Annotated in this window: 61 protein-coding genes, 1 tRNA gene and 1 pseudogene (1 of these 63 running past the window's edge); 27 read left to right on the plus strand and 36 right to left on the minus strand. The window is 71.8% G+C overall.

Annotation, left to right across the window (positions count from 1 at the left end; translation table 11 throughout):
* Positions 1-486 precede the first annotated feature (486 nt).
* From ACXAHD_RS04885 to ACXAHD_RS04895, 3 genes and pseudogenes are all read right to left on the minus strand, one after another.
* Positions 487-945 carry an LLM class flavin-dependent oxidoreductase gene (locus ACXAHD_RS04885; protein WP_281553121.1) on the minus strand — a complete coding sequence of 153 codons (459 nt, stop codon included), beginning with the start codon at positions 943-945 and terminating at the stop codon, positions 487-489.
* 43 nt (positions 946-988) lie between these two features.
* Positions 989-1,348: pseudogene (locus tag ACXAHD_RS04890) on the minus strand (LLM class flavin-dependent oxidoreductase); the annotation flags it as partial.
* On the minus strand, positions 1,293-2,312 hold the full coding sequence (locus tag ACXAHD_RS04895; RefSeq protein WP_281553120.1) for an aldo/keto reductase: 1,020 nt from the start codon (positions 2,310-2,312) through the stop codon (positions 1,293-1,295). The pseudogene ACXAHD_RS04890 and the gene ACXAHD_RS04895, both read right to left, overlap by 56 nt.
* A gap of 124 nt (positions 2,313-2,436) precedes the next feature.
* Between ACXAHD_RS04895 and ACXAHD_RS04900 the strand changes: the two genes are divergently transcribed.
* Positions 2,437-3,093 carry a TetR/AcrR family transcriptional regulator gene (locus tag ACXAHD_RS04900; RefSeq protein ID WP_281553119.1) on the plus strand — a complete coding sequence of 219 codons (657 nt, stop codon included), beginning with the start codon at positions 2,437-2,439 and terminating at the stop codon, positions 3,091-3,093.
* Here ACXAHD_RS04900 and ACXAHD_RS04905 read toward each other — a convergent pair.
* Positions 3,056-3,787, minus strand: coding sequence for a helix-turn-helix domain-containing protein (locus ACXAHD_RS04905; protein WP_475048898.1), 732 nt, complete (start codon positions 3,785-3,787; stop codon positions 3,056-3,058). The two genes, ACXAHD_RS04900 and ACXAHD_RS04905, sit on opposite strands and share 38 nt — an antisense overlap.
* 146 nt (positions 3,788-3,933) lie before the next feature.
* Between ACXAHD_RS04905 and ACXAHD_RS04910 the strand changes: the two genes are divergently transcribed.
* Positions 3,934-4,431: a VOC family protein gene (locus ACXAHD_RS04910; protein ID WP_281553118.1), complete on the plus strand. Its 498-nt coding sequence runs from the start codon at positions 3,934-3,936 to the stop codon at positions 4,429-4,431.
* On the opposite strand, the gene ACXAHD_RS04915 is transcribed toward ACXAHD_RS04910, so the two are convergent.
* Positions 4,355-5,269, minus strand: a complete 915-nt coding sequence (locus tag ACXAHD_RS04915; RefSeq protein WP_475048858.1) for a S1 family peptidase — start codon at positions 5,267-5,269, stop codon at positions 4,355-4,357. The genes ACXAHD_RS04910 and ACXAHD_RS04915 overlap by 77 nt on opposite strands.
* A 188-nt stretch (positions 5,270-5,457) precedes the next feature.
* Here ACXAHD_RS04915 and ACXAHD_RS04920 point away from each other — a divergent pair, with 188 nt between their 5' ends.
* Together ACXAHD_RS04920 and ACXAHD_RS04925 are read left to right on the plus strand one after the other, a co-directional pair.
* Positions 5,458-6,117, plus strand: a complete 660-nt coding sequence (locus ACXAHD_RS04920; protein WP_281553116.1) for a response regulator transcription factor — start codon at positions 5,458-5,460, stop codon at positions 6,115-6,117.
* On the plus strand, positions 6,114-7,217 hold the full coding sequence (locus tag ACXAHD_RS04925; protein WP_289212115.1) for a sensor histidine kinase: 1,104 nt from the start codon (positions 6,114-6,116) through the stop codon (positions 7,215-7,217). The genes ACXAHD_RS04920 and ACXAHD_RS04925 overlap by 4 nt, the downstream gene beginning before the upstream one ends.
* Before the next feature lie 105 nt (positions 7,218-7,322).
* Here the strand turns inward: ACXAHD_RS04925 and ACXAHD_RS04930 are convergent.
* The 6 genes from ACXAHD_RS04930 to ACXAHD_RS04955 form a co-directional block, all read right to left on the minus strand.
* Positions 7,323-7,399: transfer RNA gene (locus tag ACXAHD_RS04930), tRNA-Ala, on the minus strand.
* 98 nt (positions 7,400-7,497) lie between these two features.
* The gene (sepX, locus tag ACXAHD_RS04935; protein WP_281553114.1) at positions 7,498-8,334 is read right to left on the minus strand and encodes a divisome protein SepX/GlpR; all 837 of its coding nucleotides are present in this window, start codon (positions 8,332-8,334) and stop codon (positions 7,498-7,500) included.
* Between the two features lie 143 nt (positions 8,335-8,477).
* Positions 8,478-9,119, minus strand: a complete 642-nt coding sequence (locus ACXAHD_RS04940; protein WP_281553113.1) for a GNAT family N-acetyltransferase — start codon at positions 9,117-9,119, stop codon at positions 8,478-8,480.
* Positions 9,116-10,435, minus strand: coding sequence for a molybdopterin molybdotransferase MoeA (locus ACXAHD_RS04945; RefSeq protein WP_281553112.1), 1,320 nt, complete (start codon positions 10,433-10,435; stop codon positions 9,116-9,118). Before ACXAHD_RS04945 ends, ACXAHD_RS04940 begins: the two co-directional genes overlap by 4 nt.
* On the minus strand, positions 10,432-11,391 hold the full coding sequence (locus ACXAHD_RS04950) for a UTP--glucose-1-phosphate uridylyltransferase (protein WP_475048862.1): 960 nt from the start codon (positions 11,389-11,391) through the stop codon (positions 10,432-10,434). The genes ACXAHD_RS04945 and ACXAHD_RS04950 overlap by 4 nt, the downstream gene beginning before the upstream one ends.
* 9 nt (positions 11,392-11,400) lie before the next feature.
* Entirely contained in the window at positions 11,401-13,677 is a 2,277-nt protein-coding gene (locus tag ACXAHD_RS04955) for a GGDEF domain-containing protein (RefSeq protein WP_475048901.1), read from the minus strand.
* A gap of 213 nt (positions 13,678-13,890) precedes the next feature.
* On the opposite strand from ACXAHD_RS04955, the gene ACXAHD_RS04960 reads away from it, so the two are divergent.
* Both ACXAHD_RS04960 and ACXAHD_RS04965 read left to right on the plus strand, forming a co-directional pair.
* The gene (locus tag ACXAHD_RS04960; RefSeq protein WP_475048865.1) at positions 13,891-14,595 is read left to right on the plus strand and encodes a 5-formyltetrahydrofolate cyclo-ligase; all 705 of its coding nucleotides are present in this window, start codon (positions 13,891-13,893) and stop codon (positions 14,593-14,595) included.
* A gap of 100 nt (positions 14,596-14,695) precedes the next feature.
* Positions 14,696-15,082 (plus strand): FmdB family zinc ribbon protein, encoded by a 387-nt coding sequence (locus ACXAHD_RS04965; protein WP_281553108.1) that lies wholly within the window; start codon positions 14,696-14,698, stop codon positions 15,080-15,082.
* A gap of 28 nt (positions 15,083-15,110) precedes the next feature.
* Here ACXAHD_RS04965 and ACXAHD_RS04970 read toward each other — a convergent pair whose 3' ends face one another.
* Positions 15,111-15,293, minus strand: coding sequence for a hypothetical protein (locus ACXAHD_RS04970; protein ID WP_281553107.1), 183 nt, complete (start codon positions 15,291-15,293; stop codon positions 15,111-15,113).
* Between the two features lie 117 nt (positions 15,294-15,410).
* On the opposite strand from ACXAHD_RS04970, the gene ACXAHD_RS04975 reads away from it, so the two are divergent.
* The 3 genes from ACXAHD_RS04975 (at position 15,411) to ACXAHD_RS04985 (ending at position 17,151) form a co-directional block, all read left to right on the plus strand.
* Positions 15,411-15,731, plus strand: coding sequence for a translation initiation factor 2 (locus tag ACXAHD_RS04975; RefSeq protein WP_281553106.1), 321 nt, complete (start codon positions 15,411-15,413; stop codon positions 15,729-15,731).
* Positions 15,732-15,847: 116 nt separating this feature from the next.
* The gene (locus ACXAHD_RS04980; protein WP_281553105.1) at positions 15,848-16,267 is read left to right on the plus strand and encodes a Fur family transcriptional regulator; all 420 of its coding nucleotides are present in this window, start codon (positions 15,848-15,850) and stop codon (positions 16,265-16,267) included.
* Positions 16,264-17,151, plus strand: coding sequence for an oxygenase MpaB family protein (locus ACXAHD_RS04985; protein ID WP_281567133.1), 888 nt, complete (start codon positions 16,264-16,266; stop codon positions 17,149-17,151). The genes ACXAHD_RS04980 and ACXAHD_RS04985 overlap by 4 nt, the downstream gene beginning before the upstream one ends.
* On the opposite strand, the gene ACXAHD_RS04990 is transcribed toward ACXAHD_RS04985, so the two are convergent.
* The 9 genes from ACXAHD_RS04990 to ACXAHD_RS05030 all read right to left on the minus strand — a co-directional run bounded on the left by ACXAHD_RS04990 (position 17,114) and on the right by ACXAHD_RS05030 (position 24,441).
* Positions 17,114-17,968: a RecB family exonuclease gene (locus ACXAHD_RS04990; RefSeq protein WP_281567494.1), complete on the minus strand. Its 855-nt coding sequence runs from the start codon at positions 17,966-17,968 to the stop codon at positions 17,114-17,116. The genes ACXAHD_RS04985 and ACXAHD_RS04990 overlap by 38 nt on opposite strands.
* Before the next feature lie 133 nt (positions 17,969-18,101).
* Positions 18,102-18,716 carry a MarC family protein gene (locus ACXAHD_RS04995; RefSeq protein WP_281553103.1) on the minus strand — a complete coding sequence of 205 codons (615 nt, stop codon included), beginning with the start codon at positions 18,714-18,716 and terminating at the stop codon, positions 18,102-18,104.
* An 89-nt stretch (positions 18,717-18,805) separates the two neighbouring features.
* Positions 18,806-19,663, minus strand: a complete 858-nt coding sequence (locus tag ACXAHD_RS05000; RefSeq protein ID WP_281553102.1) for a PHP domain-containing protein — start codon at positions 19,661-19,663, stop codon at positions 18,806-18,808.
* Positions 19,660-20,943, minus strand: a complete 1,284-nt coding sequence (locus tag ACXAHD_RS05005) for a hypothetical protein (RefSeq protein WP_281553101.1) — start codon at positions 20,941-20,943, stop codon at positions 19,660-19,662. The genes ACXAHD_RS05000 and ACXAHD_RS05005 overlap by 4 nt, the downstream gene beginning before the upstream one ends.
* Before the next feature lie 70 nt (positions 20,944-21,013).
* Positions 21,014-21,637, minus strand: coding sequence for a SigE family RNA polymerase sigma factor (locus ACXAHD_RS05010; RefSeq protein ID WP_281553100.1), 624 nt, complete (start codon positions 21,635-21,637; stop codon positions 21,014-21,016).
* 104 nt (positions 21,638-21,741) lie between these two features.
* Positions 21,742-22,626, minus strand: coding sequence for a PH domain-containing protein (locus ACXAHD_RS05015; RefSeq protein WP_281553099.1), 885 nt, complete (start codon positions 22,624-22,626; stop codon positions 21,742-21,744).
* Positions 22,627-22,632: 6 nt separating this feature from the next.
* Positions 22,633-22,791, minus strand: coding sequence for a hypothetical protein (locus ACXAHD_RS05020; RefSeq protein ID WP_199757972.1), 159 nt, complete (start codon positions 22,789-22,791; stop codon positions 22,633-22,635).
* Positions 22,792-22,897: 106 nt separating this feature from the next.
* Positions 22,898-23,617, minus strand: coding sequence for a DUF6758 family protein (locus ACXAHD_RS05025; RefSeq protein WP_475048905.1), 720 nt, complete (start codon positions 23,615-23,617; stop codon positions 22,898-22,900).
* A gap of 182 nt (positions 23,618-23,799) precedes the next feature.
* A complete protein-coding gene (locus tag ACXAHD_RS05030; protein WP_281555409.1) occupies positions 23,800-24,441 on the minus strand; it encodes a TrmH family RNA methyltransferase in 642 nt (213 codons plus the stop codon).
* A gap of 579 nt (positions 24,442-25,020) precedes the next feature.
* On the opposite strand from ACXAHD_RS05030, the gene trxA reads away from it, so the two are divergent.
* Positions 25,021-25,383: a thioredoxin gene (trxA, locus tag ACXAHD_RS05035; RefSeq protein ID WP_281553098.1), complete on the plus strand. Its 363-nt coding sequence runs from the start codon at positions 25,021-25,023 to the stop codon at positions 25,381-25,383.
* 20 nt (positions 25,384-25,403) lie between these two features.
* On the opposite strand, the gene ACXAHD_RS05040 is transcribed toward trxA, so the two are convergent.
* Both ACXAHD_RS05040 and ACXAHD_RS05045 read right to left on the minus strand, forming a co-directional pair.
* Positions 25,404-26,261, minus strand: coding sequence for a sugar phosphate isomerase/epimerase family protein (locus ACXAHD_RS05040; protein WP_281553097.1), 858 nt, complete (start codon positions 26,259-26,261; stop codon positions 25,404-25,406).
* Positions 26,254-27,426: a Gfo/Idh/MocA family protein gene (locus tag ACXAHD_RS05045; protein ID WP_281553096.1), complete on the minus strand. Its 1,173-nt coding sequence runs from the start codon at positions 27,424-27,426 to the stop codon at positions 26,254-26,256. The genes ACXAHD_RS05040 and ACXAHD_RS05045 overlap by 8 nt, the downstream gene beginning before the upstream one ends.
* A gap of 305 nt (positions 27,427-27,731) precedes the next feature.
* On the opposite strand from ACXAHD_RS05045, the gene ACXAHD_RS05050 reads away from it, so the two are divergent.
* From ACXAHD_RS05050 to ACXAHD_RS05060, 3 genes are all read left to right on the plus strand, one after another.
* A complete protein-coding gene (locus ACXAHD_RS05050) occupies positions 27,732-28,763 on the plus strand; it encodes a LacI family DNA-binding transcriptional regulator (RefSeq protein ID WP_281553095.1) in 1,032 nt (343 codons plus the stop codon).
* A gap of 121 nt (positions 28,764-28,884) precedes the next feature.
* Positions 28,885-29,913 (plus strand): Rv2578c family radical SAM protein, encoded by a 1,029-nt coding sequence (locus ACXAHD_RS05055; protein ID WP_348650015.1) that lies wholly within the window; start codon positions 28,885-28,887, stop codon positions 29,911-29,913.
* A 9-nt stretch (positions 29,914-29,922) separates the two neighbouring features.
* Complete coding sequence (locus ACXAHD_RS05060; RefSeq protein WP_281553094.1) at positions 29,923-30,330, plus strand: CoA-binding protein; 408 nt, start codon at positions 29,923-29,925, stop codon at positions 30,328-30,330.
* 5 nt (positions 30,331-30,335) lie between these two features.
* Here the strand turns inward: ACXAHD_RS05060 and ACXAHD_RS05065 are convergent, their stop codons facing one another.
* Positions 30,336-31,271 carry an SDR family NAD(P)-dependent oxidoreductase gene (locus tag ACXAHD_RS05065; RefSeq protein WP_281553093.1) on the minus strand — a complete coding sequence of 312 codons (936 nt, stop codon included), beginning with the start codon at positions 31,269-31,271 and terminating at the stop codon, positions 30,336-30,338.
* A 111-nt stretch (positions 31,272-31,382) separates the two neighbouring features.
* Between ACXAHD_RS05065 and ACXAHD_RS05070 the strand changes: the two genes are divergently transcribed.
* Complete coding sequence (locus tag ACXAHD_RS05070; protein ID WP_281553092.1) at positions 31,383-31,862, plus strand: DUF4190 domain-containing protein; 480 nt, start codon at positions 31,383-31,385, stop codon at positions 31,860-31,862.
* Between the two features lie 30 nt (positions 31,863-31,892).
* On the plus strand, positions 31,893-32,351 hold the full coding sequence (locus ACXAHD_RS05075) for a DUF4190 domain-containing protein (protein ID WP_475048873.1): 459 nt from the start codon (positions 31,893-31,895) through the stop codon (positions 32,349-32,351).
* 69 nt (positions 32,352-32,420) lie between these two features.
* Here ACXAHD_RS05075 and ACXAHD_RS05080 read toward each other — a convergent pair whose 3' ends face one another.
* Positions 32,421-33,380: a DMT family transporter gene (locus ACXAHD_RS05080; RefSeq protein WP_289212112.1), complete on the minus strand. Its 960-nt coding sequence runs from the start codon at positions 33,378-33,380 to the stop codon at positions 32,421-32,423.
* A gap of 146 nt (positions 33,381-33,526) precedes the next feature.
* Here ACXAHD_RS05080 and ACXAHD_RS05085 point away from each other — a divergent pair, with 146 nt between their 5' ends.
* Positions 33,527-34,042, plus strand: a complete 516-nt coding sequence (locus tag ACXAHD_RS05085) for a hypothetical protein (RefSeq protein WP_281553089.1) — start codon at positions 33,527-33,529, stop codon at positions 34,040-34,042.
* Between the two features lie 63 nt (positions 34,043-34,105).
* Here ACXAHD_RS05085 and ACXAHD_RS05090 read toward each other — a convergent pair whose 3' ends face one another.
* Positions 34,106-35,062 carry a PhzF family phenazine biosynthesis protein gene (locus tag ACXAHD_RS05090; RefSeq protein WP_475048876.1) on the minus strand — a complete coding sequence of 319 codons (957 nt, stop codon included), beginning with the start codon at positions 35,060-35,062 and terminating at the stop codon, positions 34,106-34,108.
* A 32-nt stretch (positions 35,063-35,094) separates the two neighbouring features.
* Here ACXAHD_RS05090 and ACXAHD_RS05095 point away from each other — a divergent pair, with 32 nt between their 5' ends.
* Genes ACXAHD_RS05095 through ACXAHD_RS05105 form a run of 3 tightly spaced genes read left to right on the plus strand, consistent with a single transcriptional unit; the run spans position 35,095 to position 38,139 of the window.
* Complete coding sequence (locus ACXAHD_RS05095) at positions 35,095-36,360, plus strand: magnesium transporter MgtE N-terminal domain-containing protein (protein ID WP_281553087.1); 1,266 nt, start codon at positions 35,095-35,097, stop codon at positions 36,358-36,360.
* Positions 36,353-36,952, plus strand: a complete 600-nt coding sequence (locus ACXAHD_RS05100; RefSeq protein ID WP_475048879.1) for a DUF1003 domain-containing protein — start codon at positions 36,353-36,355, stop codon at positions 36,950-36,952. The genes ACXAHD_RS05095 and ACXAHD_RS05100 overlap by 8 nt, the downstream gene beginning before the upstream one ends.
* A gap of 38 nt (positions 36,953-36,990) precedes the next feature.
* Complete coding sequence (locus ACXAHD_RS05105) at positions 36,991-38,139, plus strand: Mrp/NBP35 family ATP-binding protein (protein ID WP_281553085.1); 1,149 nt, start codon at positions 36,991-36,993, stop codon at positions 38,137-38,139.
* A gap of 28 nt (positions 38,140-38,167) precedes the next feature.
* On the opposite strand, the gene ACXAHD_RS05110 is transcribed toward ACXAHD_RS05105, so the two are convergent.
* Together ACXAHD_RS05110 and ACXAHD_RS05115 are read right to left on the minus strand one after the other, a co-directional pair.
* Positions 38,168-38,668, minus strand: a complete 501-nt coding sequence (locus tag ACXAHD_RS05110; RefSeq protein ID WP_475048883.1) for a twin-arginine translocase TatA/TatE family subunit — start codon at positions 38,666-38,668, stop codon at positions 38,168-38,170.
* A 77-nt stretch (positions 38,669-38,745) separates the two neighbouring features.
* A complete protein-coding gene (locus tag ACXAHD_RS05115; RefSeq protein ID WP_475048910.1) occupies positions 38,746-40,056 on the minus strand; it encodes a S1C family serine protease in 1,311 nt (436 codons plus the stop codon).
* A gap of 401 nt (positions 40,057-40,457) precedes the next feature.
* On the opposite strand from ACXAHD_RS05115, the gene ACXAHD_RS05120 reads away from it, so the two are divergent.
* Positions 40,458-41,030: an O-methyltransferase gene (locus ACXAHD_RS05120; protein WP_281553083.1), complete on the plus strand. Its 573-nt coding sequence runs from the start codon at positions 40,458-40,460 to the stop codon at positions 41,028-41,030.
* Between the two features lie 14 nt (positions 41,031-41,044).
* Here the strand turns inward: ACXAHD_RS05120 and ACXAHD_RS05125 are convergent, their stop codons facing one another.
* Together ACXAHD_RS05125 and ACXAHD_RS05130 are read right to left on the minus strand one after the other, a co-directional pair.
* Positions 41,045-42,502 (minus strand): leucyl aminopeptidase family protein, encoded by a 1,458-nt coding sequence (locus tag ACXAHD_RS05125; protein ID WP_475048913.1) that lies wholly within the window; start codon positions 42,500-42,502, stop codon positions 41,045-41,047.
* Between the two features lie 240 nt (positions 42,503-42,742).
* Positions 42,743-42,910 (minus strand): DUF3117 domain-containing protein, encoded by a 168-nt coding sequence (locus ACXAHD_RS05130; protein ID WP_007455245.1) that lies wholly within the window; start codon positions 42,908-42,910, stop codon positions 42,743-42,745.
* Positions 42,911-43,100: 190 nt separating this feature from the next.
* On the opposite strand from ACXAHD_RS05130, the gene ACXAHD_RS05135 reads away from it, so the two are divergent.
* Positions 43,101-43,913: a PaaX family transcriptional regulator gene (locus tag ACXAHD_RS05135; RefSeq protein WP_281553082.1), complete on the plus strand. Its 813-nt coding sequence runs from the start codon at positions 43,101-43,103 to the stop codon at positions 43,911-43,913.
* 48 nt (positions 43,914-43,961) lie between these two features.
* Positions 43,962-44,753: an enoyl-CoA hydratase-related protein gene (locus ACXAHD_RS05140; protein ID WP_281553081.1), complete on the plus strand. Its 792-nt coding sequence runs from the start codon at positions 43,962-43,964 to the stop codon at positions 44,751-44,753.
* Between the two features lie 52 nt (positions 44,754-44,805).
* Here ACXAHD_RS05140 and ACXAHD_RS05145 read toward each other — a convergent pair whose 3' ends face one another.
* Genes ACXAHD_RS05145 through ACXAHD_RS05160 form a run of 4 tightly spaced genes read right to left on the minus strand, consistent with a single transcriptional unit; the run spans position 44,806 to position 47,187 of the window.
* Positions 44,806-45,432 (minus strand): hypothetical protein, encoded by a 627-nt coding sequence (locus tag ACXAHD_RS05145; protein WP_281553080.1) that lies wholly within the window; start codon positions 45,430-45,432, stop codon positions 44,806-44,808.
* Between the two features lie 32 nt (positions 45,433-45,464).
* Positions 45,465-46,067, minus strand: a complete 603-nt coding sequence (locus ACXAHD_RS05150; protein WP_281553079.1) for a DNA-3-methyladenine glycosylase I — start codon at positions 46,065-46,067, stop codon at positions 45,465-45,467.
* Positions 46,064-46,549 (minus strand): SRPBCC family protein, encoded by a 486-nt coding sequence (locus tag ACXAHD_RS05155; RefSeq protein ID WP_281553078.1) that lies wholly within the window; start codon positions 46,547-46,549, stop codon positions 46,064-46,066. Before ACXAHD_RS05155 ends, ACXAHD_RS05150 begins: the two co-directional genes overlap by 4 nt.
* Positions 46,546-47,187, minus strand: coding sequence for a DivIVA domain-containing protein (locus ACXAHD_RS05160; protein WP_281553077.1), 642 nt, complete (start codon positions 47,185-47,187; stop codon positions 46,546-46,548). Before ACXAHD_RS05160 ends, ACXAHD_RS05155 begins: the two co-directional genes overlap by 4 nt.
* Positions 47,188-47,337: 150 nt before the next feature.
* Between ACXAHD_RS05160 and folP the strand changes: the two genes are divergently transcribed.
* Complete coding sequence (folP, locus tag ACXAHD_RS05165) at positions 47,338-48,207, plus strand: dihydropteroate synthase (RefSeq protein ID WP_281553076.1); 870 nt, start codon at positions 47,338-47,340, stop codon at positions 48,205-48,207.
* A gap of 38 nt (positions 48,208-48,245) precedes the next feature.
* Here folP and ACXAHD_RS05170 read toward each other — a convergent pair whose 3' ends face one another.
* Positions 48,246-48,623: an NADH-quinone oxidoreductase subunit A gene (locus ACXAHD_RS05170; protein ID WP_281555407.1), complete on the minus strand. Its 378-nt coding sequence runs from the start codon at positions 48,621-48,623 to the stop codon at positions 48,246-48,248.
* Between the two features lie 303 nt (positions 48,624-48,926).
* Here ACXAHD_RS05170 and ACXAHD_RS05175 point away from each other — a divergent pair, with 303 nt between their 5' ends.
* Entirely contained in the window at positions 48,927-50,774 is a 1,848-nt protein-coding gene (locus ACXAHD_RS05175; RefSeq protein WP_281553075.1) for a 2-oxoacid:acceptor oxidoreductase subunit alpha, read from the plus strand.
* Positions 50,767-51,831: a 2-oxoacid:ferredoxin oxidoreductase subunit beta gene (locus ACXAHD_RS05180; protein ID WP_278171615.1), complete on the plus strand. Its 1,065-nt coding sequence runs from the start codon at positions 50,767-50,769 to the stop codon at positions 51,829-51,831. The genes ACXAHD_RS05175 and ACXAHD_RS05180 overlap by 8 nt, the downstream gene beginning before the upstream one ends.
* Before the next feature lie 22 nt (positions 51,832-51,853).
* Here the strand turns inward: ACXAHD_RS05180 and ACXAHD_RS05185 are convergent, their stop codons facing one another.
* Entirely contained in the window at positions 51,854-52,873 is a 1,020-nt protein-coding gene (locus ACXAHD_RS05185) for a potassium channel family protein (protein WP_281553074.1), read from the minus strand.
* Between the two features lie 223 nt (positions 52,874-53,096).
* On the opposite strand from ACXAHD_RS05185, the gene ACXAHD_RS05190 reads away from it, so the two are divergent.
* Together ACXAHD_RS05190 and ACXAHD_RS05195 are read left to right on the plus strand one after the other, a co-directional pair.
* Positions 53,097-53,369 (plus strand): hypothetical protein, encoded by a 273-nt coding sequence (locus tag ACXAHD_RS05190; protein WP_281553073.1) that lies wholly within the window; start codon positions 53,097-53,099, stop codon positions 53,367-53,369.
* A 229-nt stretch (positions 53,370-53,598) separates the two neighbouring features.
* Positions 53,599-53,945: the 5' portion of a phospholipase gene (locus ACXAHD_RS05195; RefSeq protein WP_281553072.1), read on the plus strand. The gene runs 184 nt beyond the window's last position; the window shows 347 of its 531 coding nt (coding positions 1-347); the start codon lies at positions 53,599-53,601; its stop codon lies beyond the right edge, outside the window.

Below are 53,945 nucleotides of genomic sequence, written 5' to 3' on the forward strand. Positions count from 1 at the left end.
TTTTTCCCCCTCCCTCCCGGGGGATTATAGGGGGTTCCTTTCGCGGGGTTTTTGTTGTTTTTTTTGCTTTTCTGTTTTTGTTCTCCCCCCCACCGGTGTCCCCACGCCCGGACGGCCAACGGCATCCGGACGGCCAGGGCGCCGCAGGCGGAACACAGTCGGGTCGACGGGAACCAGCGGTCCACAACCACCAGATCGCGGCCGTCGTGAGGTCGGTCCGGGCACCCTGTCGGTGTCGCCACCGGTAGGTCTCCCCGAACCGCCACCCGAACCCGCCGTGCGCTCGACCTGCCAGTGCTGATCATCGACGGCTCCGAGGACATTCGCCCCCGCTGGGCCGTCGACTCACTGCATGAGGCGCTGCCCGACAGTCAGCGCGTGAGCCTCGCCGGGTCCGGCCACCTGCCGTTGGTCGAGAACCCTGACGACTTCCGCCGAGCGGTGACAGCCTCGGTGATCGCCGCGCCCGAGCCACCGGCTGGAGCCTCAGGACGGCGTACTGATGATGAACTCGTCGGCGACCCAGCGGGCCACGTCGGGTGGGTAGGGCGTCGAGAGGCCGAGGACTATGTGCCCGAAGCCGGCGTCGACCGCCGCGCTGACGGCGGCCCGGGTGGCGCCGGGCTGGTCGTAGGAGACCGGCAGGTGGATGGAGCGGGTGATGGTCGCCGGGTCGCGGCCGATCTCGGCGCAGTAGCGGTCCAGCAGCGCGCTACGGCTGGCCGCGTCGGCGATGTCACCGCCGGGGATGTTCCACAGGTCGGCGTGCGCGGCGACCACCCGCAGCAGGGCCGCCGACCGTCCGCCGATCAGGATCGGCGGGTACGGGCGCTGCACCGGCTTCGGGCTGCCGTACGCCCCGGCCAGGCGGTGGTGGGTGCCGTGGAAGTCGAACGGTTCGGCCTCGGTCCACAGCCGGCGGGTGACCGGGCCGCGAGCCGGCACCGATGCCGAAGTCGAGCCGGCCGCCGGAGACGATGTCGACGGTCGCGGCCATCTTGGCCAGCATCGCCGGTGGCCGGAAGCGGTTGCTGGTCACCAACAGGCCTAGACGCAGCCGCCGGGTCTGCGCGGCAAGCGCGGCGAGCAGGGTCCAGCCTTCGTACGTCGGCCCGCTCGGGTCGCCGAAGATCGGCATGAGGTGGTCGTAGAGCCAGGCGTGTTCGATGGCCGGGATCGAGTCCGCGTCGCGCCAGACGCGCGACACGTCGTGGTAGTCGACCTGGGATGGGGCGGTCATGATCCCGAAGCTGAGCCGGGGTGTCGGTGGCATCAGTCCATCCAGTACGCGGTCAGCGGCGGCGGAGCGCCGGGTCGAGCAGAGCGGGCGGGGCGTCGTGCTTCTCATGCGGAGCCAGGTCGACACCGGGGGCGACGATCGCGTCGACGGCGTCGAGCACGTCGGCGGTCAGCACGGTGTCTGCGGCAGCCAACTGCGAATGCAGGTGGTCGATCGTGCGCGGGCCGATGATCGCGCTGGTCACCCCAGGGTGTGCGGTGACGAAGCCGAGCGCGAGTTGGATCATCGTCAGGCCGGCGGCGTCAGCGACGGCGGCCAGTTTCTCGACCGCGTCGAGCTTGGCCCGATTGGTGGGGATGTCCAGGTCGTACCGCTGCGGCATCTTGCCGGACCGGCTGGTGCTGATCTCCCGGTCGGCGCGGATCGCGCCGGACAGCCAGCCGGAGGCGAGCGGGCTCCAGGCGAGCACCCCCATGCCGTACTCCTGGGTCACCGGCAGGACGTGGGCCTCGATGCCGCGTTGCAGGATCGAGTACCCGGGCTGCTCGGTCACGTACCGGCTGGTCCGGTGTTCCCGGGCGGCCCACTGGGCCTGGACGATCCGGTAGGCGGGGAAGGTCGACGAGCCGAAGTAGCGGATCTTGCCGGCCCGTTGCAGATCGGTCAGCGCGGACAGGGTCTCCTCATCGCTGGTCGCCGGGTCCCAGCGGTGGATCTGATAGAGGTCGACGTGGTCGACGCCGAGCCGGCGCAGGCTGTCGTCCAGGGCGGTGACCAGCCAGCGGCGGGAGCTGCCCTGGTGGTTGCGTTCGTCGCTCATCGGCATGTTGGCCTTGGTGGCGAGCACGATGTCGTCGCGGCGGCCGGCGATGGCCTTGCCGAGAATCTCCTCCGACTGGCCATGGCTGTACCAGTCGGCCGTGTCGATGAGGTTGATCCCGGCGTCGAGCGCGGCGTCGACGATGGCGGTGGCCTCGTCCTGGCTGGTGTCGCCGATCGCGCCGAAGTTCATCGCGCCGAGGGCGAGGGTGCTGGCCTGCACGCCGGTGCGGCCGAGGGTGCGGTACTGCATGGCGTTGTTTCTCCTTGATCGGGGTCGCCTGATCTGGCACGCTGACAGCGAAGCGGAGCAGCGTTCCGCTAAGACGATACGGAACAACGTTCCGGTTGACAAGTGGGCAATGGAGGGACCGCGCATGGTCGACACCGACGGCGACAGCAGCAGGTCGGAGGGACCGGAGGGGTCAACAGCCGGACCGGAGCGACCGAAAGCCGAGCCGGACCGGCCGCGCCGGCAGCGGGCCGACGCCCGGCGCAACGAGCAGGCCCTGCTGGACGCGGCGGCGGCGGCGTTCATCGCATCCGGCGTCGACGTCCCGGTACGCGACATCGCCACCCGGGCCGGCGTCGGTGTCGGCACGATCTACCGCCACTTCCCCACCCGGTCCGATCTGATCGTCGCGGTCTTCCGACACCAGGTCGAAGCCTGCGCCGACGCCGGCCCGACCCTGCTGGCGGAGAGCGCCACCGCGCACGCCGCCCTGGCCCGTTGGGTCGACCTCTTCGTCGACTTCCTGATCACCAAGCACGGTCTCGCCGGGGCGTTGCAGTCCGACGCCGCCGCCTTCCAGACGCTGCACGAGTACTTCCTCGGCCGGCTGGTCCCGGTGTGCACCGAGCTGCTCGACGCCGCCGTCACGGCCGGCGAGATCCGTCCCGACATCGACGCCTACCAACTGATGCGCGGGGTCGGCAATCTCTGCGTCGGCGCCGACACCGACCCCCGCTACGACGCCCGCCGCCTGGTCAACCTGCTCATCGCCGGCCTTCGCCCCGGTACGCACTCGGCGTGAAGTCGAGCACCGTACGGAACTCGTTGGCCAGGTGGGCCTGGTCGGCGTAGCCCAGTTGGGCAGCCAGACCGGCGAGGTCGGTGCCCGGTTCGGTCCGCAGCAGGTGCGCCGCTTCCTGCAGCCGGCGTCGGCGGATCATCGTCAACGGCGGCAGGCCGACGTGGCGGCGGGCCAACCGCTGCACCGTGCGGGTCGACACGTGCAGCCGGGCGGCGACGTCCTCGACCCGCAGCACCGAGTGGTCGGTGTCGACGAGCTCCGCCAGGGTGTTGGCCAGCAGCGCCTCCGGGCCAGGCGGCCCGACCGTGGCGCTCAACCAGTCGACGAACGCCGCCACCGCACCAGCGTGCCGCTGCGGCGCGTCAACGGCACCAGTCATCGCCCCGACCACCGGCAACTGCAGGTCGGGCAGGTCCAGCAGCCGGGAGGCGTCCCGCAGCGCGGCAGGGTCCGAGGTGAAGTGCGGCACCGCCGCCGGGCGCAGCAGTGCCCCGACCGCCCAGCCGGTGCCGGTCAGGTCCCGGGACGAGACCCGGGTCGTCGGACCGGCCAGCTCCACCCCGTCCGGGCCGACTACCAGGTTGCAGGCGGGAAACGAGAGGATCTGCTGCCGGGAGGTACGGCCCGGCGCGATCCGCCACTCGGGGATCCAGAACCAGCGGACCAGTGACGCGACCGGCTCCGGCGGTGGCAGCCGGGCGAAGGTCGGCAGCCGGGCCGGGTACAGAATGCCGCGCTGCGCCGGGTCCACGGCAGCCAGGCTACGGGCCTGCGACACCGGCCGGCCGGCTGTCGCGAATCTGCAAGCCACCCGCCCGGCCGCTGCCTAGGGTCGGGACCATGTCCGACACTCTCGCGGCCGCCGACGGCCGGCACACCAGCAACGGTACGCCGCACGGCGTCACCAGCCTCACCCCGTTCCTGGCCATTCCGGACGCGCGCGGCGCGATCGCCTTCTACCGGGACGTGTTCGGCGCCCGGGTGGTGGACGTGACCGAGATGGGCGGCGCCGTGGTGCACGCGGTGCTCGACTTCGGCAACGGCCAGCTGCAGCTCGGCGAGCCGTCCCCGGCGTACGGCCTGGTCGCCCCGCCCGCCGGCGATGAGGACTGCTACTCGATCGGCCTGTACTGCCCGGACGTCGACGCGACGCTGGCCCGCGCGGTCGCGGCCGGCGCGACGGTACGCGAGCCGGCGGCGACCTTCGTCTCCGGTGACCGGTTCGCCAGCATCCGCGACCCGTACGGGGTGCGCTGGTCGATCATGACCCGGGTCGAGGACCTGTCCGAGTCCGAGAGCGCCCGCCGGGTCGCCGAGTGGGCCGCTCAGCAGGGCTGAGGAACGGTCGGCCGACGCGCCTCAATCTCAGTGCAGTGATGGCCGCCAATGCAAAACAGGCCACGAGGAGAGCTGCGGCGCCGAGGACGATCCGGTCCCGGTCCGATGTTCCGGCCATCGTGTCGGCGACCCATGCGGCGAGATTGTCGGCGCGGGCGCTGAAGTCCGCTCCGGAGTGCGGACAGCCCGGTCCCGAGCTGACGACAGCCACCAGTTCGGCCGTTCCATCGGCTCGTTCGCGGAAGTATGGACCGCCGGAGTCGTGCGCGCACGGGCTGGTGTCCGGACGGGGTTCCCGACCGGAAGTCTCGATCAGGGTCTCGCCGACCGCCTCGACGATGAACTGGCCGGTCTGCAGCCGCGTAGCGGGGACGATCGCATCGCCGTCGCCGACCAGTCCGTATCCGGTAAGACGGAGCGTCTCGCCCACCGCCGGCGGCGTGGTGGCGATCGTCAGTGGCGTGATGCCGGTGACGGCGGTGCCGAGCTCGGCGAGGGCCACGTCGCTCGTCTCGGCCTGGTGTACCGCGATGACCTCGACTTCCTGTCCGCCCTCACCGTTCAGTTCGGTGCGCCCGACCGTCGCGGTGGTACGACCGGCCACGGTGCGACTCACCCAGCGACCGTCGTCACCTCGGAAGCAGTGCCCGGCGGTGATCACCCAACGCGGTGCGATCAGTGCCCCGGAGCACGAGCTGTCCCGGGTGCCACCGTCGGCGGTGGGCAGCTCGGTCATGGTGAGCAGGACCGAGAACCGGTAGGCCCCGTCGGGTGCGTCCGCGCCGTACGCGATCGCCGCCGCGCTACGGGCCCCGATGGGAACAACAGCTGTGGCCACCAGGAGGATCAGAAGAGAACTCAGCACATATCTACGCAAAATTATCACCGGCACCAATGAGAAGCGTCATGGGATGGGATCATGCTTGCGGCCCGGTGGTCAGGAGAGCGTCAGCGACGCCCTTATCCATCCTTTATCCGAGTTGTGCGAATCTGTCGGCAGCCGGGACGGCAGCGGAAGGACACGGCGTGCGGGTGCTGGTGGCGGACGACGAGCGATTGCTGGCCGACACGGTCGGCGAAGGACTGCGCCGGCTGTCGATGGCCGTCGACGTGGTGTACGACGGAGACGGAGCCTTGGAACGACTCGGGGTCAACCGGTACGACGTGGCCGTCATAGACCGGGACATGCCGGGACACACCGGTGACGAGGTGTGCCGATCGATCGTCGACTCCGGTGACGGCACCCGGGTGCTGCTGCTGACCGCAGCGGCCGGCATCCGCGACCGTGTCGAAGGTCTCGGCCTCGGTGCCGACGACTACCTGACCAAGCCGTTCGCGTTCGCCGAGCTCGTCGCCCGGGTCCAGGCTCTGTCCCGGCGCTCGGGCCCGGCGTTGCCGCCGGTGTTGGAGCGCAGCGGGATCGTGCTGGACGCCATGCGGCACACGGCCACCCGCGACGGTCGGCTGCTGTCGCTGTCTCCGAAGGAGTTCGCCGTTCTGCACGTGCTGATGCGGGCCGGTGGTGGCGTCGTCAGCGCCGAGGACCTGCTGGAACAGGCCTGGGACGAGCACGCTGACCCGTTCACCAACTCAGTCCGCATGACCGTAATGACGCTGCGCCGCAAGCTGGGTGAACCTGAGGTGATCCACACGGTGCCACGTGCCGGATACCAGCTAGGTCCATGAGTTTCTGGACACCGACCCGACGGATCTTGCTGCTGTGTGGCGTGCTCCTGTTCACGGCCCAGTTCGCGCCGGTGCTCGCCGGGCAGGCACTCGCGTGGTGGCAGGCCTTCAGTATTGATTGGTGCGGCGTTCCACCGGGACAGGCGCCGGACAGCGATGCCTCGTTCATCTGTGTGCAGATGTTCCGGCGACCCAGCATCCCCCCTGCGATCGCCCTCGCCGCCGCGCTGGCGGTGATGTTGGCCGCCGCGTACCCGATGGTGCGGTGGTGCCTGCGGCCGATCCGGAAGCTGGCGGCCGAGATCGCGAACGTCGGACCGACGAATCTGGGTTACCGGCTCCGCCCAGGTCCGGGCCGTTCCGAGCTGGCCGAGCTGGGCCGAGCGATCGACGAGATGATGGATCGGATAGCCGTCGGCTACGAGGCACAACGCCGGTTTGCCGCGGACGCGTCCCACGAGCTGCGTACCCCGCTCGCCGTGCAACGGACACTGATCGAGGTCGGCATGGCCCGGACCCTGACCGCCGAGCAGCTCGAACTCCTCACGACCCAGTTGCTGGCGACCAATGAGCGCAACGAGCGCCTGATCGAAGGGCTGCTGGTGCTCAGCGAGAGCGACCGCGGTCTGGTCGCCCGGACACCACAGCGGCTCGACCGGATCGTGGCCGCGGTGCTCGACGCTCATCAGGCGCGGGCTACCGAAGCCGGGGTCACGATCACCAGCCGGCTCCAGCCCCGGGCGGTGCTCGGCGAGCAGGTGCTGCTGGAGCGGCTGGTCGCCAACCTTGTGCAGAATGCCCTGAAGTACAACCGGCCCGGCGGGGTCATCGAGGTGCAGGTCGGTGACGACCCTGCCCTGGTCGTGTCGAACACCGGCGACGACGTGCCGGTCGAGGAGGTGTCGGCCCTGTTCGAGCCTTTCCGGCGCCGGTCCGGGACCCGTATCGACCACAGCGGCGGGGCCGGGCTCGGACTGGCGATAGCCCGCTCGATCACCCGGGCACACGACGGCATCATCGCGGCCTCGTCCACCGGCCACGACGGCCTTCGTGTCCAGGTGTCGTTCCCCGCCGCGTCCTCGCCCACCGCCTCGGCCTGAGGCCGCCGGCGACTGTCTCCTGGGTGGATGATGAACCGTCAGCGTGGTCAAACGAGGGCGGTCTCTCGATCCCCGAGAACCCGCACTTGGTCTGCTGCCTCTTGGTGGTGGAGCTGAGGGGATTCGAACCCCTGACCCCCTCGATGCGAACGAGGTGCGCTACCGGACTGCGCCACAGCCCCAGAATCGGGTGACCCGCTGCCAGACCAGCAGTGGACCGGCGACAAGGCTAACAGGTCGGGCACCCGGTGCGCGAATCGATCCCGCCCGGGAGCCCCGGTCAGGACCGGCCGTCGTAGCTGCGGCCGGCCTCGTAGGCCCGGCCCCGCAGGCCACCCGTACGGCGGTAGGAGACTGACCCGCCGACCCCGCCGCCGCTGGCCGCGGCCGGCAGGTCACGCGGCCGGTCCAGGCCCATCGCGGCGCGGCGCATCACCTCCCGCTGGGCGGCGAGCCGGCGCTGCTGCTCCCGGCGGGCGGCGGCCCGGCGGGCCTGCTCGCGGCGTACTTCGGCCTGCCGGGCGGCCAGCCAGGCCGCTTCCCGGGCGCGGTGCCGACGGCGTCGGCGCTCGGCGATCGCCCGGTTGCGCAGGTGCACCAGGTAGACGGCGAGCAGCACTGCGGTGACCGCGAAGCTGATCCAGAAGCCGGGGCCGACCACCAGCACGCCGATCAGCTCGACCAGGTTGAGCAGCAGCAACGCGGCGAAGACCCGGCGTCGACGGACCACCGCCGGGGTGTGCCGACGAGCCGGTGCACGGCGCGGTCGGACGCCGACGGTCGGGACGAGGCGCAGCCGGCCACCCCGTCGACCGGCACCTGGTCGACCGGCGGCCGGCATTGGAGCGGACGGATCGTTGAACGACCCGGCGTCGGACGCCGTACCACCTTCCGGACCGACCGCACGGCGCACACTGAGCCGTCGGGGCGGGTTGACCGGCCGTTTTCCGGGCACGGTGCGCCGACGGCGGCGGCGTTGCAGCACCCGCGCCGTCGACTGCGCCCGCTCCGCCACCAGGCGCTCGGTAGCGTCGTACCGGCGGACCAGCGCCGGTGCGAGGGCGAGCAGCCCGGCGGCGGCGAGGACGGCGAGGAGCACCGAGGTCGGCACCCTCACCCCTCCCGTCACCCCGAGGCAACCCGCCGCCCATGCACGGACATGAAAGGCTTGATAGGTTGCCGTACCTTCTCGTTACTTGAGGTTACGGGCGTCCGACCAGGAATTTTGTACGCCGCGCCGACCACGGCCGGCGGTTGTGTTCAGTGGGCACTGGCCTGCAGCCGCCGCCAGCGAGCCAGCAGTCCTCCTTCGACCAGCACATCCTCGCTGGTCAGGGCGTATCCGATGTGGTCACGCCAGGCACCGTCGATGTGCATGTAACGATGATGGTAGGACTCCTCACGGAAACCCAGCTTCTCGACTACACGCCGTGACGGGATGTTCTCCGGTCGGACGTTGACCTCGATCCGGTGCAGTCCACCGGCGGCGAAGGCATGGTCCACCGCCAGGGCCAACGCGGTCGGGATCACCCCCCGCCCGGCGACAGCCGCGTCCACCCAGTAGCCGGCGTAGCCGGAGCAGAACGCCCGCCGCACGATGTTGCCGATGTTCAGGTGACCCACCAGCCGCTCGCCGCCCGTCTCGACCAGACAGACCGCGAACGGCATGCTCTCACCGCGCCGCGACTGTCGACGCTGGTCACGGTAGAGATAGCGGAACGCGTCCGGGGAGTTGAGCTCGTGCCACGGCCCCGGCGGGGCCGGCTCCCACGGGGCCAGCCAGCGATGGTTGCGCTGCCGGACCGCCGACCAGTCGGCGGCGTCACTGCGACGGTACGGCCGCAGCAGCACCGGACCGTCGGTGAGCACCACCGGCCAGCCCGGAGCCTCGTCCCCGATCACCGCTGCCGATCCAGCAGCAACACGTCGACGGTGGAACCGGCGGCGGCGGTGGTCACCCGCTCACCGAGCACCAGCAGGCCGTTCGCCTCGGCCAGCCCGGACAGGGTGAACGGCCCGCCGGGCAGCGGCTGCACGGTGTAGCCGCCGCCACGCCGCTCCGCGACGTTGGCCGGACGGAACTCCCGCAGGCCGACCGGCGATGACACGGTCTCCAGCAGATGGGCACGCACACTCGGCCGGAACACCGGCTCGGCACCGGCCAGCAACTGGATCACCGGCCGGGCCAGCACCTCGAACCCGACCAGCGCGGAGCCGGGTTCCCCGGGCAGGCAGACCACGGGCACCTCCTCGGCTCCGACCGTACCGAATCCGAGGGCCGTTCCGGGATAGAGCGCGACCTCGGTGAAGGTGACCGGCCCCGCACGGCCCCCTTCCCGTCGGGAAAAGATCCGCCGGACCATGTCGCCGGGCCCGGTGCCGGTGCCGCCGGTGGTGATGATCAGATCGGCCCGCATCGCCTGATCCTCGAGCAGCCCCCGCAGCCCCTCCGGATCGTCGTCGCAGATGCCCACCCGGTACGCCAGCGCGCCCACCTCGGCGACAGCGGCGGTGAGCGCGTGCGAGTTCGCGTCCACCACCTGCCCCGGCTGGCTGCTGCGGCCCACGTCGACCAGTTCGTCACCGGTCGCCACGATCACCACCCGCGGACTGGGCCGGACCGCCACGTGCCCGATCCCGGTAGCGGCGAAGACCGCCACCATCGCCGGCGTCACGTACGAGCCGGCGCGGGCCAGGACCGCCCCGGCCGGCAGTTCGTCGCCGGCCCGCCGCAGCCCGGAGCCGCGCCGGGGCACCTGGAAGATCTCCACTGCGGCCATGCCCTGATCGGTCCAGTCGATCGGCACCACCACGTCGGCGGCGATCGGCAACGGCGCCCCGGCCGCCACCGAGAAGCAGGTGCCCGGGGTCAGCCGGACCGGCCGCCAGCTCGCCGCGCCCAGGTCGCCCACCACGTTGAGGCGCACCGAGCGGGGTACGGCCGGGGTCGCCGACCGGCTGGCCGGGATCACCCTGCTCCCCCGGCCGGCCGAGGCGATGTCCTCCCAGCGTGCCGCGTAGCCGTCGATGACGGCCTGGTCGAACGCGGGAAAGGCGTGCGGTGCCACGACATCCTCGGCGAGGAGGTTGCCGTGCGCCTGGGTCAGGTCGAGGTCGAGCGGCGGCAGCGGCCGAATCCTGCGCAGCACACTGCCCAGGTATTCGGCGAGCGGCGTCAGCTCGTTGAAGGCCGCCTCGGCACCGGCCGTCGCGGTCATGTAGAGGGCACCCCTGGCGCGTCGGCCACGAACTCCTTCAGCCACGCCCGGAACTCGTCGCCGAGCCCTTCCCGCTGACAGGCAATCTGCACCACGGCCTGCAGGTAGCCCAGGGGCGCTCCAGTGTCGTAGCGGGTGCCCCGGTAGACGATGCCGTGCACCGGTGTCCCCTCGGCCAGCAGCATCGCCATCGCGTCGGTCAGCTGGATCTCGCCGCCGCTGCCCGGTTTGGTCCGCTTGATCGCCTCGAAGATGCTCGGCGGCAGCACGTAGCGGCCCAGCACCGCGAGGTTGCTCGGCGCGTCCTCGGCCGACGGCTTCTCCACCAGCCCGGTGACCCGGACGATGTCGGCGCCGTTCTGCACCGACTCGGCGGCCGGTTCGACCGACGCGATGCCGTACCGCTTGGTTTCGGCCGGCGGCACCTCCATGAAGGCCAGCACAATCCCGCCGGCTCGGGCCTGCAGGTCGATCATGGCCGGCAGCAGCGGGTCGTTCTCGTTGACGAACTCGTCGCCGAGCAGCACCGCGAACGGTTCGTTGCCGACGTGGCTCTGCGCGCAGCCCACCGCGTGGCCCAGCCCGAGCGGTTCGTGCTGGCGGCAGGTGTAGATTTCGGCCAGCTCGCTCGGCCGCCGGATCGCGGCCAGCCGCTCCTGGTCGCCCTTGTCTGCGAGCCGGCCTTCCAGGTAGGGCTGCCGGTCGAAGTGGTCGACCATGGAGGTCTTGCCACGGCCGGTGATCAACAGTACGTCGTTGATCCCGGCGGCGGTGGCCTCCTCGACGATGTACTGCAGGACCGGCCGGTCGACCAGCGGGAGGAGTTCCTTCGGCACGGCCTTGGTGGCCGGCAGGAACCGGGTGGCGAGCCCGGCGGCAGGGATGACCGCCTTCACCGCCCGCTGATCCGCGTTTGCGGTGGGGGTCGTTGCTGGGGTGGCTGCATGCTCCGACATGCCGCGAGACTATCGGCCACGGGTCTGTCTCGGCGGGTGTGGCCCGAAAGACGCGCCGCCACCGCGCGACGGTCCGCCCTCCGGGGTGGCCGCGCCGCCGCCTGCCGGTACCCGGGTCGACCGGGCCGGCGCCCGGTCAGCGACATGAAAAGTGTCCCGGCCAGCTGCTTTCGCGGCGTACAGCGCGTCGTCGGCGGCGTCGAGGACCTCCTCGCCGTCGCCAGCGTGGTCCGGGTAGACGGCGATGCCGATCGATACCGTTACCGACACGGTGGCGTGCCCGCGCCGACCGGCCCCGGCGTACGGCTCGACCCGGATCGGGCGGTCGCGGATCGCGGCGCAGAGCCGCTCCGCGACGGTGGCCGCGCCACGGACGTCGGTCTCCGGCAGCAGCACCACGAACTCCTCGCCGCCCTGTCGGAAGGCCAGGTCCACCTCACGGATCTCGGCGCGGATCCGGCGGGCGAACTCGACCAGGACGCTGTCCCCGGCCGCGTGCCCGTACGTGTCGTTGATGTCCTTGAACCGGTCCAGGTCGAGCACGAGTACGGCGAGCATCCGACCGAACCGGTTGGCCCGTTCGATCTCCCGGTGGATCGACTCCCGCAGGTGCCGGTAGTTCCACAGCCCGGTCAGCGGGTCGGTCACCGACAGCCGCTCGGCCTCCTTGTGCATCCGTACGTTGTTGACCGCCACCGCCGCATGCCCGGCGAAGGTGCGCAGCGTCATCAGATCGGCGTCGTCGAACTCGTCGCCGCCGAGCCGGTCGTAGACGGCCAGCACCCCGAACGCGGCGGGCGCGCCCGGACCGTGCCGGCCGGGGGCACGCTGCCCCCCCGCCCCGGGCGCCCCCACGCCGAGCTCATCGGTCCAGTTCGGCACCGAGAAGGGCACCGCGACATAGGTCCGGCAGGCCGGCTCGTACGCCGACAGGGCCGGACCGTCGCGTTCGATCCGCCCCCGCTTCGGCTGACCGCTGACCGCCACCGTGCCGAGCAGTCCACTGCCGAGCGGCACGTGCAGCGTCCCGTCCGTGCCCGCCTGGCTGGCAGCCGCGTCCGGTCCCGCCGGCTGGTCGGCCGCCGGACCGGCGCCGGCCGACGCGGTGGCCGGACCGGTACCGGGCGGGCTCGTCCGGTTGGACGACTGGCCGACCAGTACCCCGGCCGCCGGGTCGAGCACCAGTACGGCACCGTCCCTCGCCCCGGTCGCGGCAAGCGCGGTCTGCAGGATCACCCGCAGGATGCGCTGCAGATCGTGGGTGCTCGACAGGGTGTCGCCCAGAATCGTCAGCTGGCCGCGCAGCTGGTCCCGGCTCGCGGTCAGGGCCTGCACGTACGCCTGGGCCTCGCGGGTCATCCGGTTGAAGATGGTGGCGAGCTCGCTCACCTCGTCCGAGCCGCGTACCGGAACCCGGGCGGCCAGGTCACCGTCGACCACCCGACTCGCGGCGTCGGCGAGTTCGGCCAGTGGCTGCGTGGTGGACCGGGCCAGCCACCAGGCGGCGACCACCGCGAGCAGTCCTGCCAGGACGACCGTCGCCACCAGCACCGCGTACAGGCCGGACAGCTGGTCGCGTGGGGTGGACAGCACCATCGGCAGCAGCTGACCGTCGTCCGGGCCGAGCCGGCGCACCTGCCGGCCGCCGTCGGTCCAGCTGGTCCCGCCGTCGGCGAGCTGGCCGGCGGTGGCCACCACGTTTCCCCGCACCTCGGGCGGCTCGGTGCTGTGTACCACCGTGGCCCGGTCGGTGCCGGCGAGCAGGGTGATGCCCACCCCGGTCGATGCGGCGAGCCGGGCGACGAGGTCGGGGTCCAGCAGCTTGACCGCTGACACCTGACCGACCAGGACGTCGTTCTCGTCCCGGACCTCGACGATCGCCGCGAGGGTCGGCATCGCCCCGCTGCCACCGGCGCCGTCCGGCGCGGGTGCCGTCGCCGAGTCGGCGGCGTCCGGCGACCCGGTGCCGGTCGGCGGTCCAGGGCCGGTGTCCACCGGTGGCGCCTGCCACGACTGTCCACTACCGGTGCTGTCAGCTCCACCGTTGTCGTCCCGCCCGCTCGCACAGTCGACCCAGGGCGCCGACGGCGGGTCGGCGGTGGCCACGATCGACGCACCGTCCGGGCCGGTCACCTGGACTGCGGAGGCGAGGCTGCGGGCCACCGCCTGGTCAGCGGCAACGGCCAGTCGGGCCCGATCGGGCAGCAGCAGAGCCACTGCGCCCGCAGCAGCCTCCAGCTGGCTACACAGCGCGTTGACTGAAGTGCCGACGCTGGCGGTGGCCAGGTCGAGGCGTTCGGTGGAGCGGCTCTGCCCGACCGCCGCGACGGTCGCGCCGACGAAGAACGCCCCGAGCAGGACAGGTCCGAGCACGACCGTGAGGAAAGCGGTGGTCAACCGTCCGCGCAGGGTCACGCTTCCCCCAGAGGATTCTGCACCTGATGGTGCGATGCTGACACAAGCCAGATATTCCGCCGCGGTTGCCACCAGGAGTGTTGAGTGTCGGATTTTCCCGATGGAGCGAACCTCTGTCCATCGAGCAAGGACAGACTCCGTGCTGACATTCTCGCGCAGCGGCGCAAGCTGACGTCCGATCAGCTCACCCTGGCCGGTCGCCGGGTCGGGGCCACCGTACGTCAGCTGATCGATCGGGTCAGGCCGGCGCAGGTCGCCGGGTACCTGCCGATCGGCAGCGAACCCGGTGGTCCGGGGCTCGCCGGTCTGCTCGCCGAGGCGGTCGGCGGACCGGACCGGGTGCTGCTGCCGGTCCTGCTGCCCGACCGGGACCTCGACTGGGCCCGGTTCGACGGGCCGAATCCGACCGGCACGACGGGCCGGGCAGGCACATCCGGCCGGGCAGGCACATCCGGCCGGACAGGCACATCCGGCCGGACAGGCACATCCGGCCGGGCAGGCACCGCTGGTCTGCGCCAACCGGCCGGTCCCCGGCTGGGCCGCTCGGCGGTGGCCGATGTCGGGCTCATCGTGGTACCGGCCCTCGCCGTCGACCACCACGGCGTACGGCTGGGTCGTGGTGGCGGCTCCTACGACCGGGCGCTCGCCCGGGTACCCGGTGGCGTACCGGTGGTCGCGCTGCTGCACGACGGCGAGCTCCTGCCCCAGGTCCCGGCAGAGCCGCACGACCGACCGGTGGCAGCGGTGATCACACCGTCGGAGGTGCGCTGGTTCACTCCCATGCGGTGAGCTCTGCCGCTTCCCGCTGGACGTAGCGGGGTCCGATGGCGGATCATTGGCACTCGAATGGGTTGAGTGCCAGATGGCCTAGCCAGTGTCGGAGGAGACCGTGCCTACGTACCAGTACGCCTGCACCGCGTGCGGACACCAACTCGAGGCGGTGCAGTCGTTCACCGACGAGCCACTGCGCGACTGCCCGTCGTGCGCCGGGAAACTTCGCAAGGTGTTCAACTCGGTGGGCATCGTCTTCAAGGGCTCCGGCTTCTACCGGACCGACTCGCGCAGCGGCCAGGGCGGCGGCTCGGCCAACGGCTCCTCGGCGCCGTCGTCGGACAAGCCCGCGGAGAAAAAGGACGGCGCGGCATCCTCCGGCGGCAAGACCGACAGCGGTGGCAAGACCGACAGCGGTGGCAGCTCGTCGAGCAGTTCCGGCGGTACGTCGGCGTCCGGCGGCTCGACCAAGGCACCTGCCGCAGCCGGGTCAGCGAACAGCTGACCCGGACCGACGGCGGGCAGACCCACTGTCAGCTCCAGTGCGGCGGCCGCTCGGCCAACAACCATGCGTCGTCCGATCTGGTGGTCCGCTCGCCCCAGCCCAGGTCGGTGTCGTCGCTGGTCTGCTCGGGCAGCAGCGGCGCGTCGTCGTCGCTCAGGTCGACGAGACGATCATCGCCACCACGGCCGTCCGGCACGGTCAGGCCGGTCACCGCTCGTCCGTTGTTCGCACTCCACCAGGCTACCGCCCCGCCGGTGATCCTTCGGAGCCCGACACCGCACTGGCCGAGCCGTCAGGGCAGGCAGGTGAATTGGTAACGTCGTCTGTCGTGACCACAGATGACGGCGCGGGCGACGACGCGTACTGGCGGCGCCCGGACCCGGACGGTCCCGGCGGTGGACCGGGCAGGTCGGCCGGTGTCGGGCCAGTCAACTACAGCGGGCCGCCGGTCGGCGCTCCGCCGCCGCCCGGCTGGCGTCCACCGGTGCTGGTCAATCCGGCGCCACCCGGTACGCTGCCGTTGCAGAACCTGGCGGCGCTCGACGGCGAGGAGCGCAACGCCCGTACGGTCACCTACGGCGTCGGCATGATCGCTGCCGCTGTCATGATCATCCTGACTTGTCTGCTCTGCTCCCGGCTGGTGTTCTGACCGGCGGACCTGGCGCACGCGCACCGCGCGGCAACCACCCGAACCCGCTGTGGCCACCGCCACGGTGCCCACGGTTCTATCTTGTACCGCGCCCACCTGCGTGTTTCGATGGACAGATGCCGGCAGAGGAGGAGTTGCGCAGCCGGGGTCTGCGAGTCACCCGGCCACGGCTCGCCGTCCTCGACGTGCTCGCGCAAGGCGGGCATCTCGGCGTAGACGAGATCGCCCGTCAGGTGCGCAGCCGCATCGAATCCGTCTCCACCCAGGCGGTCTACGACGTGCTCAATGTCTTCGCCGAGGCCGGTCTGGCCCGACGGATCGAGCCGGCCGGTGGCGCGGCACGGTACGAGCGGCGCACCGGGGACAACCACCATCACGTGGTCTGCCGCGAATGCGGCGTGGTCGGCGACGTCGACTGCGCGGTCGGCGCCGCGCCGTGCCTGGAGCCGACCGCCGACCACGGCTTCGCGATTGACGAGGCGGAAGTCACCTTCTGGGGGTTGTGTCCCGGTTGTCAGGCGCGGGCGGCCCGGTGACCGACGACGGCCTCGGGCTGTTCGGGCCCGGATCGGTCACCTGGCGGGTGCACGACGAGCCTGTTCTCGTCGTCGCCGGGCTACGCAGCCTGTACCTGCAGGCGCTGCACCCGAGGGCCATCGCCGGGGTTGCACAGAACTCGAGCTACCGCGCCGATCCATTCGGCCGGCTGATGCGCACGTCCACCTACGTGGCGACCACGGTCTGGGGCACCACCGCCGAGGCGGACGCCGCCGCCGCCCGGATCCGCCGGCTGCACGCCCGCCTGCGGGCCACCGACCCGTCCACCGGCACCGAGTTCCGCGTCGACGAACCCGACCTGCTGCGCTGGGTACACGTCGCCGAGGTCGAGTCGTTCCTGGACACCGCCACCCGCGCCGGCCTGCGGCTGACCCCGGCCGAGGTGGACCGCTACTACGCCGAGCAGCGGCGCAGCGCGGCACTGGTCGGGCTCGACCCGGACAGCGTCCCCGGCAGCGCGGCCGATGTCGACGCGTACTACCGGGCGGTCCGACCGGACCTGCGGATGACCCGCGAGGCGGCCGACACCGCGCTGTTCCTCACCGCCCCGCCGGTACCCGGTCAGCTCAGTCTGCCGTGGCGGCTCGGGTTGGGTTTCGGCCCGCCCCGGCTGGCGTACCTCGGGGTGGCGGCCACCGCGATCGGCCTGCTGCCGGCCTGGGCCCGGCGGATGTACGGCGGCCTTGGCCTGCCGACCACCGACCGCTGCGCGGCGGTCGCTGCCCGTGGCCTGCGGTTGGCGTTGCGGGCGGTGCCGCGCAACCTGGTGGAGGGGCCGATCCGCGCCGCCGCACGCGACCGGGCGGAACGGGCCGCCGCCCCGGTCACTCCTGCGGCGTACGCGGCTGCGGGGGCGCCGTGAGCAGCCGGTCGACGGCGGCCCACTGCTGCTGCTCCGGGTAGCCGTCACCGGCCGGGCACACCCGTCGGTAGTCGCACCAGCCGCAGAGCGTGCCCGGCGACGCCGGAAACGCGTCGTCCGGGTCTGCGCCGTCGGCGACGGCCCGCTCCGCAGCGGTGATGTCCCGGGCCGTCGCCTCCGCCCGGGTGACCTGCCGGTCGAGCGACTCACTGCTGTGTTCGAAGGAGCTCACCGTACCGGTCGGCAGATGGTGCAGCTCCACCCGCCGGCAGGGCCGGCGGAAGACCCGCTGCGCGGCGTACGCGTACAGCGCGAGCGCCTGCGAGCCACGCGCGTCGTCGGATGTCAGCCCGGCCCGCCCGGTCTTGTAGTCGACGATCACCGCCTCCGGGCCGTCCGGGCCGGTCCGGGCGTCGATCCGGTCGGCCCGACCGTTGAAGGCCAGCACCGCCGTCTTCGCCGCCACCACCCGTTCGACGCCGAGCGGCTCGACGTTCGGGTCAAGCTGCTCCAGGTACGCCTCCAGCCACTGCAGGGCCTGCCGGTACGCGGCGCGTTCCTGCTCCTCGTCGCGGTACCCGTCGCGCACCCAGGTGCCCTTGAGCAGGGCTGCCGCCGCCTCCGGGCGGCGCTGCTGCACCGGGCGGGCGAACCAGGCCCGCAGCGCGGTGTGCACGCTGGCGCCGAGTGAGTTGTGCGCCCACGGCGGGCCTTTGGGCGGCGCCGGCCGGTCGACGTAGCTGTAGCGGAAGCGACGGGGACAGTCCACGAACGCGGCCAGCTTGCTCGGCGTACAGACGAAGAGCCGCTCGGGCATACCGTCGAAACCGAGCTGCTCGGCCTGGGCGGGACGGGCACCCTTGGCCGGACGGGCGGCGCCGGAGGGCCGCCGGCCCGACGGGGAGGAAGGTCGGGACACGTCCCCGATCCTGCCACGGGACCGCCGACGGTCAGCCGGCGGCCACATAGGAGCGGACAAAGGCGGCGACGGCGTCGGCGATCAGCTGGACTGCGATCGCGGCGAGCAGCAGGCCGGCGATCCGGGTCAGCACCTCGATGCCGCCCGGCCGGAGCACCTTGACGATGCCGCCGGAGAACCGCAACGTCAGCCAGACCACCACCATCACCGCGACGATGCCGAGCGCGATCGCCAGATGGTCGGCGACGGTCTCGGCACGCTGCACGAACAGCATGGTCGCCACGATCGCACCCGGACCAGCCAGCAGCGGGGTGCCCAGCGGGACCAACGCGATGTTGGACGTCGCCTGCTGGCCCGGGTCGTCGGCCTTGCCGGTGAGCAGTTCCAGCGCCACCAGGATGAGCAACAGTCCGCCCGCGGCCTGCAGCGCCGGCAACTCGATGTGCAGGTAGGCGAGCAGCGTCTGCCCGGCGACCGCGAAGACCACGATCACGCCGAGGGCCAGCGCCACCGCTTGCCAGGCGGCCCGACGGCGTTCCCGGACCGGCAACGCTCCGGTGAGTGCGAGGAAGATCGGCACCATGCCGGGCGGATCGGTGATCACCAGCAGGGTCACGAAGACCTCGCCGAACAGCTTGAAGCTCACCAGGTCAACCTAGTGACCGACGAATCGCCGGTCCGGACGGGGCAGGACCGGATCCTTGGTCGCGCTCAGCACCCGGGTCCTGGTCGGGGTCAGATCGGTGGTACGCCGTGAGCCGCCGCCACCAGCCGTTCGTACGCCGCCGCAGTGGTGGTGTGCTCGCCCAGCCGGACCGTCTTGTGGCTGCCGTGGTAGTCGGAGGAACCGGTGGCGACCAGCCCGAGCCCGTCGGCGAGCCGGCGTACGTGTGCCCGCTGGTCCGGCCGGTGATCGGCGTGGTCAGCCTCCAGGCCGGTCAGCCCGGCCGCCGCCAGGTCGGCGACCATGCTGTCCGGCACGGTCCGCCCTCGCTTGGTCGCGGCCGGGTGGGCGAAAACCGTGACCCCGCCCGCCTCGTGCACCAGCCGGACGGCGGCGAAGACGTCGAGGTCGTCCTTTGGCAGCCGGTAACGCTGGCCGAGCCATTCCGGCCGGAACGCCTCGTCGGTGTCGGCGACCAGGCCGGCCCGGATCAGGGCCTGGGCGATGTGCGGCCGGCCGACGGAGCCGCCGGCGGCGTAGCCGAGCACCGCGTCCCAGCTGATGTCGAAGCCGTCGGCGCGCAGCCGGTCAACGATACGCTCGCCGCGTACCGCCCGGGCCGCCCGGATCCGGTCCAGCTCGGCGGTCAACGGAGCGTAGGTCGGATCGAACAGGTAGCCGAGCAGGTGCAGCGGGATGGACGGCTCGGTGCCGTACCACCGGCAGGAGATCTCGGCGCCCCGGATCAGCGTGAGCCCGGGCGGGCGGGCCGCAGCCGCCGGTGCCCAGCCGGCGGTGGTGTCATGGTCGGTGAGTGCCAGCACCGTGAGACCTGCGGCGCTGGCCTGCCGGACCAGGTCCGCCGGATCGACGGTGCCGTCGCTGGCGGTGGAATGGGTGTGCAGGTCGATCCGGCTGTCGACAGTCATCGGCGGTCCGGGGCACCGGCGACCAGCACCGGTTCGGCGTCGACGGCGGTCGAGGCTGGTACGGCGATGTGCTCCACCGCTCCACCCTGGCCAGTGCTGATCCGGTCCACGTTGATCTGGACCAACTGGTTGACGCCGGCCGCGTGCACCACGCTGTCCTGATCCACCCAGACGGTGCTGCCGGCAAGCCGCTGCCCGGCTTCCCGCACCGCGCCGATCTGGTCGTCGAAGACCTGGTTCAGGTCGACGAGCAGGGCCAGCTCCGGCTCGCTGGCCGCCCGCGCGTCCGCGACTCCGTTGGCTACCAGCCACCTGCCGTCCGCGGAGACCGCTCCCCGGCCGTCTCCGGTCAACGGCACCGTACAGGCGGTCTTCACCGCGGTGAGGCCCTGTTCGACATCCAGCAGGGCCAGGCAGGGACCGCCGGACGCATCGTGCACCTGGGCGACGACGGTCTGTCCGTCCGGCAACGCGCCGTACACGACACTGGCTGTCTCGCTCCAGCTGGTCCCCTCACCCTGGCCGGGCCGCCAGACGCCGTAGCCGCGGCGCCGCTCGCCGCCTCCCTCGCGTTCCAGCAGTACGGCGTCGCCGGCGAAGCCGACCGGCCGGCTCTGCTCCGGTGCCCGACCGCGTCTGGCGCCGGCCAGCTCACCGTGCACCACCGAGGCCACGGTCAGCTCGGCGCCGTGCCGCCAGGCGATCCGGGTACCGACCGGATCGACCGCAACCGCGTCGACACCGGCCAGTACCACCTGCGGAGCGGTGTCGGGGGCCACGAACCACACTCCGGCCGCACCGTCTGCCGATGTCTCGGTAACGACGAGCCAACCGTCCGCCAACCGGCTGGCCTGGGCGACGCCACCGATCTGGGCGAGGTCCATCCGCTGGCCGTCGACGGTGTGCAGTTCGCCGGCCACCACGAGGTCGACCGGAGGTGCCTGGGTGGCGGCCAGCGGTTGACTGCGCAGGTCTTCACTGAACGGCAGCGGGGCAGCCGGAGCGGCCGGGGTGCTGGCTGCGACGTCCCCGCCGGTCACCGCCAGCGGTTCAGCCAGGGTCGGCGGTTCCAAGCCGTCAACGACCAGCAGATGGCTACTGGCGACGCCGGCGGTGGCGAACAGGCAGAGACCGACCGCCGCAGCGGCTCCGTTGCGGGCCCGGCGGGACCGCCGGGCCCGACGCACCGCGCGGTCGGCGAGATCGGCGACCGCGGGTGGGTCGACGGCCTGGTCGCTAAGGCACTGCCGCAGCGCTCGCTCAAGGTCGTCGGTCGCCACGACAGATGGACGCCGCCGTGTCGGTGGAAGGTTGTCGCTGGGCGGTCCGGAAAGGGGAGTCACCGGTTCGCTACACCACTACTCGGGTGGATCGGACCGGTGCCGCCTGGGTCGGTGCCGGCAGCGGGCGGGCGGTGGTCGGCACCGCCACGGCGGGCCGGGTTGGGCGGGATGTGACTGTGGCCGGAGCGAGGTGTGGTTCCTCGGCGGCGAGCCGTTTGCGCAGCGTGCCGAGCGCCCGGGAAGTCTGACTCTTCACCGTGCCCGGTGAGATGTTCAACAGCGCGGCGGTCTGGGCCTCGGAGAGGTCTTCGTAGTAGCGCAGTACCAGTACCGCACGTTGCCGGGCTGGCAACGCCTTGACATGGCGCCAGAGCACGTCCCGGTCCAGCTGCTGTTGGATGAGGTCCGGGCCGGCCCGTTCCGGCAGCGTCTCCGTGGGACGTTCACCGTGCCAGCGTCGACGCCACCAACTGGTCGCGGTGTTGACCAGCACCCGGCGGGCGTACGGCTCCACCGCCTCGATCTGGCCGAGCCGCTTCCAGGCCAGGTACGTCTTGGTCAGCGCGGTCTGCAGCAGGTCCTCGGCGGTCGCCCAGTCACCGGCGAGCAGATAGGCGGTACGCAGCAGCGCCCCGGAACGGGATGCGACGAACTCGCGGAAGTCCTCCTCCACGGAGTCCCTGGGCGTCATCGGCTACCTCCCCCCGTCGCCGGACACGGTACGCCGGACAGGACGGTGTCGGGGTCGGACCGACCGGTGGCGGGGCCGGGCGGAAGGACGCAACCGCGACGCCGTCACGCTCCGTCTTCCGCCTTGGCGGCGGCTTCGTCCTTGCTCAACCGTGCCTCCACAGCCTGCGGCTCGTACATCTCCTCGACCACCCGGAGGTAGAGCTCGTTCGGGTTCGGCAGGTGCTTGACCTCGCGTAGCGCCTGCTCTTGGCCGGCCGACTCGAGAATGAACGTGCCGTAGTTGAGGAAGCGGCCGAGCGGTGACTGCTCGTACTTCATGTCGGTCACCCGCAGCAGCGGCATCATCGCCACGTTACGGGTGACGATGCCGTTCACCACCATCACCCGCTTGTTGGTGAGAATGAAGCGGTCGAACCACCAGTCCGCGATCTTCCAGCCGACCCAGCCGAGCACACCGAGCCAGAGCAGCACCGCCACCGTGGTCAGCCCACCGACGTCCTGCCCGGCGAGAAAGCCGGAGAGGTAGCCGAGGACGAAGGTCGCGACCACCCCGATCAGCAGTGGGGTGATCAGGTGGATCCAGTGCCGTTTCCACTCGCCCCGGTAGCGTTCGGTGGGGAAGAGGTACCGCGCGACCAGCGGGGTCGGCTCGTCCTCAAGTGGCAGCACCCGGCGCGGCTGCACCGGCATGCCGGAGGCGTCGACCTGCAGGCCGGCAAGCTCGTCGGCGGAGATGTCCGGCGGCGAGTAACTGATGATCGGCTCGTCGGGCACCTGGCGGGTGCCACCGCCGGACCGGCCGCCGTAACCGGCGCTGCTGGCGTACGCCGGACCATCCGAGTACGCCGGACCATCCCCGTAGGACGGCCCCGCACCGAAGTGGGGGCCGTCCTCCGGATGGATCTGCGGAATCGGCTCGGTGTCGCGTTGACGGCGCCGGCGTGCGGCCTCGTCGTCAGCGTCGGGGGGCTCGGAGGGGTTGCCCATGGGCGACTAGGCCACGAGGCTGGTGAAGAAGTCGCCGAACCCTTGCGCTATGTCGACGATCCCGCCGCCCACCGACTTGAACACGTCGGCCGCCGAGTCAGGCCGGAACGCGACGAAGAAAATCAGGAACGCGATTCCGCCCCAGGTGAGGACCTTCTTGACCATTGCGGGCCATCCCCCTCCGTGTGGCGCGCCGCGACGCTCGTCCCGGCGTTACTAGAATATCAGCCCATCGTCCCACGGTGGTGTAGTTGATCGTGGGAAAAGGTGTTCACGCTTTCCCGTGCAGGTACGGCGACGGCGCGCCGTACACGATCCCGGCCGGCACCTCCTCGGACAGGTCGTGCAGGACGATCTCCTCGGCCAGCAGGTAGCCGGCGTTCGCCGGCCAGGCCACTGCGTACAGCCACAGGCCGCGCGCCTCGCCGACGTAGGCACAGCGGTCCGGCTCGGCCGGAATCGACCACAAGGGAGTCGGATGTCCACCAGCCCGCAACTTGGCGTGCGGACCGCCACCGCCCGGACCGCTACCGCCGGTGGATCGACGGTCACCGACCGCCGGCCGGTCACCGAGCACTCCGGCCAGCAACTGCCCGGGATCCGGGCCGGGTAGCCCGGCGAACCGGGTGCCCAGACCCACCCCGGGCTCCTCGGCCACCAGCACCAGATCTGCCGGCCCGCCGGAGACCGGAGCGGGGCCGCTGAACGCGGTGACCGTCGCCCGGACCGCCTCCCGGTCGTCGCCGACCCAGCCGACACCGGTCAACGTCCAGCCTGCCAGCAGCGGCCAGATCGCCCACAGTGGCACCGGCGCGGCCGCACCCGGCCCGGCGGTGGCCAGCAGCCGGTGCGCCACACTCGCGACGATCTCGGCCCCGATGTGCTCGGCGACGTGCAGCGGGGGCACCGGCCCGCAGCCGTCACAGCGGGACTCGGTGTGCATCAGGTCAGGCGGCCGCACCGGGCCTCCGCAGCGAGGACAGCTCACCATCACACCCACGCCACCCACGTTGCTCGCCGCGCCGCTCCCCCGTCAAGCGAACCGGCTTTTTCGGTCGTTCTTTCCCTCTGTCGCGGGTCGGTACGCCCACCTGGCCAGGACCTTCGCCGCTACCGCCCGAGTCCACCCGGCCTCAGCCCGGTCGACGCGGCTGCCGTCCGGCCCGTGCGCGGCTACCGCCGGGTCGGTGCCGGTGGCCCGGCGGGGTCCGGCGGTGGCCCGGCGTGCGCCTGGATCCACGCGTGCATCGCGATGCCGCTCGCCACGCCGGCGTTGATCGACCGGGTGGAACCGTACTGGGCGATCGAGAACAGCAGCTCGCAGCCGGCCCGGGCGTCGTCGGACAGACCGGGGCCCTCCTGTCCGAACAGCAGGACGCAGCGGCGCGGCAACCGTACCGTCTCGATCGGCCGGGAACCGGCCAAATTGTCGATCCCGACGACCGGCAGTCGGAGCCGACCTGCCCAGGCCAGCAGACCGGCGATGTCGGCGTGGTGGCGGACGTGCTGGTACCGGTCGGTGACCATGGCACCCCGGCGGTTCCACCGACGCCGCCCGACGATGTGCACCTCGGCGGCGAGAAAGGCGTTCGCGTTACGGACCACCGTGCCGATGTTCAGGTCGTGCTGCCAGTTCTCGATCGCCACATGGAACGAGTGCCGGCGCTGGTCGAGGTCGGCGACGATCGACTCGCGGCGCCAGTACCGGTAACGGTCGACGACGTTGCGGCGGTCCCCGGCGGCGAGCAGTTCGGGGTCGTAACGTGGGTCCGAGGGCCAGTCACCGGGCCACGGGCCGACGCCGATCTGCGCCACGTCGGCCCGGGCGTCGTCACTGACTCCGTCGCCGACCGGCGGACCCGACCGCGCTGCGCTCTGCCACTGTTCCACGCTCTGCAGAGCCTACGGACCCGTCACACCGGCACCGGGATGCGGGACGTCGCGCCCCAGGGGCGACCGGTGGGCCGGTGGCCGCGCGTCCCCGCGCTCCTGGACGGGCCTCGTTTCCGGGCCTGGACGCAATGAACGGCGGGGCCCTCCCCGGCACCCGCCGTCCACGCTCTGATGCCTTGAGATTCTGCCGGACCCACCCCGGCTCGGGAAGGGCAGGAGCGGAGACGGAAGTCACAGTTATCGTTTTGTTACGTTACAGTGAGTAGTCAAACCGAAGACCCAACCGATCCACCAGCGGCGGTGTTTGTCCTAGTCACCCCGCCACTTTTCGATGAAACCGGGCACCACCTGCAAGAACTGCTGGAAACGCTCCCATCACGATGAGTGACCGCGAGTTGGCGCGTTTCGCAAGGTATCGATCGGGAATGCCGTAGCACGCAGAGCGGTTTCCCACGGTAGACCGGGGAATCACGGCCCCACATCTGGCGATCGGAGACATCGATGGCAACCGCTGAGCTAACCGCCGAGAACTTCGACGAGGTAACCTCCGGCGACGGCATCGTCCTGGTTGATTTCTGGGCGAGTTGGTGCAAACCCTGCGTGCGGTTCGCGCCCGTCTACGAGCGCTCGTCCGAGAAGCACACCGACATCACCTTCGGCAAGGTGGACACCGAGGCGCAGCAGGCGCTCGCCGCCAAGTTCGACATCCGGTCAATCCCGACGATCATGGCCATCCGCGACGGCGTCGTCGTCTTCGCGCAGCCCGGCGCGCTCCCGGAGTCCGCATTGGAGTCGCTGATCGAGCAGGTCAGGGCGCTCGACATGGACGACGTTCGCAAGCAGCTGGCATCGCACAACCACTGACCGTGCACGGTCAGGGCGGGCTACCGGTCGCCGACCGCTGACCGGTAGCCCGCGACCGTGGCCGCCAGCACCTGGGCTCCCGGTCGCTGCCACACCAGCTCGTGGAACACCTCGACCTCCACCGGCCCGGTGTAGCCGGCCGCGTCCACCGCCGTGGCGAACCTGCCGAGGTCGATGCAGCCGGAGCCCGGCAGACCGCGTCCCAGCAGGACCCCCGCCGGCAGCGGGGTGATCCAGTCGGCGAGTTGGAAGCAGGCGATCCGACCGGCCCGACCGGCCCGCTCGATCTGCGCCCACACCTGGTCGTCCCACCACACGTGGTAGGTGTCGACCACCACGCCGACCGCCTCCGCCGGGTACGGCTCAGCGAGATCCAGCGCCTGGCCGAGCGTCGACACCACGCACCGGTCGGCGCAGAACATCGGATGCAACGGCTCGATCGCCAGGGTCACCCCGGCCTGCAACGCGTACGGAACCAGTCGGCCGACCGCGTCACCGACCCGGGCCCGGGCACCATCCAGATCTCGGCCGTCCTGGCCGCCCGAGACCAGCACGAGGACCGGGGCGCCGAGTTCGGCGGCCTCGTCGATGGCGCGCCGGTTGTCGTCGTACCAGTCGTCCGAGCCGAAAAAGCCGCCCCGGCACAGCGAGGTGACCGGCAGACCGGCACCCCGGCACAGTTCGGCGGTGCGGCGCAGTCCGTACGCGGCGGTCTCCTCGCGCCACAGGCCGACCCCGCGGACCCCGACGGCGACGCAGCCGGCGACCAGCTCCGGCAGCGGCCAGCGTCGGGTGGTCGCCGCGTTGAGCGCGAACCGGGGCGGCACCGGCCCGACACCGGCCGCCGGTACCTCGATCCCGGCGAACGGGTCACTCACCGGTCAGCTCCGGCACCTCGATCCGCCGGCCCTCCCGTGCCGACCGCAGGCCCAGTTCGGCGAGCTGCACCCCCCGCGCGCCGGCCCACAGGTCCCAGCCGTACGGGGCGTCCTCGACGACGTGCCGCAGGAAAAGCTCCCACTGCGCCTTGAACCCGTTGTCGAACTCCTCGTTGTCGGGCACCGTCTGCCACTGCGCGCGGAACTCCTCGGTGACCGGCAGGTCCGGGTTCCACACTGGTTTCGGCGTGGTCGAGCGGTGCTGGACCCGGCAGTCGCGCAACCCGGCGACCGCACTGCCCTCGGTGCCGTCCACCTGGAACTCCACCAGTTCGTCGCGGTACACCCGGACCGCCCAGGACGAGTTGATCTGGGCGATGATCCGGCCACCGTCGGGCCCCGGCCGGTCGATCTCGAAGATGCCGTACGCGGCGTCGTCCGCCGTGGCGTCGTACGGTTCGCCCGACTCGTCCCAGCGGCGGTCGACGTGAGTGGCCACCTGCGCGGTCACCGACGTCACCCGGCCGAAGATCTGCTCCAGCACGTAGTGCCAGTGCGGGAACATGTCCACGGTGATCCCGCCGCCGTCCGCCGCCCGGTAGTTCCACGACGGCCGCTGCGCGGACTGCCAGTCCCCCTCGAACACCCAGTAGCCGAATTCGCCGCGTACCGACAGGATCCGGCCGAAGAAGCCGCCCTTGACCAGCCGATCGAGCTTACGCAGGCCGGGCAGGAACAGCTTGTCCTGCACGACACCGTGCTTGATCCCGGCCGCGTCGGCGAGCCGGGCCAGGTCGACCGCACCGGCCAGATCCTCGGCGGTGGGCTTCTCGGTGTAGATGTGTTTGCCCGCCTCGATCGCCAGCCGCAGCGACTTCTCCCGCTGCGCGGTGACCTGCGCGTCGAAGTAGATCTGCAGGTCGGGGCGGGCCATCGCGGCGGCGAGATCGGTGGTCCACTCGGTGAGGCCGTGCCGGTCGGCGACTTCACGCAGCTTGTTCTCGTTCCGCCCGACCAGCACTGGTTCCGGCCACAGCCGGGTGCCGTCGGCCAGCAACAGTCCACCTTGGTCCCGGATGGCGAGCAAGGACCGGACCAGGTGCTGCCGGTATCCCATCCGACCGGTGACACCGTTGAGGATGATCCCGATGGTGGTGCGGGCCATGCCTCGCCTCCTTCGAAGTGGTGGTGGTGGGAGTTCGTGCTAGCGAGCTGTGCTAGCGAGAAAGTTGGGCTGGCGGGAAGTGTCAGGTGTCCGGCGCAGGTCAGCGAGGCAGTGGGAACCCCTGAGGTAAGCGCTTTCCGGCGTACGCTACTGCCTCTCCACGGCGTTCGGCAAGGGCTTTCCCGGCTCACCGCCGGCCAGTCACGCTATCCTCACCGCAAGCATTCCGGGCCGCGCACAATGCCGCGAGCCTCCGGCCTGGCCGGCTCCCGCTCCGCTGCGGGAGCCCGGGAAAGGAGCGGGTCGTGGCCACACTGGCCGATGTCGCGAAGCGCGCCGGCGTGTCCCCGGCCACCGCCTCGCGGATCATCAACGGCAGCAGCAAACCGGTCACCGAAGCCCTGCGCGAGCGGGTACTGGCTGCGGTCGAGGAGCTGCAGTACGTCCCGAACGCCCACGCGCAGTCACTGGCCCGGTCGCACCGCAGCGCAATCGGCGTCATCGTGCACGACGTGTCCGACCCGTACTTCGCGGAGATCACCCGCGGCCTGCAACGGGTGGCGACCGAACACGGCCGGCTGGTGATCATCTGCAACAGCTACCGGGACCCGGACAAGGAACTGCAGTACGTCGAGCTGCTCCGCGCCCACCAGGTGGCGGCGATCGTCCTCGCCGGATCCGGCTACCACGACGAAGCGTTCACCGCGACGCTCGCCGGCAAGCTGCGGGTGTACGAGCGCACCGGCGGGCGGGTGGCGGTGATCGGCCGGCACGAGCATGCCGGCGACGCAGTGGTGCCGGACAACGAGATGGGCGGCTACCTGCTCGGCGCCGAGCTCCACTCCCTCGGGCACACCAACTTCGGGGTCGTCGCCGGGCCGAAGGCGCTGACCACCACCACCGACCGGCTCGCCGGGCTGCGTCGGGCCGCCCGCGAACACGGTCAGAAGCTGCCGGCCCGGCGGGTGGCGTACGCCGACTTCGACCGGGCCAGTGGCGCCGCCGCGGCGGCCAGCCTGCTGGATGCCGAGCCCGGACTGACCGCGATCGCGGCACTGAACGACTCGATGGCGATCGGCGTACTGGCGCTGCTGCGCTCCCGCGGCATCGTCGTGCCCGGCCAGTTCAGCGTGGTCGGCTTCGACGACATGCCGGTCGCCCGGGATGTCACCCCGGCGCTGACCACCGTACGGCTGCCGCTGGCCGAAATGGGCGCCCGGGCGATGACGCTGGCGCTGCAGTCGTCCGGCGGGGCACGCCCACCGCTCATCGAGGAGATCGGCGCCGAGCTCGTCCGCCGGGACAGCGCCGGGCCGCCCCGGACCGGTGGGAGCTGACCACCGCGGACCGGTGCGATCCGACCGGCACGGACCAGTGCGATCCGACCGGCACGGACCTGGGTGATCCGACCGGCCCGCCGACTTGCTCCGGCGTCGCACATATGTTCGAATGATGGCCATGCGTTGGGACACCTTGTCGGCTCCCCCCGACCAGCAGGTCCCTCCGGGGGCAGCGCCGGCGGCTCCACCCCTGCCGCTGGCGCTGCCCGAGGCCGTGCAGCGCACCTTCGACACGCCCGGCTTCGCCGGGATGACCTTCTACGAGATCCACGCCCGGTCGATCATCAACCGGGTACGCGGCTCCGGCCGCGTCCCGTTCGAGTGGACCGTCAACCCGTACCGCGGCTGCGGCCACGCCTGCACATACTGCTTCGCCCGAAACACCCACACCTACCTGGACCTCGACGCCGGCCTCGACTTCGACACGAAGATCGTCGTGAAGGTCAACGCCGCGGCGCTGCTCCGCCGGGAGCTGGCCGCCCCCGGCTGGTCGGGCGGGCCGATCGCGATGGGCACCAACGTCGACTGCTACCAGCGCGCCGAGGGACGCTACCGGCTGATGCCCGGAATCATCGACGCGCTGAGTGCCGCCGCCAATCCGTTCTCGATCCTCACCAAGGGCACGTTGATCCTGCGGGATCTGCCGCTGCTGCGCCGGGCCGCCCAGGTCACCCGGGTCAGCCTGGCCATGTCGGTCGGGTTCGTCGACGAGCCCCTGTGGCGGGCGGTCGAGCCCGGCGCGCCGAGCCCGTCCCGACGACTCGACACGGTCCGCGCGTTGACCGACGCCGGCTTCGACGTCGGGGTGCTGATGGCGCCGATCCTGCCCGGGCTGACCGACGACGCGGAGTCGATCGAGGCCACCGTCGGCGCGATCGCCCGGGCCGGCGCGGTCAGCGTCACCCCGCTGCCGCTGCATCTGCGCCCCGGCGCCCGCGAGTGGTACGCCGCCTGGCTTGGCCGGACCCGCCCCGATCTCGTCCCGCGTTATCGGGCGCTGTTCCGCTCCGGATCCTACCTGCCGCAGGCGTACCAGCGAGAGGTCGTGGGCCGGGTGCGGATGGCCGCCCGCCGGCACGGCCTGTCCCCGACCGGGCCGGGTGCCGCCCGCCGGATCGACGAGGCGGACGGCGTCACCGGGAACTAGGCTCGACGGGTGAGGACTCCGCAACAGATCCTGGCCGACGCGCGGACCATCGCCGTCGTCGGCGCGTCACGTGACCCGGCGAAGTCGGCGCACAGCGTGCCGGCGCAGCTCATCCGCTACGGCTGGCGGGTCATTCCGGTCAACCCGCACGTCGCCGAGATCTTCGGTCAGCCGACCTACCCGAGCCTCGCCGAGCTCGACGTACCGGTCGATCTGGTCAACGTCTTCCGGCCGGTACCGGAGGCCGTCGAGGTGGTACGTGCCGCGGTGCGGATCGGCGCCCCCGCCGTGTGGCTGCAGAGCGGGATCGCCTCGCCGGTCGCCCGCGACATCGCCGCCGCGGCCGGTATCGACTACGTCGAGGACCGGTGCACGGCCGTCGAACGAGCCCTCGGTGGCCTCACCCGGACCGGCTGACCCGATCAGCGGTACTCGGCCTCCCGGACGCTGTTGCCACCGTCGACGACGAGCATCTGGCCGGTGATGTAGGAGGCGGCCGGCGAGCAGAAGAAGGCGATGGCCGCGGCCACCTCGTCCGGGGTGCCGGGACGGCCGATCGGCGTACCCATGCCCTGCTTGAGCTCGGTGACCGTCGACGCGGCCGTGTAGATCGTGCCCGGTGCGACCGCGTTGACGGTCACGCCGTCGGCGACCATCTCCATCGCCAGCGCCCGGGTGAGCCCGACCACGCCGGCCTTCGCAGCCGCGTACCCCGCCTCGGTGGGCAGCGCGTTGACCGGCCCGGCGGTGGCTGCCAGGTTGACGATCCGACCCCAGCCACGCTCCGACATCCCACCGATGAAGGCCCGGCTGCACAGGAACGCGGTGGTGAGGTTACGGTCGATCTCCGCCCGCCACTCCTCGAAGGTGAGCTGGGCCACCGGCCGCAACACCTCCGGGCTTGCCCGACTGGCCAGCCCTGCGTTGTTGACCAGTACCTCCACGTCGCCCAACTGTTCGGACACCGCGTCCGCCAACGCGCCGACCTCGGCCTCGTCGGTCAGATCCGCGACGAACCCGGTCGCGCCGAGCTCCGCCGCCCGCTCGTGGATCCGCCGGGTGGTGGAGACGATCGCCACCCGGGCGCCGAGCTCGCCGAGCCGTCGGGCCGTGGCGAAACCGATCCCGTCCGAGCTGCCAGCACCGGTCACCAGTGCGACCCGGCCGTCAAGACGCAACGTGCCGAGCTCAGGTGCCGGCCCGGCCGCACCGTCCGGATCCGTCCCGGCCCGTTCCGGACCGGACGCGACGGCGGCCGAGCGCTGGTCCGACCCGGGGCGCAGGGTGGCGACCGGGGACGGGGGTGGGCCGGCGTCCTGTCCAGCGCTGCCGATCACGGCTCGTACGTCAGAAACCATGGACTGATCCTGCCCGCTTGCGCCGTCGCGGGCAACGACGCCGCCCATGAGCGGTTCGCCGGTACCGACTACTGTGATCGGGCGAACCCTCCCGCAGAGAGACCACCGCCGATGAGCCAACCCCAGCAGCCGGGGAACTGGAGCGATCCGTCCTGGCCGAGCCACCACTCGCCGGCCGGCTACCCGGCGCCCGGCCAGCAGCCAGCCGGGTACGGCGTGCCCGGCCAGCAGCCAACCGGCTACCCGGCGACCGGCTACCCGCCTGCCGGGTACGCCGCGCCGGGCTACCCGTATCCGCCGCCCGCCCCGATGCCGATGAACGGCCGGGCGATCGCCGCGCTGGTCCTCGGCGTCCTCGGCATCGTCGGGCTGTGCGGCTACCTGGTGCCCGGGTTGATCGGCATCGTCGGCGCGCTGCTCGGGCACTCCGCCCGGCGTCAGATCCGCACCGCGGCCGAGCAGGGTCGTCCGGAGCAGGGCGACGGGATGGCACTGGCCGGGGTGATCACCGGCTGGATCGCCTTCGGTCTCGGGCTGGCCGGGGCGGTTCTCGTCACGATCGCGATCGCAGCCAGCATCAGCCAGAGCTAGCAGCAGCCGGGCCCACAGAAGGAGATCCGGGTGAAGGAGCCAGACGTCGGCGGCCAGATCCGCCCGCCAGCACCGCAGTCCCAGTCGGCCGGCGCTGGGCCGGCACCGGCCGACGGACAACCGCCACGCGGCGAGCTACCGCCGCCGGGCCAGTACCCGCCACCGGGCAATCCGGCCGGCGGGTACCCGTACGGCGGGTACCCGTACGGCTACGTCGCGCCGCAACCGACGAACAGCATGGCACTCGCGTCGTTCATCGTGTCGCTGGTCAGCCTGTTCAGCTGCCCGCTGCTCGGTGGGATCGCGGTCTACCTCGGGCGCCGGGGCCGCGACGAGATTCACCGGACCGGCCAGCAGGGCGACGGGCTCGCCCAGGCCGGCGTGATCATCGGCTGGTGCGGGGTCGGCTTCGGGGTGCTGATTGCACTGTTCACGGTGGTCTACTTCGGATTCATCATCACCATGCTCAACACCACGGCCGGCGTCTGAGCCTGGCGGCGGGCCGGCCGGGTAGCGGCGGGCCGGCCGGGGCCGGGCGGTGCCGGGGCGAGGTCCGGGTCAGGCCGGTGGACCGGCCTCCGGCGGCAGCGGCGGCGGCGACGTGCGGCTGCGGGTCCCGCCGAGTACGACCACCGCGACACCGACCAGCAGCAACCCGAGCCCGGGCAACGTGGCGGTACGGGGCACCTGGCCCAACCACAGCCAGGCAATCAGCGCGGCACCGGGCACCTCCAGCAGGATGAGCACACTGACGGTGGTCGCGGGGATCTTGTGCAGGGCGTAGCTGAACATCGAATGGCCGAGCAGCTGGGCACCGACCACCAGGCCGAGGACCGCCAACCAGGCCGAGCCCGGGAATCCGGTCAGTTGGATCCCGCCGGCCAGGCAGACGACGAGCAGCACGCCCGCGCAGACGCCGTAGCAGATCGTGGTGTACGTGGTGGTACTGATCGTCTGCCGGGCCTGCTCGCCGAGCGCGGTGTAGCAGGCGGCGAAGACCGCCCCGGCCAGGGCCAGCAGGTCACCGAGGACAGCCTGCGCGTCGAACCCGACATCGGCGCCGGTGGCGAGCACCGCGCCGAGCACCGCGAGACCGATCCCGCCCCAGGTGACCAGCGGCAGTCGCCGGCCCTGAGCCAGGGCGATCAGGCCCTGCCAGACCGGCTGGGTGGCGACCAGCGCGGTGGCGGTCGCCACCGAGGTGAGCTGTGCACTCGGCATCCAGGTGCCGAAATGCGCGGCGAGCGCGACACCGGCCAGCGCACTCCAGCCGGCCTGGCTACGGCCGCCCGGTTGGGCCAGCAGCCGCAGCTCAGGCCGACGCCGGGCCAGTACGAAGGGCGCGACCGCACCGGTGGCCAGCACGTTGCGCCAGAAGGCGACGGCGAGGGCGGGCGCGGCGGCGAACGCGATCAGCGGCGCCGAGGTGGACACGGCGAGTACGGCGATCGCGGTGGCACCGGTGGCGAGCAGTTCACCCCGGCCGCCCGGACCGGAGGGGTGGGCACCGGAGGACACGGGATCTGATCCTCACAGACTACCGACCGGGTCCGTGCACCGGGACCGCGTCGACGGGCCGGCAACAGACCGTCGACAGGCCAGGGCGTCATCTGCGAGCCGGCTGCGGCGCGACACCGCGCTGGGACTACGGCAGGATGGTCGGCATGCCCGACCCAGCAGAGACCGGCGAGGCCGCCCCACTGGTGGACGAGGCCGGCAAGAAGGCCGCGGTCGCGTGGGTCTCGGTCGACGGCGCGCCCGCCCGGGCCCTGTGGTGCGTGCCGGCCGACGGTTCGCTGCACGTGGTGACCGGTACCGGCGAACAGGCCGCCGCCGGGCTGGCGGCCGGCGTACCGGCGACGGTGACCCTGCGGGGCGATCACGGCGGCCGGATCGTGTCCTGGCCCGCTGAGGTGACGCTGATCGAGCCGGCCGACCCTGACTGGGAGTCGATCGCGGCCCAGGTTGCCGCCAAACGGCTGAACGCCCCGGGCAGCCCGGCCGACCTGGTGCGCCGGTGGGCCGACGAGTGTCAGCTGTACCGCCTGACCCCGGCCGGGCCGCCGGTGGCGGCCGGCGCGTCACTGCCGGACGGATCGCTCGCCGCGCCGCCCCGCCCCAGCACGGTCACCCGGCCGACCCGTCGTCCATTCCGCCTGCACCGGGTCCGCCGGCGCTGAAGCGCGCCGGGCCTGCGCCGGGCCGCGATCCGGACAACCGGGCGACCCACGCCGGGTCGAGGGTCAGCCGACAAACGGCGGTACGGCGATCTGCCCGCTGGCGACCGGCACCACCTGACCGGCGACGGTGGCGCTCCGCGCCCGGCCCCCCAGCGCGGTCACCGTACAGTCCAACGTCGAAGGACGGCCGAGCTCGACCCCCTGCCGGACGAGATAGCGTGACTGGCCGTTGGCCGGCAGCAGACCGCTGCCCACCGCCCAGACGCCGAGGCCGAGCGCGGCGGACCCGGTAGCCGGGTCCTCGGTCACCCCGGCTCCCGGGCAGAAGACCCGGCAGTGCGCCGTCGGCTGCTCCGGCTCCCCCGCCGGGAAACCGGGCGCGGGTCCGGCCGGGGAACCGGCAGTGGAGCCGGCCGGGGAACCGGCAGTGGAGCCGGCCGCAGCCCAGGTCAGCACGCTGACCATCCCGACGCCGCCCCGGGCCGCGGCCGCCGGGTCCAGCCTGGCCCGGGGCAGAGCGTCGGGACGTACGCACAGGTAATCGAACTCCAGACCGCAGCCGGCGCGGCGGGGCGCCGGACCGGTGTGGTCCTGCGCGGTCAGGCCGACCGCGGCCAGCAGCGGGGCCGGGTCCACCGGCGCCCCGAGAGTCGGCTCGCCACCGCGCAGTGTGGCGTACCCGTGCTCGGTCAGCTCGACCGGCAGCAACCCGGCACCGCACTGCTGGATCACCGTCCCCGCCCTCACCAGGCCTCGCCGGCCGGCAGTGACCGCCGCGCCGACGCTCGGATGCCCGGCGAACGGTAGTTCCTTCTCCGGTGTGAAGATCCTCACCCGGTAGCTGGCGTCCGGGGTGCCGGGCGGTAGGACGAACACCGTCTCGGACAGGTTGAACTCCCGCGCGACCGCCTGCATCTGGTCGACGGCCAGCACATCGGCACCGAACACCACGGCGAGCGGATTCCCGGTGAACGGCCGGTCGGTGAAGACGTCGACGATCTCGTACCCGAGGCTGGACATGAAACAAACCCTACGGCCCGTACGCTGTGGCCGTGACTACGGCGACCAGGGTGTACGTCGCCCGGCTTGCCGGGCTCGCCGTTTTCGACCCCAACGGCGACCAGGTCGGGCGGGTCCGGGACGCGGTGGTACGGCTGCGGACCACCAACCGGCCACCTCAGGTGGTCGGACTGGTGGCGGAGATGCCGATGCGTCGGCGGATCTTCCTGCCGATGGGCCGGGTCACCGCGATCGACCCGGAGTCGGTGCTGCTCAGCACCGGCACCCTCAACCTGCGGCGGTTCGAGAAGCGGCCGAACGAGTTGCTGGTGCTGGAAGACCTGCTGGACCGGCGGGTCCGCTTCGACCCGGAGGATCAGCCCGGCTCGGTGGTGGACGTCGCGATGGAGGCGAACCGGGTCGGCGAGTGGTCGTTGACCCGGGTCGCGGTCCGGGAGATCACCGGGCGGTTGACCCGACGCGGTCACCTGCACCAGCTCGACTGGCACCGGGTGCGCGGGCTGATCGGGCTACCGGACACCCAGGGCACGGCCGGGCTGCTTGCCGTACTCGACCAGATGCGCGCGGCGGACCTGGCGAACGCCCTGCAGGATCTGCCGGACAGTCGGCGGCAGGAGATCGCCGCGGCGCTGGACGACGAACGGCTCGCCGACGTGCTGGAGGAGCTGCCCGAACACGACCAGGTGTCGATCCTGACCGCCCTGGACCGGGAACGCGCCGCAGACGTACTGGAGGAGATGGATCCGGATGACGCGGCCGACCTGTTGGCCGAGTTGCCGCCGCCGGAGCAGGACGTGCTGCTGGACCTGATGGAGCCGGACGAAGCGGACTCGGTACGCCAGTTGCTGCAGTACCAGGCGGGCACCGCCGGTAGCGTGATGACCTCCGAGCCGGTCATCCTGACCCCGGACGCCACGGTTGCCGAGGCGCTGGCCCGGATTCGGGAGCCGCAGCTGCCGCCGGCGATCGCCGCCCAGGTCTTCGTGGCGCGGGCGCCGATGGCCACCCCGACCGGTAAGTACCTGGGTGTGGTGCACTTCCAGCGGCTGCTGCGGGAGCCGCCGGCGGAGCTGCTGGGTGGAGTCGTGGACAGCGGCATCGACCCGTTGCAGCCGGAAACCCCGCTGTTGGAGATCACCCGCCGGATGGCCACCTACGACCTGGTCGCGATGCCGGTGGTCGATCCGGCGAACCGGCTGGTCGGCGCGGTGACCGTGGACGACGTGCTGGACCACTCGCTGCCGCCGGACTGGCGGGACCGGGACACACCGCTGGAGGGTGGGGACGGGCATGGCTGACCTGCGCCGGAGCACCGGCCGGCTGGACCAGCCTCGCGAACCGGGACGGATCTCGCTGCCCCGCTACGACCCGGAGGCGTTCGGGCAGTGGGCCGAGGCGATCGCCCGGTTCATGGGTACCGCACGGTTCCTCGTCTACATGACCGTGGCGGTGGTCAGCTGGATCGCGTGGAACACCCTCGCCCCGGTGAGTCTGCGCTTCGACCCGTACACCTTTACGTTCCTGACCCTGTTGCTGTCGGTGCAGGCGTCGTACGCGGCGCCGCTGATCCTGCTCGCGCAGAACCGGCAGGCGGACCGGGACCGGCTCTCCCTGGATGAGGACCGGCGGCGGGCGGCGATGCAGAAGGCGGACACCGAGTACCTGGCCCGCGAGATCGCGTCGCTGCGGGTGGCGGTCAGTGAGGTGGCCACCCGGGACTTCCTGCGGTCGGAGCTGAGCCGGCTGGCCGAGGAGCTCGACGAGCAGGCCTACCGCCGGCACCGGCTGGAGCGCCGCCCGGTGGAAGGACCTCAGCCGCCGGAGAGCCGACCGAACCAGCCGGACGCCCGACCGAACCAGCCGGGCGGGACCGCGGCCACCGGACAGTGAGCGGCGGTGACCTGCACACCCGACGTAGCATGGCGGGCATGTCCGCACCGACCAGCACCGTCAACGATGCCATCAACGCCGCACTGGCCACGGTCAACGACCCGGAGATCCGCCGCCCCATCACCGAGCTCGGCATGGTGCGCTCCGCGACGGTCGACGCCGCCGGCCGGGTACGGGTCGAGCTGCTGCTGACGGTCGCCGGCTGCCCGTTGAAGGACAAACTTCGCACCGACATCACCGAGGCGGTGACCCGGGTGCCCGGGATCACCGGGGTGGACGTCGACTTCGGTGTGATGAGCCCGGAGCAGCGCAAGTCGCTACAGGAGCAGCTGCGCGGCGGTTCCGCCGGCGCCGAGCCGGTCATCCCGTTCGCCCAGCCCGGGTCCCGCACCCGGGTGTACGCGGTGGCCAGCGGCAAGGGCGGGGTCGGCAAGTCCAGCGTGACGGTGAACCTGGCGGCCGCGCTCGCCGCGCGCGGGCTGTCGGTCGGAGTGATCGACGCCGACATCTACGGACATTCGGTGCCCCGGATGCTCGGTGCAGAGGGACGGCCGACCCGGGTCGAGGAGATGATCATGCCGCCGCAGTCGCACGGCGTGAAGGTCATCTCGATCGGCATGTTCACCGCCGGCAACGCGGCGGTGGTCTGGCGTGGGCCGATGCTGCACCGGGCGCTGCAGCAGTTCCTCGCCGACGTCTACTGGGGCGACCTGGACGTACTGCTGCTGGATCTGCCGCCGGGCACCGGTGACGTGGCGATCTCCCTGGCCCAGCTGCTGCCCAACGCCGAGATCCTGGTGGTGACCACGCCGCAGGCGGCCGCCGCCGAGGTGGCCGAACGGGCCGGTGCCATCGCTCTGCAGACCCACCAGCGGCTGGTCGGCGTGGTGGAGAACATGTCCTGGCTGGAGCTGCCCACCGGGGAACGGATGGAGATCTTCGGCAGCGGCGGCGGCGGCAGTGTCGCCGAGTCGCTGACCCGCACCGTCGGCGCCCAGGTGCCGCTGCTCGGCCAGATTCCGCTGGACACCCGGGTAAGGGAGACCGGTGACCGCGGCACTCCGATCGTGCTGGCCGACCCGCAGGCACCAGCGGCCCGGGCGCTCGACGCGGTCGCCGACCGCCTCGCGGTCCGCCGCGAGTCGCTGCTGGGCAAGCCCCTGGGCCTGCGACCGTCCGCCGGCTGACCGTCAGGTGGCGTCCGGCTGACGACCGTCAGGTGGCGTCGACGTCCAACGGCTTGGCCGAGACGGCGGCCGGACTGGTCCCGGCGGCCAGGCTGGTATCGGCCGCCGGGCTGGTCGTGGCAGGTGAGCCGGTCGTGGCAGCCGACCTGCGGGCGCCACCGGTCACCGTCGTCGGCTTGACGGCGGACTTCAGATCGGCCGCGTCGGCGACCTCACGCAGCTCGTCGCGGACCCCGCTGACGTCGGAACGCAGGTCGTCGTAGACACCCTGTAACGGCTTGCGCAGCGCGGCCTCGTCCTCCTCGCTGAGCAGGTGCTTGCGGATGAACGCCTTGGGGTGCAGGTCCTCGAGCTGGATGTCGGTGCCCAGTTCGCGGCCGAGGTCCGAGGTGGCGTTGCGGGCCATGTTGCGCAGGTTGCGCAGCATCCGCAGGCCGTCGGAGATGACCTGCGGCAACCGGTCACCGAAGATCAGCAAAGCGAGCAGCAGGAGCAGACCGATCTCCCACCAGTTCAGGTTGTCGAACATGCTCCGGGCCTCCCTGTGCCGCCGTCGAAGGCAAGGGTACGCACGTCACCAGCCGGTCCGGGAGGGCCGACCGGGTGTTACTTGGCGTCGGCGGCCAAGGTCACCGAGGCCGACCGGGCCTCGCTGCCCCGACGGTAGTCGACCGTCACGACCGACCCGGGAGCGTACTTGCGCACCAACGCGATCAGGTCGGTCGCCTGGTCCAGGGGCCGACCGTCGATCCGCAGCACCACGTCCCCGGCTTGCAGGCCGGCTGCCTCCGCCGGCCCGCCGTCGACCACCTCACTGAGCCGGACACCGGCACCGGGGGTACGGGCGGCATCGGTGACCTGGGCGCCGAAGATCGTCCGTCGGGCCGTACCGGTGTCGATGATCTCCTGGGTGATCCGCTTCGCGTGGTTGATCGGGATGGCGAAGGCGAGACCGATGTTGCCGGCCGTCTCCTCGTCGGCGGCCAGCGACTTGATCACCGAGTTGACGCCGATCACCCGGCCGGCGGCGTCGACCAGCGGACCGCCCGAGTTGCCCTGGTTCACCGCCGCGTCGGTCTGGATCGCCGCGTAGTAGCGCACCTGGCCGCCGGGCTCGCCGGCCTGGATGGTGCGGTCGAGGGCGCTGACGATCCCCGAGGTGACCGTGTTGGTCAGGGCGAGCGGCGAGCCGAAGGCCAGCACCGGATCGCCGACCGCGATCGCCTCGGAGTCGCCGAACTCGACCGGCGTCAGCCCGGTCCGGTCGACCTTGATCACCGCCACGTCCGACTCCGGCTCCTGACCGACGATCGACGCTCGCGCGGTGGAGCCGTCGTTGAACAGCACCGTCGCCTCCTCCGCTCCCACCCCGACCACGTGGTCGTTGGTGATCACGTAGCCGTCGGCGGTGGCGACGAAGCCGGAGCCGACGCTCTGCCCGGACGGCCCGCTCACCTGCACGGTCACCACGCTCGGCAGGACCCGCTGGGCCACCCCGGCCAGCGAGTCGGCCGGACGCTGCACCGCCCCGGGCGGATCGGCCGGCGAGCCGCCGAGCACGGTGCCGGCTCCGGCGACGCCGCCGCGCACCGCGAAGGCAAACCCGAGGGCACCGCCGAGGCTTCCGGCGAGCAGCGCGGCGATCACCGACACCACCACGTACGGCGTGAACCCACGGCGTACCGCCGGCGCTGGTTCGACGACCGGCTCCGGACCCTCGCCGGTGCCGGCGGCGCCCGGCGGGACGTCAACCACCACCGCGGCCGGTGCGTACGGATCACGCCAGGGATCCCGCAGCGCGTCCGACCACCACGGCGAATGCTGCGCCGACGGGCCGTACGACAGCGCACCGGCCGACGGTCGGTGCACCGGAACCGACGCACCGTACGACGGTGGGTAAGGCGGCGGACCGGCCACCGGCGGGTACGGCGGAGCCGGTGCGGGGCCGTACGGCCCGGCCCACCCGCCGACCGGCGGCTGGTGCCCCGGCGGTGCGATCCCGTCGGCCTGGCGCCAGTTTCCGCCGTCGGTCACGGTTGCCTCCCAGTCCATCCCCCAGCGCGACGGCACCGGTCGGATCGGTGACATCGCTCCGCGTCCAGGATTGCACGGATAATCGAAGAACATTCAGCGGTCACCGAACAGCGGTCTGCCCCGGTGCCCGCCCAGCCGGTCGACCAGCGGCGCTCTAGGCTCGTACCGGCAACCGCCGCCCGACCCTTCGCTGGAGGTGCGCCATCCACCCGGTCACCCGACCCCCTGCCTGGACGGCGCCCCAGGCCCTCCAGTTCGTCACCGGGTACGCCGCCGAGGACCTGGTGCTGCGTACCGCCCGTAGCCTGGCCGAGGAGGTCGGGCTGCGCCCGGTCTCGCCGGACGCTGGCGCGACGCTGCGGCTGCTCGCCGCTGCCGGTAACGCGCGCGCCGTCGTCGAGATCGGCACCGGGACCGGGGTGAGTGGCGTCTGGCTGCTGCGCGGGATGCGCCCTGACGGGGTGCTGACCACGATCGACGTGGAGAACGAGCACCAGCGGATGGCTCGGCGGATCTTTGTCGAGGCCGGCTACCCGACGTCGCGGACCCGGATCATCACCGGCCGGGCGCTCGATGTGCTCCCCCGGCTGGCCGACTCGGTGTACGACATGATCTTCGTCGACGGCGACAGCGCCGAGTTCGGCGCGATCGTCGACGCGGCGCTGCGGCTGCTGCGCCCCGGCGGCATCCTGGCGGTACACGGGGCGCTGGCCGGTGGCCGAATCGGCGACCCGGCGGCGCGCGACCCCGACACGGTCGCCATCCGTGAACTGGTCAAGTCGATCCGGGAAGCCGAGGAGTGGGTGCCGGCGCTGCTGCCGGCCGGCGACGGGCTGCTGGCGGCGGTACGGCGCTGACCTGCGACCGGCGGTCATGCCGCCGGGTCGAGCGCGGTCAGCCAGCGCACCAACGTCCGGACCCCCCAGCCGGTTGCGCCCCGGGTCAGCTCGGCGTGGTCGTCGTCGGACCAGGCCGGGGCGGACATGTCGTAGTGTGCCCAACGGTCGCGCAACGGCCCGGTGAACTCGCGCAGGTAGAGCGCGGCCACCACCGAGCCGGCCCCCCGGTCCGGGGCGCTGAACAGGTCGGCGATCTCGCTGCCCAGGTACTCGACGTAGTCGGCGTGCAGCGGCATCCGCCACGCGCCCTCCCCGGCCGCCGCCGAGGCGTCGAGCAGCGCTCCGGCCAGGTCGTCGTCCTCGCTGTACAGCGCGGCGGTACGCCGGCCCAGGGCGATCGCGTTCGCCCCGGTGAGGGTGGCCAGGTCGACCAGATAGTCCGGGGTGAACCTGCTGACCGCGTAGCTGATCGCGTCGGCCAGCACCAACCGGCCCTCGGCGTCGGAGTTGGTGGTCTCGCTGGTCCGCCCGCCGTAGTGCCGCACCACGTCACCCGGGCGGAACGCGGCGCCGCCGAGCATGTTCTCGGCGAGCGGAACCAGCACGGTGAGCCGTACCGGCAGCTCCAGGTCGGCGGCCGCGACGGCGGTGGCGACCACCGCGGCGGCCCCGCCCATGTCCTTGCGCATCAGCTTCATCCCGTCCACCGGCTTGATCGAAATCCCGCCGGTGTCGAACGTGATGCCTTTGCCGGCGAGCACCACGTGCCGCCCGGCGTGCGGCGGGGACCAGTCGATCTCCACCAGGCGGGGACCGGCCGCCGAACCGCCGCCGACCGCCAGTAGCGCGCCGAACCCCTCGGCGGCCAGCTCCGCCGGGCCGCGTACCGAGACGGTCAGCCCGGGTCGGTCGGCCGCCGCGGCGACGACCTGATCGGCGAACCAGGCCGGGTTCTTGACCGAGGACGGCATGTTGGTCAGCTTCCGGGCCAGGTAGGTGGCGGCGGCGGTCGCCCGGGCGTACCGCAACGCTTGTTCGGCCGCCTCGGTGGGCGGATGGGCGAGCAGCACCACCGGCAGACCGTCGTGTGTCTGGTCGGTGTCTGCTGCCGGGCGGGACTCGCCCGGTACGACCGGGCGGGACTCGCCCGGCGCGGTGAACCGGTATCCGGCCAGCCAGCAGCCTTCGGCGAACCCGCGGACCGCCGCCGGGCCCGCCTGCGGTGGCACGGCGACCAGGCACGGACCGCCGACCGGCTCGGCGTCGACGGCCCGGCGCAGCAGCCCGCCGACAGCCGCGCCCGCCGTCCGCCAGCCGGCCTCGTCGGCCGGGCCGACCCCGACCAGGATCACCTGGTACGGCGAGTGCTGGGGCCGGTGCAGCACGTGAATCTCGCCGGCGCTGCCGTCGTGCCCGGTGCGGGTCAGCATCGCGGCGGCCGACGCGGTGAACTCCGCGCGGTCGCCGTCGAGCGCCAACTGGTCGGGCAGTGGTCCGAGCCGCGCGCCGGCCGGCCCGGGGTCCGGCTCGACGGGCAGGACGATGGTGCCGGCGGCGGTGGTCTCCGCCAGCAGACGGATGGCGAACACGCCGGGGTTACCTCCAGGTACAGGATTGGGTGCTGCCCACGGCGTACCGAGTCCGCCGACCCGGCGGGGGCCGGATCGGCGGACTCGTCAACCGTCGCTATGTCGACCCGTGGGCCAGCGTCGGCCCCGGGTCCGGCTCGATCAGCCTGCGGCGGCCTTCAGCGCATCACCGAGCGCGTTGGCCTCGTCCGGTGTCATCTCGACGACGAGTCGACCCCCACCCTCCAGCGGAACCCGCATGACGATGCCCCGGCCCTCCTTGGTGACCTCCAGCGGACCGTCGCCCGTCCGCGGCTTCATCGCCGCCATGTTGTCTCCCCTCAGACTTGCCCCAGGGCCGCTGGGGAGCACCCCAGCCACCTCGTAAGTCTCACCGCATCCCACTGCCACGGTGCCGACCAACGATTTTCCCTGATGAACACCGCCGGACCCAAACCGAGGCCACAATGCTGTGACAGCGTCTAGCTTATCTTGAAGTGGGCTGTCACAATGTGCGGTCATGCAGGCACGGTCGGCGCTCTTCGACCTGTTCGGTGACCATCTTCGGCCACGAGGTGGTCGCGCGCCCGTTGCTGCCCTGGTCAAGCTGCTGGCCCCGCTCGGGATCGCGCCGCCCGCCGTACGCACCGCCGTCTCCCGGATGGTCCGGCAGGGATGGCTGCAACCGCTTCGGCTGGCCGCCGGCCCGGGCTATCTGCTGACCCCGAAAGCCGCCCGGCGGCTGGACGAGGCGGCCGCCCGGATCTACCGCACCGGCAGAATCAGCTGGGACGGCAAGTTCGACCTGCTGGTACTCGACCCACCCGGCGGTCGGCGGGGCCGGCAACGGCTGTGCGCCAACCTGAGCTACCTCGGCTACGGGATGCTGGACGAGCACACCTGGGTGGCGACCCGGGCCGCCGGCGAGGTCGACGGCATGCTGGCCGAGGCCGGCGTACGGTTCGAGCGGTTCACCGCCGCGCACGCCGCCGGCACCACCGGGGCCGCCGCGCTGGTCCGCCGCGCCTGGGACCTGGCCGAGATCGGACAGGCCTACGAGCGGTTCGTCGCCGGGCAGCGACCGAAATTGGCAAAGGTGACCGTACGCAGCGACGACGAGGAGGCGTACGCCGCCCGGTTCCAGCTGGTCCACGCCTGGCGTGGGTTCCTGTTCCGAGATCCGCAACTCCCTCCGGCGCTGCTGCCGGAACGCTGGCCTGGGACGAGCGCGGCGACCTTCTTCGACCGGCACGCCACCCGGCTGCGCCCGGCCGCCGACCGGTACGTCGACAGGTGCCTGGAGCTCGGCCAGCGCGACGGCGGCCCGCGCTGAGCCGTACCGACGCAAACTCCAGCCAGCCTAACGAAAGGGGCGTCCGAGGTGACCGAGGCACTGATCGTCGACCGTCGGGGGGCGGTCGTCACGTTGACCCTGAACCGGCCTGACTCGCTCAACTCGCTGAACGTCGAGCTCAAGGAGGCGCTGCGCGACGCGCTGGCCGAGGTGGAGACCGACCCCGGCTGCCGGGCGGTGGTGCTGGCCGGCGCCGGGCGGGCCTTCTGCGTGGGTCAGGACCTGCGCGAACACGTCGAGACGCTGGAGTCCGGGACGGCTGAGCCGCTGGACACCGTCCGGGAGCACTACAACCCGATCGCCACGCGGCTGGCCGGGCTGTCCAAGCCGGTGGTCGCCGCGGTCCGCGGCGCGGCGGCCGGTGCCGGCGCTTCGCTGGCAATGCTGGCCGATCTGCGGATCGGTGGGCCACGGACCAGCTTCCTGATGGCGTTCGCCAACGTCGGGCTGGCGATGGACACCGGCGCCTCGTGGGCGTTGCCCCGGCTGGTCGGCTACCCGAAGGCGTCCGAACTGCTACTGCTGGCACAGCCGGTGCCAGCCGCCGAGGCACACCGGATCGGGCTGCTCAACCAGCTGGTCGACGACGATGAGCAGATTCTGCCGGTCGCCTACGAACTCGCCGAGCGGTTGGCGGCCGGGCCGACCGTCGCGTACGGGGCGATCAAGCGGGCGCTGTCCATCGGCGCCTCAGGTTCGCTGGCCGACGCGCTGGCCGCGGAGACGCAGGCCCAGTCGATCTGTGGTGCAACCACCGATCACCGGCAGGCGACGGCGGCGTTCGTCGCCAAGCAGCGGCCGGTGTTCGACGGGCGCTGAAGCCGGCACGGCCTGACCAGGAGCCGCGTGCCCGCTGACCGGGCCGCAGCCGTCAGTCGTCCTCCTCGGGGTCCTGGTTGGCCTCGGCACCGAGCACGAACGCCTGCATGGCAAGCTCGTTGCCGCTCGGGTAGACGAAGGCCGGCAGTTCGCGGGGCCCGAGCTCGCGCACGTACGACCAGAACAGCCGGACCGCCTCCGCCGCCGTCGGTGCCTCGATCGGCAGGTCGACGCTGACCAGCCAGGCGCGACGGTCACCGGCCGGGGCAAGCCGGCCGGCCAATGACCGGTAGGTGGCCACGTCCACCGGGGTCACCGCCCCGGTCAGCCGCAGGGCGGCCGCTGGCACCGGCTCGTCGAAGGCCCGGCAGGTGTAGTGCACCACCAGCGGTTCGGGCTCGGCCGCCCGGGTCTCCCCGCCCTCGGCGCCGCCGCCGGCTCCGCCGATCCGGCCGAGCGCGACGACGAACCGGGGGTCACCGTCGGAGACGACCAGCACCGGCGCACCGTACGGCGGCCGGGGGTCACCGTCGAGGCCGGTCAATTCCAGCGTGTCGTGGTGGAACAGCCGCTCCGCCTCGTAGCGCTGGGCCGGGATGACCACCGCCCAGGCGCCGGTGCCGGACCGGGCCGGGCCGGGCGTCGCGGGCTGATCGTCGAGCTGACTGATCTCGCGCATGCTCCTATCTCATCACGACGCGGGGCGGCGGATCACCGGACCACGACCGGACCGCCGGGCCGGGTCGGCGGCGGCACGTGGCAGCCGGCGACATGGTCGTCGACCATCCCCGTCGCCTGCATCAACGCGTACGCGGTGGTGGGTCCGACGAACCGGAGGCCGTGCCGTTTGAGCTCCCGGGCCAACGCGGTCGACTCGGCGGTGACTGCCGGCACCTGGTCCATCGAGGCGAGCCGGGCGGACCGGGGCGGCGGGGCGTGTCGCCAGAGCAGCTCGGACAGGCCGGTGGGCAGGTCGAGCACGGCCCGCGCGTTCGACACGGCGGCCTCGATCTTGGCCCGGTTGCGGACGATGCCGGCGTCGGCGAGCAGCCGCTCGACGTCGGCCGGGCCGTACCCGGCAACCTTCTCGATCCGGAAACCGTCGAAGGCGGCCCGGAACGCCTCCCGCTTGCGAAGGATCGTCAGCCAGGACAAACCGGACTGGAAGGCTTCCAGGGTCAGCCGTTCGTACAGTGCGTCGTCGTCGTGGACCGGGCGGCCCCACTCCTGGTCGTGGTACCGGCGGTAGTCGGCGGAACCGGCGCCCCAGCCGCACCGGGCCAGGCCGTCCGCCCCGACGCTCAGCCCGGTCACGGCAGCGCCCCGGTCTCGACCAGCCGGCCGAACTTCTTCAACGCCTGGGTCAGACTCACCTTGGAACCGGGCCAGAGCAACGGCCAGGCCACCCGGCCGGCGACGCCACCGGGCAGGTGGAACCACTCGTGCCAGACGACCTGGGTGCGGTCGTGGTCCATCTGAGTGCAGCGCAGCACTCCCGGGCCGCGCAGCAAGGTGCCGCAGTGCACCACCCGGACCTCGTACGGAGCGTCGACCCGGACGACCCGCATCTCGTCGCGCAACGCCACCGGACCGACCGCGGTGACTGCCGCGATCAGGCTGCCCTCGCCGCCGTCGCCCGAGACGACCTTCACATCGGTGAAGGGGATCCACTCGGACTGCCGCTCCCAGGCGGTAAAGGCGGCAAAGACTCGTTCGGCCGGGGCCCGGATGATGACCGTCGCGGTCACCTCGCCGGCGCCGGGGGTGCCGGCGGCAGCCTCGTTCGGACCGCTCACCTGGCAGCACCGTCGGCCGGGCGGATCTCCGGCCCGGCGGCTGCGTCGGCCGGGCGGCTCCCCGGCCCGGCGGCTGCGTCGGCCGTGGGCGACGGGGCGGACTCCGACCGGTCGGCGGACGCGGACTGCGGCTCGTCGGCGGGCACGGACTCGATCCGGTCGGCGCTGGCTGATTCCAGGGCCCCGGCCGGCTCCGTCGGGCCGGCGATGAGGTCGGCCGACTCGGTAGGGTCGGCCGACGCGCCGGCCACCGGGGTCCCCGCCAGGTCGACGGCCGGCACGAGGGCCGCGTCCCGGGCCCGCCGCAACTGGTCGGCGTCCTCGGTCCGCCCTTCCCGCAGCGCGGCCACCTCGGCCTGCAGCACCTCGATCAACTCGTCCTTGTACCCGATGTCGTACGCCGCCCGGCGCAGCGCCTGGTCGACCTGCGCCATCCGGTACCCGCGCAGCGCGGTGTCGAACCGCACCTGGCTGACGTCGTGCTCCAGCAGCGGCCGGGTGCCGGGCAGCGGGACCGCCCGCCCGTCCGGCTCGACCGGGACCAGCCCAGGGTCGTTGCCGGTGACGAGCACGGTGACCCCGAAGACGACCGCGGCGACGGTCAACGCGGCGACCAGAACGAGGAGAAACTGATCCATGACCGAATCGTGACATGCCGGCGCGGCGAGGGCGACCCCCGGCGGCGAGTCGCCGGCCCGCGGCGGGCTCTCCCGCCCCGGCGACCGCCGGCAGTTGGCGTACCGCAGCCGGATAGCCTCCTGGCAGGCGGGACGGGAACGGAGGCACGGATGGGGCGTACGCTTCGGCTCGGCCGACGGTCCCTGGCACCCGGGGACCTCGCGGTGATGGCGATCGTCAACCGTACGCCCGATTCGTTCTTCGACCGGGGCGCGACCTTCGCGGCGGACGCCGCCCTGCACGCGGTCGCCGCCGCGGTCGACGCCGGCGCGGACATCGTCGACATCGGCGGGGTGAAGGCCGGACCCGGGACCGCCGTCGACGTGGCCGAGGAGATCGACCGTACGGTCGGCACGATCGCGGCGGTCCGGGCCGCCTTCCCGGACCTGGTCATCTCGATCGACACCTGGCGGGCCGAGGTGGCCAGGGAGGCGGTCGTGGCCGGCGCCGACCTGCTCAACGACACCTGGGCCGGCGCGGACCCCCGGCTCGCCGAGGTCGCGGCGGCGACCGGGGCAGGATTGATCTGCTCGCACACCGGTGGAACCGCGCCGCGAACCCGACCGCACCGGGCCGCGTTCGACGACGTGGTGGCCGACGTGGTGGGTACCGTGACCGGCCTCGCCGAGCGCGCGGTCGGTCTCGGGGTACGGCCGGACGGCATCCTGATCGACCCGGCGCACGATTTCGGCAAGAACACCCGGCACTCGCTGGAGGTCACCCGGCGGCTCACCGAACTGGTCGACACCGGCTGGCCGGTCCTGGTCGCCCTCTCCAACAAGGATTTCATCGGGGAAACCCTGGATCTGCCGGTCGACCAGCGGCTGGAGGGCACCCTGGCGGCGACGGCGGTCTCCGCCTGGTTGGGTGCCCGGGTGTTCCGGGCGCACCAGGTCGCGGCGACCCGGCGGGCGCTGGACATGGTGGCGTCGATCCGGGGCGACCGACCGCCGGCGGTGTCCCGCCGGGCGTTGGCCTGAGCGGGTACGGGTCGACCCGTGGTCAGGTCCAGCGGAGGTCAGGTCCAGCGGAGCACGTTCTTGCGCCAGGCGTAGAGGATGCCCAGCGCCAGGACGGTCACGAAGAGGCCCATCTCGGCGACGGTGACCAGGCCGAACCCGGGCCGGTCGAAGATCACCGCCCAGGGGAAGAGGAAGACCGCCTCCACCGCGAAGAGCACGTACAGGAACGCGTACACGTAGTAGCGGATCTGCGCCTGGGCCCAGTCGCCGCCCACCGGGTCGAGGCCGCACTCGTAGCTGGCCCGTTTACCGACCGGGTCGGCCGGGCGCCCCGGCCGTAGCAGCCGGTTGGCGCCGTAGCCGACTGTGAAGAAGGCGACGCCGACCAGCAGCAACAGCCCCAACGTCGCGTACGAGCCGAGGTAGCCCTGCATGTCCGGCAGCCTACCGTCCGGTCGTCGGGTCGGCGTGGGCCGAGCGGTGGAGACCGACGTCGCCACCCCGTGACCGTCGGGTGATTCCAGTCCCACCGGGCGGACCCGAGCCGGGTATCCGACCCGATCCGACGTAGGCTCTGCTGAGAGTGTCACCATGGTTAGGACGCCCTTACCGGGACACCCATCGTGGCGCCGGGCAACGGTAGCGCCACGGCCGGCAACAGCCGCAGGACCGCCGGCAACCGCCCCAGCACGGCCGGCGATCCACGCCGCCGGCAGGAAACGAGGAGGTCAGCTCACGTGACCAAGCAGGTCCGTCAACTGGATCGGGTGGTCATCCGTTTCGCTGGCGACTCCGGTGACGGCATGCAGCTGACCGGCGACCGGTTCACCTCGGAGACCGCGCAGCTCGGCAACGACATCTCCACGTTGCCGAACTTCCCGGCCGAGATCCGGGCTCCCGCCGGCACCCTGCCCGGGGTGTCCAGCTTCCAGGTGCACTTCGCCGACTACGACATCCTCACCCCCGGCGACTCGCCCAACGTCTTGGTCGCCATGAACCCGGCGGCGCTGAAGGCGAACCTCGGTGACCTGCCGCGCGGCGCGGACATCATCGTCAACACCGACGAGTTCACCCGCCGCAACCTGGCGAAGGTCGGGTACGCCACCAGCCCACTGGACGACGGCTCGCTCGACGGGTACGCCGTACACCCGGTGGCGCTGACCTCGATGACCATCGGCGCGCTCGCCGAGCTGTCCGTTTCGAAGAAGGACGCCGAGCGGGCGAAGAACATGTTCGCGCTGGGTCTGCTCTCCTGGATGTACTCCCGGCCCTACGAGTCCACCATCCGGTTCCTGGAGCGCAAGTTCGCCAAGCGCCCGGACCTGGTGGCGGCGAACATCGCCGCGTTCAAGGCCGGCTGGAACTTCGGCGAGACCACCGAGGATTTCTCGGTACGTTACGAGGTCAACCCGGCCCGGATGCGCCCGGGCACGTACCGCAACATCACCGGCAACGCGGCGCTGTCGCTCGGGCTGGTGGCCGCCGGGGTCCGGGCCAAGCTGCCGGTCTTCCTCGGCGCCTACCCGATCACGCCGGCCTCGGACATCCTGCACGAGTTGAGCAAGCACAAGCGGTTCGGTGTGGTCACCATGCAGGCCGAGGACGAGATCGCCGCGGTCGGTGCGGCGCTCGGCGCGGCGTACGGCGGCGCCCTCGGCATCACCACCACCTCCGGGCCCGGCGTGGCGCTCAAGGGCGAGACCATCTCGCTCGCCGTCGCGTTGGAACTGCCGCTGGTGATCGTCGACGTGCAGCGGGCCGGGCCGTCCACCGGCATGCCGACCAAGACCGAGCAGGCCGACCTGAACATGGCGCTGTTCGGCCGGCACGGCGAGGCACCGGTCGCGGTGATCGCGCCGCGCTCGCCGTCGGACTGCTTCCACGCCGCCATCGAGGCGGCCCGGATCGCGCTCACCTACCGCACCCCGGTGCTGCTGCTGTCCGACAACTACGTGGCCAACGGTTCCGAGCCGTGGCTGCTGCCCGAGGTCGACTCCCTGCCCGACCTGCAGGTCGAGTTCGCCACCGAGGCCAACGACGACGACGGCAAGACCTTCCTGCCGTACCTGCGCGACCCGCAGACGCTGGCCCGGCCGTGGGCGATCCCCGGCACCCCCGGCCTGGAGCACCGCATCGGCGGTCTGGAGAAGGCCGACCGCACCGGCGACATCTCCTACGACCCGGCGAACCACGACTTCATGGTGCGGACCAGGCAGGCCCGGATCGACGCGATCCCGGTGCCGGACGTCGAGGTGGAGGATCCGAACGGCGACGCCCGGACGCTGGTGCTCGGCTGGGGGTCGACGTACGGACCGATCGGCGCCGCCTGCCGGGCGCTGCGCCAGCGTGGCCTGTCGGTCGCCCAGGCCCATCTGCGGCACCTGGCACCGCTGCCGGCCAACCTCGGCGAGGTGCTGCGCAACTACGACCGGGTGGTGATCCCGGAGATGAACCTCGGTCAACTGGCCCACGTGATCCGGGCCCGTTACCTGGTCGACGCGATCGGTTACAACCAGGTCCGTGGCCTGCCGTTCACCGCCACGGAGCTGGAGACCATGCTGGAAGAGGTCGTGAAGAATGTCTGAGCCCGCCCGCAACGGACGCCCCGGCGGTACGCCGGTGGCGGTCAAGCTCACCGCCAAGGACTTCAAGTCCGACCAGGAGGTGCGCTGGTGCCCCGGCTGCGGTGACTACGCGATCCTCGCCGCCGTGCAGTCGTTCATGCCGGAACTGAACATGCCCCGGGAGCGGATCGTCTTCGTCTCCGGCATCGGCTGCTCGTCGCGCTTCCCGTACTACATGAACACGTACGGCATGCACTCCATCCACGGCCGGGCGCCGGCGATCGCCACCGGTCTGTCGGTGTCCCGCCCGGACCTGTCGGTCTGGGTGGTGACCGGGGACGGTGACGCGCTGTCGATCGGCGGCAACCACCTGATCCACGCGCTGCGCCGCAACGTCAACCTCAAGATCCTGCTGTTCAACAACCGGATCTACGGGCTGACCAAGGGGCAGTACTCGCCGACCTCCGAGCTGGGCAAGATCACCAAGTCGACGCCGGTCGGCTCGGCGGACTCACCGTTCAACCCGCTGTCGCTGGCCCTCGGCGCCGAGGCGACCTTCGTCGCCCGGACCATCGACTCCGACCGTAAGCATCTGCAGTCGGTGCTGCGCGCCGCCGCCGAGCACCAGGGTTCGGCGTTCGTGGAGATCTACCAGAACTGCAACATCTTCAACGACGGCGCGTTCGAGCAGTTGAAGGAGCCGGCGACCCGGGACGACTACCTGATCCGGCTGGAGCACGGCCAGCCGATCACGTTCGGGGCCGACGGGCAGTTCTGCGTGGTCCACCCGCCTGGCGGTTTCGGGTTGGAGGTCCGCGAGACCGCGTCGGTGCCGGCCGAGCAGATCGTGGTACACGACGCCACGATCGCCGAGCCCGCCTATGCGTTCGCGCTGTCCCGGCTGCCCGCCGCCGATCTGCGCAACACGCCAATCGGGGTGTTCCGCAGCGTGTCCCGGCCCAGCTACGACAGCTTGATCCAGACCCAGGTCGAGCAGGCCCGGGCGGCGGCCGAGGGCACCCCGGAGGAGCAGTTGGCCGGGCTGCTGCGCAGCGGCGACACCTGGTCGATCAACTGATCGGTGCCGGTCGGCTCGGATGTCAGCCGATCGACGGCGTGCTGGCCGAGGTGCGGTCGTCCCGCACGTAGACCAGCAGGTCACCTGTCTCGATCTTGACGCTGTCCGGGTCGGCGAGCGACACCACCCGGCCGCGCCGGATCAGCGCGATCACCAGGTTGGCCAGTTGCCGAGGTGAGGTGCCCACCTCGTCGCGGTTCGCCGAACGCATCGCCAGCGCCATCCCCTGTCCCGGGGTGAGCAGATCCTCGACCACGTCGATCAGCGGCGGTGCCGACGTGGACAGGCCGAGCAGCCGGCCCGCGGTGGCGGACGAGACGATGACATGGTGCGCGCCGCTCTGCCGTAGCAGCGGCGCGTTCTCCGCTTCCCGGGCGGCGGCGATGATCCGTACCTTCCCGGCGGTCAACTGCCGGACGGTCAGCGTGACCAGGACTGAGGCGTCGTCGCTGTCGGTCGCGATGATCACCGCCTTGGCATGCTTGACGTGCGCCTCGTTGAGCACCGACGAGCGGGTGGCCGATCCTTCGATGGCCACCAGCCCGGCGGAGGTCGCCTGCCGCAGGGCGATCCCGCTGCTCTCCACGACGACGATGTGCTGCTTGTCGAAGCCGTTCTCCAGCAGCGCGGAGACGGCGCTGCGGCCCTTGGTGCCGTAGCCGCAGATGATGACGTGATCCTTCACGTTCTTTCTCCACCGGGTCAGTCGAAGGTTCGTCCGGTACTGCTCGGTGAGCACCTCCAGGGTGGTGCCGACCAGGATGATCAGGAAGACCACCCGGGCGGGCGTGATGATCAGGACGTTGACCAGCCGCGCCGTCTCGGTGACCGGGGCGATGTCGCCGTACCCGGTGGTGGAGAGGCTGACCACCGCGTAGTAGAAGCTGTCGAGCAGCGAGACTCCGTCACCGTTGGCGTCCCGGTAGCCGTCGCGGTCGGCATACACCACGGCCACCACGCCGAGCACCAGGCCGACCGCCGCCGACAGCCGCAGGCTCAGTGCCCGCAACGGCCCTTGCCGTACGGCGGGAAAGTGAATCACCGCCGGCCCGCCTCCGCCTTCATATCCCCGTACACGCCCACAACATAGCTGTTCCGTGCCGCCTGATCTTGATCGCCTGGACAACACCTTGTGCCAGGTGCGTCCGGGGCGGAAGCAGTCGTATCCCGCCGCCTCAAATCTTGCTTAGAGACATTGCATCGGGACGCAGTGTTGTTGATGCTCACCCGGCGAGCCCATCCATCCGCCAGTTCCGGAGCAGCCTGTGAACCCGCCACGACCCACCGCCATTCCCGCGATCACCCCGGGGACGGTATTGCGACTCGGCAAGAACGACTGGCGGTACGGCGGACACAATCTCATACTTCAGGTGGAGCAGATGCGACCCGATCTGTCGGCCTACTACGACAATCGGTGGGTGTGGATCATCGGACGTTCCCTCGGAACGGATGGTGGCGGCCTCGGCCGAATGGTCGCCCTGGTCCGGGTCGCCGCGTTGCCCGGTGCACCCCGGGCCGACGCCGCCGACGCCGGCTGATCGGACCGTCCGGGTGACCGGGGATCAGGGCCGGGCAGGCTGGAGGGCCGCAACGGCCGGGCGATGTGACCGGTCCGGCCGACTCGTCTGTTTACACACCGGTCGACAAACGATCAGGCTGACTACAGATCGACTCCAGCTGATGCCGTGAGACTGTGGACACGCTTGTGACCCACCGGTAACAAGCATGCCGACGCCACCCGACGGACCGTCCACCGGAGGTATCGCTATGTCCCGACGCCTGACCACCCTGCTCACCGCCGCCCTGCTCGGCCTCACCGCCGCCCTCGGCACGGCCGGCCCCGCCGCCGCCGTGCCCGCCGACAAGCCCACGGTGCTGTCCAACTGGACCCAGACCAGCGCGAGCAGCTACAGCGTCTGGAACTCGGCCCGGCTCAACCAGGGCGCCTGGGCCGCGTACCAGTTCGACTGGTCGACCGACTACTGCTCGTCCAGCCCGGACAACCCGCTCGGGTTCGACTTCCGGCTCTCCTGCCACCGGCACGACTTCGGCTACCGCAACTACAAGGCGATCGGCCAGTTCTCCGCCAACAAGGCACGGGTGGACAGCGCCTT

It is taken from the genome of Micromonospora sp. ABR4_055, assembly GCF_056160425.1.

What these genes read in the sequence shown, in the direction of transcription:
- ACXAHD_RS04895 (WP_281553120.1), bottom strand. Translation starts at nt 2,312, where the DNA reads ATGCAGTACCGCACCCTCGGCCGCACCGGCGTGCAGGCCAGCACCCTC.
- ACXAHD_RS04900 (WP_281553119.1), top strand. Translation starts at nt 2,437, where the DNA reads ATGGTCGACACCGACGGCGACAGCAGCAGGTCGGAGGGACCGGAGGGG.
- ACXAHD_RS04910 (WP_281553118.1), top strand. Translation starts at nt 3,934, where the DNA reads ATGTCCGACACTCTCGCGGCCGCCGACGGCCGGCACACCAGCAACGGT.
- ACXAHD_RS04925 (WP_289212115.1), top strand. Translation starts at nt 6,114, where the DNA reads ATGAGTTTCTGGACACCGACCCGACGGATCTTGCTGCTGTGTGGCGTG.
- ACXAHD_RS04945 (WP_281553112.1), bottom strand. Translation starts at nt 10,435, where the DNA reads ATGACCGCGACGGCCGGTGCCGAGGCGGCCTTCAACGAGCTGACGCCG.
- ACXAHD_RS04950 (WP_475048862.1), bottom strand. Translation starts at nt 11,391, where the DNA reads ATGTCGGAGCATGCAGCCACCCCAGCAACGACCCCCACCGCAAACGCG.
- ACXAHD_RS04980 (WP_281553105.1), top strand. Translation starts at nt 15,848, where the DNA reads ATGCCGGCAGAGGAGGAGTTGCGCAGCCGGGGTCTGCGAGTCACCCGG.
- ACXAHD_RS04990 (WP_281567494.1), bottom strand. Translation starts at nt 17,968, where the DNA reads ATGCCCGAGCGGCTCTTCGTCTGTACGCCGAGCAAGCTGGCCGCGTTC.
- ACXAHD_RS05000 (WP_281553102.1), bottom strand. Translation starts at nt 19,663, where the DNA reads ATGACTGTCGACAGCCGGATCGACCTGCACACCCATTCCACCGCCAGC.
- ACXAHD_RS05010 (WP_281553100.1), bottom strand. Translation starts at nt 21,637, where the DNA reads ATGACGCCCAGGGACTCCGTGGAGGAGGACTTCCGCGAGTTCGTCGCA.
- ACXAHD_RS05015 (WP_281553099.1), bottom strand. Translation starts at nt 22,626, where the DNA reads ATGGGCAACCCCTCCGAGCCCCCCGACGCTGACGACGAGGCCGCACGC.
- ACXAHD_RS05020 (WP_199757972.1), bottom strand. Translation starts at nt 22,791, where the DNA reads ATGGTCAAGAAGGTCCTCACCTGGGGCGGAATCGCGTTCCTGATTTTC.
- ACXAHD_RS05025 (WP_475048905.1), bottom strand. Translation starts at nt 23,617, where the DNA reads ATGGTGAGCTGTCCTCGCTGCGGAGGCCCGGTGCGGCCGCCTGACCTG.
- trxA (WP_281553098.1), top strand. Translation starts at nt 25,021, where the DNA reads ATGGCAACCGCTGAGCTAACCGCCGAGAACTTCGACGAGGTAACCTCC.
- ACXAHD_RS05045 (WP_281553096.1), bottom strand. Translation starts at nt 27,426, where the DNA reads ATGGCCCGCACCACCATCGGGATCATCCTCAACGGTGTCACCGGTCGG.
- ACXAHD_RS05055 (WP_348650015.1), top strand. Translation starts at nt 28,885, where the DNA reads ATGCGTTGGGACACCTTGTCGGCTCCCCCCGACCAGCAGGTCCCTCCG.
- ACXAHD_RS05065 (WP_281553093.1), bottom strand. Translation starts at nt 31,271, where the DNA reads ATGGTTTCTGACGTACGAGCCGTGATCGGCAGCGCTGGACAGGACGCC.
- ACXAHD_RS05070 (WP_281553092.1), top strand. Translation starts at nt 31,383, where the DNA reads ATGAGCCAACCCCAGCAGCCGGGGAACTGGAGCGATCCGTCCTGGCCG.
- ACXAHD_RS05085 (WP_281553089.1), top strand. Translation starts at nt 33,527, where the DNA reads ATGCCCGACCCAGCAGAGACCGGCGAGGCCGCCCCACTGGTGGACGAG.
- ACXAHD_RS05090 (WP_475048876.1), bottom strand. Translation starts at nt 35,062, where the DNA reads ATGTCCAGCCTCGGGTACGAGATCGTCGACGTCTTCACCGACCGGCCG.
- ACXAHD_RS05100 (WP_475048879.1), top strand. Translation starts at nt 36,353, where the DNA reads ATGGCTGACCTGCGCCGGAGCACCGGCCGGCTGGACCAGCCTCGCGAA.
- ACXAHD_RS05105 (WP_281553085.1), top strand. Translation starts at nt 36,991, where the DNA reads ATGTCCGCACCGACCAGCACCGTCAACGATGCCATCAACGCCGCACTG.
- ACXAHD_RS05110 (WP_475048883.1), bottom strand. Translation starts at nt 38,668, where the DNA reads ATGTTCGACAACCTGAACTGGTGGGAGATCGGTCTGCTCCTGCTGCTC.
- ACXAHD_RS05130 (WP_007455245.1), bottom strand. Translation starts at nt 42,910, where the DNA reads ATGGCGGCGATGAAGCCGCGGACGGGCGACGGTCCGCTGGAGGTCACC.
- ACXAHD_RS05135 (WP_281553082.1), top strand. Translation starts at nt 43,101, where the DNA reads ATGCAGGCACGGTCGGCGCTCTTCGACCTGTTCGGTGACCATCTTCGG.
- ACXAHD_RS05145 (WP_281553080.1), bottom strand. Translation starts at nt 45,432, where the DNA reads ATGCGCGAGATCAGTCAGCTCGACGATCAGCCCGCGACGCCCGGCCCG.
- ACXAHD_RS05160 (WP_281553077.1), bottom strand. Translation starts at nt 47,187, where the DNA reads ATGGATCAGTTTCTCCTCGTTCTGGTCGCCGCGTTGACCGTCGCCGCG.
- folP (WP_281553076.1), top strand. Translation starts at nt 47,338, where the DNA reads ATGGGGCGTACGCTTCGGCTCGGCCGACGGTCCCTGGCACCCGGGGAC.
- ACXAHD_RS05170 (WP_281555407.1), bottom strand. Translation starts at nt 48,623, where the DNA reads ATGCAGGGCTACCTCGGCTCGTACGCGACGTTGGGGCTGTTGCTGCTG.
- ACXAHD_RS05180 (WP_278171615.1), top strand. Translation starts at nt 50,767, where the DNA reads ATGTCTGAGCCCGCCCGCAACGGACGCCCCGGCGGTACGCCGGTGGCG.